Genomic DNA, 57671 nt, shown 5'->3' with positions numbered 1-57671 from the left:
TTCACGCGTCAGTTTAATGAAGTTGACGGCATAACCGGATACCCGAATCGTTAACTGTGGATATTTTTCTGGATGCTCCATGGCATCGAGTAACGTCTCACGGTCAAAGACGTTGACATTCAAATGGTGTCCTTTTGAAGTCGTACCACCCATATATCCGTCAAGTAATCCGACTGTATTGCGAATGCGTGTGTCTTCATCCTTACCAAGTGCTTTTGGCACGATCGAGAACGTGTAGGAAATCCCGTCGAGCGCATGTTCATATGGTAATTTTCCGACAGATGTCAGTGCGGCGACAGCTCCTCTAGTGTCACGTCCATGCATCGGGTTAGCACCCGGTGCGAATGGTTCACCCGCACGGCGTCCATCTGGCGTATTTCCTGTTTTTTTACCGTAGACGACGTTTGAAGTAATCGTCAGGACAGACTGCGTCGGAAGGGCATTGCGATACGTTGGATGTTTACGGATTTTCTCCATGAACAGTGTGACGAGATCGACCGCCATCTGATCCACCCGTTCATCGTTATTCCCGAACTTCGGAAACTCGCCTTCGATCTTGAAATCAACTGCAATCCCATCCGCATCTCGGATTGGACGAACTGTTGCGTAACGGATGGCGGATAGACTGTCAGCGACGACCGATAAACCAGCGATACCGCATGCCATCGTCCGTAAGATTTCTGGATCATGTAAAGCCATTTCAATCCGTTCGTAGCTATACTTATCATGCATGTAGTGGATGACATTCAGTGTGTTGACGTACAGTTCTGCGAGCCAATCGAGTTGACGATCATAAGCCGCCATGACGGTTTCGTAATCGAGTACTTCATCGAGCATCAGTGGTGTAGCTGGGGCAACTTGGATTTTGAGCTTCTCGTCCATTCCGCCATTGATCGTATAGAGTAATGCTTTTGCCAGGTTTGCTCGCGCACCGAAGAACTGCATCTGTTTCCCGATCTTCATCGCGGAGACACAACAAGCGATGCCGTAATCATCTCCATAAACCGGTAACATCAAATCATCGTTTTCATATTGAATCGAGCTTGAAACGATCGACATCTTCGCACAGAATTCCTTGAATCCGCGTGGAAGCTGAGTAGACCAGAGAACGGTTAGATTCGGTTCCGGTGCCGGACCAAGTGTCGAGAGAGTGTGTAAGAAGCGGAATGAACTTTTCGTGACGTTTGATCGTCCATCTTCACTCATTCCACCGATTGATTCCGTTACCCACGTCGGATCACCTGAGAACAGATCGTTGTAGTCTGGTGTCCGTAAGAACTTAACGATCCGAAGCTTCATGACGAAATGATCGACGAGTTCTTGTGCAGTCTCTTCCGTCAAGCGACCAGCCGCAAGATCACGTTCGACATAAATATCAAGGAACGTCGAGACTCGACCGAGTGACATGGCTGCCCCGTTTTGCTCTTTGATGGCAGCAAGATAGGCAAGATAGACCCACTGGAATGCTTCTTGTGCTGTTTCTGCAGGGCGGGAGAGATCGAAACCATAGCGAGCTCCAAGCTCGGTCAATTCCGTTAATGCGCGCAACTGTTCATTCATCTCTTCACGGTCGCGAATCATCGATTCAGATAAGAACCCGCCACGTGCCTTTAAATCCTTCTTACGTTCTTCGATCAAGCGTGCCGTTCCGTACAAAGCAACACGACGATAGTCACCGATGATCCGTCCGCGACCATAAGCATCAGGTAATCCGGTGATAATACCGGCTTTACGTGCAGCGCGCATCTCAGGGGTATAGGCATCGAAAACCCCTTGGTTATGTGTCTTCCGGTACTCGCTGAAAGTTTTCGTGACGGTCTCGTCTGCTTCAAAGCCATACGCAGCTAGGGCATCATTCACCATCCGAATCCCACCGTTCGGATGAATCGAACGTTTAAACGGTTCGTCTGTCTGTAAACCGACGATTTTTTCGAGTGAACGATTCAGATACCCTGCATCATGCGAGAGGATCGTTGATGGTGTTTTAGCATCGACGGCATACACACCACCACGTTGTCGCTCTTCATTCGTCAGCTGTAGAATTTGTTGCCAGAGACGTTCCGTTGCTTGCGTCGGACCGACTAAAAAGTGATCATCTCCTGTATATTCCGTGCGATTGAGTCGGATGAAGTCTGCGACATCAATCGTCTTTACCCATTCACCAGACGTAAAGTTCGTCCAAGCACTCGTTTTTTCTAATAACATGGATACCACTCCTTTAATATTGAGCTAATCATCAGTTCCTTATGTGAATAGTGTAACAAAAGGAAGGGGTGATTCCCTTTACGTTCATGTGAATGTTTTAACAAGTGGACAAACGTTGATATGACGGGCTTTCTTTATTTCTGTATTCATATGAAAATAGTTTAAAAAAAACAGTTTTAGATTGCTAATTCAAGGTTTTTTGGAAACTGTATGAGTTGATTTGAAAAAGATTCACTAGAACAGTTGAAACTGTGAGGAATGTCACGCTACGGTGCCTTGTATTTTTAAGACGTATCGTTGACAATGAAAAAGGGAATATAGAACGTGGAGGTGTGCCAAATGGAGTATGTATCATTAACACAACAAGGAGAGTATCAGTCAGGAGACTGGGTCTCGCTGAAAATCGGATCGGACGGTTCAACGCGAACGGGAATGATCACGGAATTCGAAAATGATGGATTCTGGATTCGGTTTGAAGATGATTTTGATTATGAAGACTTTATCGGCTATGATGAATCGTATTGGATTGCGCTTGTTCGTCGTCCGGTTGACGTAAAAGCGACGTATGCGAGTCTTGCGGAGTACCCGGCACTCGCTGCAGAATTACAGGATCGTGTCATCCAAGGATTCGAAATTTTAGAAGAAGAAGCCGGTGAAAGCGAGATTCGATTCCATATTCGATTGCTCGACGCAGGAAATGAATATACACAGACATTACGGGGATACCGTGATGCATCAGGAGATCATGTCGAATACGTAACGGCATGATGGAATTAAGAGAGTAGGAGAAATCGTTATGAACTTTACAAAACCATTTTTACAGGAAGCATGGGAACGCGCACGCTTTACGGAGTTGATGCCTGTTCAAGAACAAGCGATTCCGTTGTTGCGCGAAGGAAAAGATGTCCTGGCGGAAGCGCCGACAGGAACAGGGAAGACGCTTGCCTATGTCATTCCAGCTTTAGAAAAGATTGAAGTAGAAGAACCACACGTGCAAGTCGTGATCACGGCACCAACACGGGAACTCGTCATGCAAATTCATCAAGTCATTCAATTGTTTGCTCAAGGAAGTGGTATCAAATCCGGTGCATTCATTGGTGGTGTTGAATTAAAACGACAATATGAACGATTGAAGAAAAAACCACAAATCATTGTTGGAACGCCAGGGCGTCTCGTTGAGTTGATCGATTCGAAGAAGCTGAAGATGCATAAGGTGAAATTGATCGTCTTGGACGAAGCGGATCAAATCTATGAGAGTGGTATGAGTGACTCGGCGACGCGAATCGCAAACAGTGCACTACGCGATCGTCAGTTAGCATTCGTCTCCGCGACATTACCGGAACGGACAGCAGAATGGGGACGGACGCTTGCAAACAACCCTGAGACGATTCGAGTTGAGCGTGCCGTCAGTACACAAGTGACATTCGGTTATTTGGAGACTTCACGTCGTCAGAAGCCGGAATTGTTACGTCGTCTGGCGAACATGCAAGGATCAAAAGTACTGACATTCATTAATAACCGTTCCTTCCTCGGACCATTGAATGGCGAGTTGAGTAAATTCTCATTGAAATACCGGATTTTAGACGCTGAAAAAGGCAAACGAGAGCGGATGGAGACATTGCGTTCTTATAAAAAGGGAGAGTTTCCTTTACTCGTCACGACAGGTCTTGCGGCACGTGGGTTAGATATCGAAGCAGTCACGCATGTCGTCCATTATGATTTGCCGGAGTCGCTTGACGATTTCGTACACCGTTCAGGTCGGACGGGACGTGGAAACGCGAACGGAATGGTACTTGCTCTTGTTACGGATCAAGACTTAAAACACTTAAAAACACTTGCGAAGCAAATGGGCGTCGAGATGGAAGCGATGGAAATTTACCGTGGGGAAGTCATTCCAAAACGTGAATTCACAGCACCTCAGACGATTAAACGACCGGCTACTCCTCACCGGAAAGGGCGATCGAAATGAAGAACGATCGAAAAGTAATTCCGTTTCCGACGACGGTTTCTGAAGCGGAAATGAATGCAGCCTTGAAGAAGATGTATCAAGAAGCAGCGACAGCGCGTAGTACGGATTGGGTCGCTTTCATTGAAGAGATTGCGACGGAGGGACGTTGGTATTTAAAAGATGCTGAATTGTTCCGGGACTTATTCGTAGATTGGGCAATCTTCTATGAGACGGATGATCAAGGAAAAACGCCGCACGGTCGTTTTCTTGAGCAGGTCAAAGAAGAGTTATCGCCTAGCCTCTACCGCGCCTTGCGTGGATTAGCGGACCCGATGCCTTCGTTGTTTCAAGTCGAGGCGGATGGTGTCGTTGATTTAATGTCAAAACAGACGTATCAAACGGATTTGTCTGAGATTGAAGTCGAACCAGGTGATTTGTTGATTGGAAAACTGCTCTACATTTCTGGGAAATGGCGCTTTGCGATTGCCTATATGAAAGTAGCGCGCGCACTGGTACCAGAAGTCCTCGCTTTGTTGACGGACTTCGTGGATGAAGTAGGAGAAGACGCGTTGCTTCGTCAGTATCCAGAATTTTGTGCGGAATTGATTGACTTACTCCTCGATATCGAAGAAGGCAATATTTCACCGAGACCAGAAGAATAATTGAAAAAACCTAGAATACATGACCTGATTATGGTCAACGTATTCTAGGTTTTTTTCATGAATCTGCTCGATATAGGGCGACATCGTTTTTATCCCGATGTTTCACGCGATACATGGCAAGGTCGGCTTGCTTTAAGCATGTTTCAAGATCAGCCTTATGACACGCGGTCACACCGATGCTTGCAGAAACGAATAAGGATTGTCCTTTATAAACGTAAGGACGTCTTAAAAAGTGTAAGAAGGATTTACATTTTCGACGTAAGGACAGTTCATCATCGGCGTGTAAGAGGATCGCGAACTCATCTCCACCAAGTCGATACACCTGTTCTAAAGAATTCGTATGCTCGCTCAATCGTTTCGCGACTTCGATCAATACGTAATCACCTGCTTCATGACCATACGTATCATTGACTTGCTTAAAACCGTCTAAATCGACTACCGCAAGATAATTCATCTCGAGGAGATGGTTTGAAAAATCTCGCTCCAACGAACGACGGTTTCCGATACTTGTCAAGGCGTCATGGTAGGCGTGGTATTCGATCCTTTTTTGCCGGAGCTTTCGTTCAGTGACGTCATGTAAAATCGTGAAACGTCCCATCGAGGTGGCAGCAATCTGAATCGGAATATCAATGATCTCATACTTTCTGTGTTGTTCATCTTCATACTCATCGATATCTGTCTCAAGTGTTTCTAATAAGTGACGCATCGTACGAGGTATATGTTCAATCGTCATGTCGGGTAAATGAAACAGACGTTGGGCAGCTAAATTTGCGTATAGTGCCGTTCCAGATTGATCGAGTCGAATCATCGGGTCAGGATGACCGAGAAAGAGTGGAATGACTTGCTGTTCACTATCTTTGATTTGTTGTTTGCGATGTTCGATGCGTGAAGCGAGTTGTTCATTCCGTTCGTGTAATTGTGCAACGATCAACCTATGCTGACGAGCAATCAAGATTTGTCGAATGATTAGTAAAACTAAAATGATGAAGATATCGAGCTTCCCGCCTTCTTGTTCCACCATATAGTGAATGAATAAAGGAACGGCCAGTAGAGGGAGCCAGGAACGGGGAATGACCTTCGTTCGAGTGGTTCCTTCTTCAATATGATCAATATGCCATAAAATAGCTGCACTTTGCGCCAAACGGATCAAGATCGGGAAAAACAATAGATAATTTGCTGAGAAGTCCGGGAAATAAACACTTGAGACTTCGTAGATACCGCGAATGAAAATGGATAAGAACAATAAGAATAATGCCATCCTTGATACCCAATGAGTTTCTTGAATGAACGTGAAATAGAAGAAGACGAATAAACCGAGTGATGTATTCGTAATGACGATGATGGCATAAGGAACAGTTTGCAGTCCCGGATTCGTCAATTCATTGAGGACATGAAACGCAACAAGTGCTATGAAAACGACGATGATCGCGGCATCGACGAAAGCGAGCACGTGTTGTCCGAGTGTCCGTTTTGTGATGATTCGGTAAAAAATCGCGTATAAGAATACGTAATGAGATATTGAAAATAAAATCAGGCTATAAATAGATGGAACTGGAAAGTCTTGATCGAAGAAATGTAATGTCTCAAGAACGGAACCGATGCAGGATAAAGCCAGTGATCCTAAAGCGATCAGCCAAAACTTTCGTCTGGGTACGACCAATGTTTGTTCCTTACGATAAGCAGTAAGAATAAAGTAAGCAATCAATCCAAGAGAGGCATACTGTAGTACTTGTTCAACGATCCGATTAGAGATGGAAGGAGTCCATGTAGCAAGGATCATTAGAGCAAAAGATATGACGAGCATGGCAGGAAACCAACGGATGAAATAGTTCGATTTAAGCATGAACTCCCTCCTAACGTTTAATTTGAGTAGCGAACAAAAAATTGTTTTTTTCGGTCTTCTTAATATGGTACATGGCTTCATCTGCTCGAATCAATAATTGTTCAGAGCTTTTACCATCTTCAGGGTATAAGGAAATTCCGATTGATGGTGTGACTTGAAGCGTATGTGTCTGGATGTAGAACGGATGATTTAGAACTTCGAGAACGTGTTCGGCAAACTGGCGTGTTTCCGAAGCAGATGCCTGAATGAAGATCAAGAACTCATCTCCTCCAAGACGTGCAACGAGATCAGTTGACGTCGTCATCGATTGAAGGCGGCTCGCCGTCTCTTGTAAAACGAGGTCACCAACATCATGCCCATAAGTGTCATTGATTTGTTTGAAACCGTCTAAATCAATGAATAGTAAGGAGCCGTATTCTAACGTCGGCAGAGTCAGATAAAGTTGTTCCTCGAAGTAACGCCGGTTTGGCAAATGCGTGAGCGAATCATGGTACCCCATACGTTCTAGCCATACTTCCTGTTGATAATCTTCCGTGATATCCGCCAAGATGACGAAATAGCGTTGTTGATCCGGGATATCGATGATTGTCGTATTCAAAAAGATTTCCGGATGTTCCTCCGTGGCCGGTACATGTAGCAAGTGAGAGGGATAAATCAGCTGCGCTTGTTGAAGTAATGGAATGAGTCGATCGAGTTGTAGCCGTTGGCTCGGTCCGAGCGGTAAATCGCTCCATCCAGCTTCGACAGCAGCTGGATTGACAGATCGAATCTGATACGTAGCATCGATTTCAAGAACAACTTCTGGATAAGATAGAAAAAGCGACGTTAGTTCTTTTTCGCGTAACTGTAAGAGTGCTGTCTTTTGATGGACGATGTCTTCTAGATTCGTTTGCAGTGCTGTTGTTTCCTGTAACAACCGCAGATTTTCCTGATATGAAAAAAGCTGTCGTGTTAAAAATAATAAAAACGTAATGCCGACGGAAAGTGAGAAGAAGGTTTGGGAGACAGGGAAGAATGTAATATAGAGAATCAGTACAGATAATAAGATGTACGACATCAAGGAACGCGTAAGTGTTTCGACCCGAATAAGAGTTGCTTGTTGTTCATGACTGATGGGAAGAGCGCGAGTATTCATGAAGGCAAGGATGAAGAGTCCGCTGAGTGGGTATAGCGGAAGCAATAAACCAGCTATTCGCGGTTCACCGTTCAATAACAACGTATAAAAAATAAAGTTCGTCATACCGAGCACGAACGTTCCGAGTACTAGGAAGAGGAACCCTAATCTCGATACGTTTCGCTTTAGTCCAGAAGCATAAAGTAAGAAAAAGAACAGCGTCAACAGAATCGTCAAGAAGGCATAGAAGGTCCAACTGATTTGCTCGAGCACCGTTCGCGTATAAGAGGGGACAAAGCGGAAAATAGCGATGTATCCAGCAATCATCGATACAGTGAACAATGTTAAAGAATCAAGAATCAATAATTTTTGTTTTTGAAACAAAGTCAAATCCAACTGCCGAAATAAGAAGATGACCATCATCGTTAAATGAACCGTATAAGGCAGATCCAGTAAGACGTTCAGGTTAACAGCGTTCCATTGAAAAAGACGACCAATTATATTGAGGAGATCGCCTAGAAAATACGAGAAAAAGGCGACCGATAACCATTTATATGGAATGGAAGATTGTTTGAAAGCCTTCGATTGACTAAGTAGGAAAATGACGAAAGAACCGACTAGACTAATGATCGCTGAAAGTTGTAACGAGCGATCTTGTGGCAATAGCCAGAGCAGGGTGTACGTGACAACTAAGTAGAATGCGACGGTAGGGTAGATGTTTTGAACGATCCGTTTCACCGGAACTCCTCCTTTCGCAAGCCTTCCATGAAAATGAAATATGCTATAACATTACCCGATATCTAGTTTGAATTCACATTTATTTTCAGATTTAAAATGAAAATAAGAGGCAATTCCCATTTCATGAAAAAAGCGGGGTTCTTCTTTAAGGAAGAACTCCGCTTATCGAAATTATTGATTAGATTGACGATAGTTTTCAAATGCCTCGATTTTTTCAGAAAGGTACGTCCAATACTCCATCCGTTCATCAAGCATCGCTTTCGTTTTTTCAATGGCTTGATACAGTTCATTGACTTTACCGAGATCGCTTCCTGCCGAAGCAAGTTCGGCTTCTAATTGCTCCAGTTCTGCCTCACTTTCTTCGATTTGTTGTTCAATGATTGCCCAATCTTGTTGTTCCTGATAACTTAGTTTCTTTGGCGTCTCTATCTTTGTTGCTGTAGCAACCTCAACCGTCTTTTCAACAACGATTGATGGAACGGGTGCTGTCATTTGCTCAAGATAGTCTGTATATTGTCCATAATAAAAGACGACATTCCCGTCTTCAAATGCAATCAAGCGATTGACGACCCGGTCGAGGAAGTAGCGATCGTGGCTGACCGTGATGACGGTGCCTGGGAATGATTCTAAATAATCTTCGAGTACGGATAACGTCTCAGTATCCAAGTCGTTCGTCGGCTCATCAAGGAAGAGGACGTTCGGTTCTTCCATCAAAATCGTCAACAATTTCAGACGTCGTTTTTCGCCGCCGGAAAGCTTACCGATTTGTTTATATTGGGCTTCCGGTTTAAAGAGAAACTGTTCGAGCATCTGACCTGCCGTGATCTCCTCGCCAGCGAGTGTCGTGATGACTTTTGCGATTCGTTCGACCTCATCGATGACACGACGTTCGGGATGCGTGAATTCGGCAAATTGCCCATAAAAGCCGATCTTCACCGTTTCGCCGTGAATGATTTCACCGGTTGTTGGTTCTAAGCGTTTCGCAAGGATTGAAAGAAGTGTTGATTTTCCACTCCCGTTTCGCCCTACGATACCATACCGTTCTTTCCGTCCAATCAGAGCGTTAAACGATTCAAAAAGGGTCCGTTCACCAAATCGATGCGAGACATCATGCGCTTCGATGACTTTTTTACCAAGACGGGTCGAACCGACCTGTACTTCGAGTGTTGATTCTTCTTCCTCGTACGAGAGGTCTTGTAAAGCATCCACGCGCTGGATCCGCGCTTTTTGTTTCGTCGTCCGTGCCTTTGCTCCGCGGCGCAACCAGGCGAGTTCACGACGGAGGATGTTTTGACGTTTTTCTTCCATAGAAGCCGTCCGTTCACGACGTTCGGCACGTTTCTCAAGAAACGATTCATAGTTTCCGACATAGAAATAAGCCGTACCGTTCGCGATTTCCATCATATGATTCGTCACACGATTCAAGAAATAGCGATCGTGGGTAATCAGTAGAATCGCACCACGGTATTCCTTGATTTGAGTCTCAAGCCAACTGATCGTCTCAGCATCGAGTTCGTTCGTCGGCTCATCGAGCAGGAGAAGATCGGCTTCATCAAGTAAAGCTTCAGCGAGTCCGACACGCTTGCGTTGTCCTCCGGAAAGAGAGCCGATCAACGCGTTCAAGTCGAGGATGCCGAGTTTGTTTAAAATCATCTTTAAGCGTGATTCCGTGTCCCAAGCTTGCGCAGCATCGACTTCTGTCTGAGCTGTGATGAAGCGATTGAGTAGTGTTTCACTCGTCGGATCTTGTTCGAGTGCTAGACGCGCTGTTTCATAGTGACGTAACGCGTTAATCGTTGGTGTATCACCAGACAGGAGTACTTCCATGACCGTTTGGTCTTCCGGATAATCGGTCGTTTGCGATAGCAAGCGGATCCGATAATCATTCGGGTGATGCATCGTACCAGCGTCTGCCGTCTCTTTACCTGCCAAGATATGCAGGAGTGTCGACTTACCGGTACCATTGACGCCGATGATGCCAATCCGGTCGCCAGGTGAGACGGAGAATGTCACATCTTCGAAGACGATTTTATCGGCGAATTCTTTTTTGAGATTTTCTGCTTTCATTAACATATTAGACACCTTCTACAATCTGTTTGATTTGCTGTTCGACTGTTTGGACGAGTTCTTTCTGTGTCATCGTACTCGGATCAATCGACGGTAAGATCGTGACGTCGACCGTGGCAGGACGAATCTTACCCGTCTCCTCCATGACACGATAACTTCCTGAAATTGCGACGGGTACGACACGAGCGCCACTTGAGGTCGCGAGTGTGAAGCTACCCGCTTTGAACTCCGCCATTGGACCGCCTTTGGAGCGTGTTCCTTCCGGGAAGATGATCATCGATTGTCCGTCCTTGATCGTCTCGACACCAGAACGAATCGCTTTCAGCGATTGGCGTCGATCTTTTCGATCGATCATGACACATCCCATCAGATTCATCCAAACATTGACGATTGGAATTTTATTCACTTCGATTTTTGAGATGAATGCTTTCGGTTTATCGATTGTTCCAAGTAGAATCGGAACATCGAAGTTCCCTTGGTGATTCGAGATGAAAACGACGGGTTCGTTTGCTGGGATGTGTTCACGACCCGTCACGTTGACACGAACACCAGCGAGTCGGAGAAGAGAGTTTGCCCAGGCACTTGCTACACGCTGGACGAATGCATAGCGCGCGAGGTGCGTTCGACGTTTTGCACTAGGTAAAAACGGTAAGGTACAGGGTAAGACAAGTCCAAAATAAATGAACCATATGACAGTACGTATCATGGTGAAGTGACAGCTCCTTTTTTCATTACTGATGTTATTGTACAAAAAAAGACCGGGCGTCGCACCCGGTCTGCGTGATTATTCCCAGTAACGAGGTTCAGATTCCTCTTCGCTTTCTCCTAGTTCAAAGGTGAGGCGACGTGTCGTTGGATCAACAGAGAACGTAGCGTTCGTATTGTCGATCTGTTTGATTTCCATCGTTTCCTCATCCAAAATGAGAGTCAAGCGGACCTTATCTTCGTGATCTACGAGCAGTACGCCATCTTCCTTCAACCATAAATCGATGACAGGGGAGTAGCGAAGTGTCCAACCGTTTGATAAAGGGATTTCGTTCATAATGAATCTGTTCCTCCTAGATGATGAAATCGTGTTCTTTACTTATCATGCTGGTCTGTCGCGGAGAATGCAAGTGGTGTGCTGGAATCTTGTTGAGGATAGGAGACTTGATAAGAAAGTTCACGCTTTTTCATCCGTTCGTATTGTTTTTTGACACGACGGTGTTGGATGTATTCAATGTAAGTCAGATAGGACGTACGTATCAGCTGGCGGATTGATGATAGTGACAGACAAATCGCTAGCGTAAAGACGAACACACCGATCGAACTCGTATAATAACCGGTAACAAAACTTAAATATGTAGTGATGAGACCCGCAATCGTCGTGAATAAGTAGAAGAGCACGTCCGTTTCCTCCTCGAAATTAAAATAATGGTATGTCCATTACAATTCGAGGTAAGTCGTGATTTTCCTTTATCGTCCTGTAAATGTCCGGAAAAAATAAAAAATCCACACGGAAGGTGTAGATTTTAAGGGCGATCGATTTGCTGAAGCGCTGGTGTCTTCGGTGTCATATCCGTACTGTTCGATCCTTCTGCGAAGACGATTCCAATCGTAGCAAGGAACGCAAAAAATGCAAAAACCAATGTTTTCGTGAAGCGTCGTGCGAACGAACGCGATTGAATGTTATGAAACATTTTTATCCCCCATATTTACCTAAACTAAACCTTCTTTTTCCTGTTATTTAATCATATATCTTTTTTTCAAAAAAATCACGCAAATGTGTTCCGTTCACAAATATGTCACAACTGTCACCATTGTGTCGATATCAGAGATGAATGGAAAAAGAGTATAGTATGGTAGGGAAAGAACAGCAGAACGATTCACAAGGACTGGAATCGATTCAAATACAGAGAGGAGATGACCCGAAATGGGATTACGCGCAGGACAGGTTGTCACATTAAAAGTAGAACGCGAAGCAGAGTTCGGAGTGTTTCTGACAGATGGAAATGAAGACGTGTTGTTGCATAACAATGAACAAACACGGAAAGTAGCCCTCGATGAAGAGGTAGAAGTCTTCTTGTATCAAGATAATGAAGGGCGTCTAGCATCATCGATGACGATTCCAGAAGCTTCATTTGAAGACTATGTCAAGACGACGATTAATGGAACACGCTATAACACAGGAGTGTTCGCGAACATCGGTATTCAAAAAGACGTTCTCGTCTCACTCGACGATTTGCCGCAGCGCCGGATGTTCTGGCCAGAAGAAGGCGATCAACTCTTCATTCGTCTGAAACATGATCAGAAGCTTCGGTTACTCGGAGACCCTGCACCTTATGCATACTTCAACTTACGTGCGAAGCCAGCTCCAGAGGAGTGGAACAATATGGACGTCGAAGGTCTCGTCTTCTCACAACGTGAACCAGGCGTTAACGTCTGGGTCAACGATCAATCGATCGGATTCTTGCATGAACGTGAGATGGAACGTTGGCCGCGTCTTGGAGAAGTCTTGAAATTACGAGTGACAAATGTAAAACCAGATGGTACAGTATTACTTTCAGCACGACCACGTGCCTTTGAAGCCATTGATACAGACGCGGAGTTGATTCTGAACCATCTACTTGAACATGATGGTCAGATGCCGTATGGTGATAAGACAGCTCCCGAGACGATCGATGAAGTATTCGGTCTCAGCAAGGCAGCATTCAAACGAGCGCTCGGTCGCCTGTTGAAAGATAAAAAAATAGAAAAAAATGAAACGGGTATTCGGTTGACGAAATAATCGGACCGAGTAAGCCTGCGTTTCGAATAGATAGTAAGGAATTCATCATTTTGGTGGTTGCGGCTGGTTTGATTACCGGCGACCATTTACTGAATATACCCCATCACTAGTGGGGGCACGCGATGACGTACATCGCACGGTCCGGGCACTTCGCCTTTCCCTCGCCCTTATGGCAACGATTATGATGGTGACTTCCCTAAACATTATTATAAGAGAAACCGCTCTATCTTTATGTGATAGATTCTGTTATAATAGGTAGTCGATTGTATTCGTTACGGTAGCGTCTGTTTAGTGGCAGACGCTTTTCATATGACAAAGGAGAGTATTTAGCATTGACAACATTTCGTGAATTAAATCTTAGTGAGGCACTTATCAAAGGTGTCCTAAAAATGGGCTTCGAAGAAGCAACACCAATCCAAGCAGAAACAATTCCAGTCGGACTCAGCGGCGTTGACTTAATTGGTCAAGCACAAACAGGTACTGGTAAAACTGCAGCATTCGGTATCCCAACAATCGAGCGTCTTGACGCAAAATCACGCAACATCCAAGCGTTGATTCTTGCTCCAACACGTGAGCTCGCAATCCAAGTAGCAGAAGAATTGAACCGGATCGGTGAAGTAAAACGCGTTCATGCACTTCCTGTTTACGGCGGTCAGCAAATCGATCGTCAAATCCGCGCACTTCGCAAAAATCCACAAATCGTCGTTGCGACACCAGGACGTTTGATGGACCACATGAACCGTAAGACGTTGAACCTCGATCACGTTCAAACGGTCATCCTTGACGAAGCAGATGAGATGTTGAACATGGGATTCGTCGAAGACATCGAGAAAATCCTCGGTGCACTTCCTGAAACACGTCAAACACTCTTATTCTCAGCAACGATGCCACCACAAATTCGTAAAATCGCAGATCGTTTCATGACGACTCCGACACACATCAAAGTCAAAGCAAAAGAAATGACAGTTGAAAACATCGACCAGTCATTCATCGAATTGAAAGAAAGCCAAAAATTCGACGTTCTTTGCCGTTTGATCGACACGGATTCTCCGGAACTCTCAATCATCTTCGGTCGTACGAAAAAACGTGTTGACGAAATGACTGAAGGTTTGATCCAACGTGGATACACAGCTGACGGTTTACACGGTGACTTAACACAAGCAAAACGTGACCAAGTCATCCGTCGTTTCAAAAAAGGAACGATTGATATCCTCGTCGCGACAGACGTTGCAGCACGTGGTCTTGACATCTCTGGTGTCACACACGTCTACAACTTCGACGTCCCACAAGATCCAGAGAGCTATGTTCACCGGATCGGTCGTACGGGTCGTGCTGGTAAAACAGGATCGGCTGTCACATTCGTTACACCACGTGAATTCGGTCAAATCAAAACAATCGAACGTGTCACGAACAAAAAAATGTCACGTCGTCATGCACCAACACTTGATGAAATCTTAGAAGGCAACTTGAAGCTTGCTGCACAAGAACTCATCAAACGCGTTGAAGCAAAAGACTCAAAAGAATATACGACACTTGCACAAGAACTCTTAGAAGAGTACGAAGCAGTGGAACTTCTTTCAGCAGCACTTAAAGGATTGACGAAAGAGCCGGATGCAACACCAGTCCAAATCTCTTCAATCGAACCAATCCGCGTGAAACGTTTCGGTAGCAACGGTGGTGGAAACCGTCGTCCTTACGGAAACAAAGGTGGAAGTGGAAGCGGCAACCGCAGTGGCGGATACCGTGGAAACAACCCACGCGGTGGCGAGCGTCGTGAAGGTGGTCGTTCATCTTCTTCATCAGATCGTCGTGAAGGCGGTTATGCTGGACGTAGCAACCGTAGCGAAAGCGATCGTAACCGTGGTGGACGTAAACCACGTTTTGAAAAGTAAACGATTCGAACCGATTTGTCACAGACAAGTCGGTTCTTTTTTATGATTTATCTGAGCGGTCATGATAAAATGAGCCATGAACGATAGGGAGAGGGCTGAATCATTCGTGTATACCATTTATGTAGCAGCATCCGTCTGTCTCGTTGCACTGATCGTCGCGACGAAAAAGATTTGTGAGCGGACGACAAAAGGACATTTTCGTTATATTCCGTTGGCGACCTTATTATTTGGCGGCATCATCTTTCTTGTGCTAGCCATCGGTAAGGGAGGAGCCGTCGGAATCCAATACGGTGTCCTGAGTATCATCTACTTGACGGCGACATTCGGTGTGTACTTGTATATCGCATTGCGGAAAGATACGACGTTATCGTAAAACAGGGGCTCTCTCGTTACAGAGAGGCTCTTTTTTTGTTAAGATAGAACAAGAGTACAAGGGGGGAATAGAATGGATGCATTAGATGTCATCGTTCATCCCGAAGAGATAGAGGCATGGTTTCAACCGATCGTAGGCGCTGCCCCTTTTAAGGTGGAAGGGTATGAAATCCAGTCCCATTTTCGTGGAGAACCGTTAAAACCATTTTTTCAGGAAGACGATGTTCCAATCGAGTATCAACTCGAAGTCATGGGGCATGTCGTCCGTCAAGCATTCCAAAAAGTACCCTCCGATGCACAAGCGTTTATTCTGATCCGTTGTCGTCCAGCTTGGCTGTTTGAAAACGGTGGGGAGGACTTCTTGCATGTCTTACGGACGGTCGACTCGTCGTTTCCAAAAGAGCGGATGTACGTTACTTTGACGGATGTCCAAGTCGATGATTTTGACCGTCTGGGTCGAATCGTTGCGTATTACCAGAACTCTGGACTGAAGGTAGCGCTGGACCGTGCGGAAGCAACGAGTCTTGAACGTGTCTTTTCGATGTCGCCGGATATGTTGATCGTCGATTTATCCTCCATGATTGAAAAAAAGACCGTCTCAGCGTCGTATCCACATCTCTTACAGACGATGGAGCATCTTTGCGACCAGCTTGGAGCGCCACTTTTGTATAAGAATATCAGTCATCTCGGTCAACTTCGGTATGCGTGGCAACACGGAGGACGTTACTACATGGGGAATCTACTTGGAGAAGCATCACCTGAATGGGTCATGACCTGTCCTGGTATGGAAGTGTTGATCCATGAAGTCCCGATGTTTTATAAATATGATCGCGAGCAGATGAATCGCTTGTTTCAGCTAGAGCAAGACTGGACGGTTCGATTTAATGAAGATTGTCAGTCCTTGAAGCCGGAGCAAGATCTCGATCAATGGTTGCTGACGCTTGCCCGGAAGATGGAGCCGGAATTCATCCGGTTTTATATCACGGATGCGAATGGATTCCAACAATCTTCAAACGTCAGTAAAAAGAGTGGGGAGTGGAAACTGTATTCCTTCTACAAAGGGTACAACTGGAGTTTCCGTCCTTACTTCATCCGGACGACGGTAGCGATGGAACGACGACATAGTGGATATTTGTCCGAACGGTACGTCGACTTCAGCTCGAGTGAACAAACGCGGACATTTAGTATGCCGCTCAGTAATGGGATGTTCTTATTTGCGGATATCTCTGCAGATTATCTATATCAAGAACGATTGAGTGAATGAGGAGGAAATGAAAGTGTTAGATTATGATTACGAGGCATTACGAGAAATTGGACGAATCGTCGCCATGGCACGCGATGAGATGGCGGATGCCGTCAAACCGGGAATCACGACGAAGGAACTCGATGACATCGGAGCACGCATCCTGAAGGAACAGGGAGCAGAGTCTGCTCCAATCGTCATGTACGATTTCCCAGGAGCGACATGTATCAGTGTCAACGATATCGCAGCACACGGTATCCCAGGGAAGTATGTCATTCAAGAAGGTGATATCGTCAATGTCGATGTCTCGGCTGTGAAGAACGGTTACTACTCGGACACAGGGAAGACGGTCATCGCAGGAGAAGCAAAACGTCCGGAAGATGTCCGACTCGTTGAAGTGTCATTGACGGCGCTTGAGAAAGGACTTGAAAAAGTCAAAGCCGGAACGAAGGTCAACCAGATCGGAAAAGCAATCTATGCCGAAACACGTAAGAGCGGTTTCACGGTCATCCGTAACTTAGCGGGACATGGTCTCGGTAAGACACTTCATGGTGAGCCAGAATCCATCTCGAACTACTTCAATCGTGAAGAGAATGATTTGTTGAAGGAAGGCCAAGTCATCGCTGTCGAGACGTTCATTTCAACAGGAGATGAGTTCTGTATCGAAGATGAGCGGGACGGTTGGACGTTATACACACCGAACCGGAGCCTCGTCTCACAATTCGAGCACACGGTCGTCGTCTTGAAGGACGGGTATGAGATTTTGACGAAAGTCGAAGGCAAAGAATCGTTCTAAGAAAAGCTCATATAGTAAAACACGAGAAGGGGGCTGACTCAAAAGTCAGTTTCCACAAAGGTAAGGGTGGCAGAATGATAATCTGCCACCCTTATTTCATAACAAAAAGAATGACGCGTTTCACGCAACTCCTACAGGAAAAAGCGCATCTTTGCGCTGTCAGAGACAAACAAGACCCGCTTTCCTGCTTGAATAAGGCAGGAAAGAGGGGCTTTGTGTCTCGACTGAGGAAAGGGCGTGAAAAGACCCGTCATTCTTTTTTGAGTCAGCCTTCTTTTTCGTCGTAGTGCTCCTATTATAAGGATATCCGGGACGTTGCCAATTTGTTTAACTGTGACTCGGATACGGCTGGAGCGGAATAACGAATGTGTCCGTGTTCGACATGATACGGGGTCTCAAGCAAATCTTCTTCGAAATAATCGGCAGTACTTGCCATATCGATCGGATAAGCGAGTCCAGGCAGTGTTGCAAAAGCAAGGGTCTGACGACGCCCGATACCGCTCTCGAACATCCCACCGAGCCAGTAGGGTGCTTTTGTTCGAAGGGACAAAGCGTTCGTCAGTCCACCGACGCGTGCCGGCTTGATGTTCAGAATCTGACCAGCGTGGAGCGTCTGCATCAACTCGGCATCCACTGGAGCGACGATGGATTCATCCAGACAAATCGGTGTCTGTAAGAGTCTAGCGAGACGTTGATGTCCGGACCAATCCGACGCTGCGAGCGGCTGTTCCATCATAACGAGACCGAATGAATCCCACTGTTGTAATAGAGGGAAGTCTGCTTCAGTGAAGCTGCCGTTAGCGTCAAACATCAAGGGCGCATCAGGGAAAGCGGCACGTACTTGCTCAAGAACGACGGTATCCGTCGGAGCGAGCTTCAGCTTGATCCGTCCATATCCGGAAGCGATCGCTTGTCCGACGGCTTCGACGGTCTGTGCTGCAGAAGCCCGTCCGAGTGCTTTCCCGCAAGGTACGAGAGATGATTCATCACCTCCGAGATACGTGGCGAGCGATTGACCGGTAGCTGCTGCGAATAATTCATAGATCGCTCCTTCGAACATCGCCTTTGCCATCGGATTACCTTGCACGATGTGGAAGCGATCCGTAACGTCTGCTGGATGATGGAGCGGTTGTTCAAGTAATCGATACAGCAGCGGAGCGATTCCTTGAAGAGAGTGCTGCGTTTCCGATGTATACCACGGTGTATCAAACGCGACACCTTCCCCGTAACCGATTCGTCCTTCCGAATCAGTCAGACGCAAAATCGTCGTCCGACGTACTGTCAGCGTCGAGAGGGCGGTTTGCATCGGACGACGAAAAACGAGCGGAACATCGAACAGTTCGGCAGACCGGAGAGTGATACTCATAATGACTCCTTCAGTTGCTTCCGCAATAGTTTACCGTTCGCATTGCGTGGCAGCGCGCTATGATAGATATAATCAACCGGACACTTATATTTAGCGAGCAATTGACTGATTTCCGTTCGGACGATGACTTCATCGAGTGTGCTGACGATGAAGGCGACCGGAACCTGTCCCCATTTAGCATCAAATCGTCCGACGACACCTGCTTCTTGAATTCCATCAATCGAGAGAAGTGCTGATTCGACTTCAGCTGGATAAATGTTTTCCCCACCTGAGATGATGAGGTCGCTTCGACGATCGAGGACATAGAGGTATCCATCGGCGTCCAGACGTCCTAAGTCACCAGTCTTGAAAAAACCGTCTGCCGTAAACGCTTCTGCCGTTTTCTCTTCCTCATGAAAATAGCCTTTCATGATCGTCGGGCCTTTGACTTCGATCTCTTGGTGACGCGTAATGCGGATTTGCGTCGGATGAATCGCTTGTCCGGCCGATCCGATCTTTCGTAAGGCATCCTCTGGCAAAAGAGTCGCGATTTGAGAAGCTGTTTCCGTCATCCCGTATGTCTGCATGACCGGGATATTACGATCAAGGGCACGCGTCAGAATCGGTAATGGAACAGGACCGCCTCCTGTCAGTACGACGCGAAGCGCGTGGCGACGTAGTCCGGCTTCGAGTAACCGATCAAGCATGACCGAGACGAGTGAGACATGGGTGATCTTTTCTGTCGTAATCCAGTGCAGGGCGCGTTCTGGTGAAAAATGTGGCTCGAGAATGATCGGTACTCCATAGATGACCGCCCGGTAGACGACAGCTAACCCACTCATGTGGAACAGCGGCGTGACGATCAAAAAACGATCCTCTGGCAGTGATCCAATATGACGCGCGGCGTTCGTTGCACTCGAGAAATGATTCAACATCGTTTGTTCGACGGCTTTCGGATGTCCGGTCGTACCACTCGTAAAGAGCATCGATTGGACGTATTGCTTTGGCATATGGCGTATTAACAGGTCAGGCGCTTCTTTTTCATAAGAGAAAGCACGGCACGGAATCCTTGTATCAAGTGTCCGGTCCGTCACGATGAGCCGTACATCTGCCTGCTTGAATTGACGTAATACTTCCGTTTGCGTCAAACGTGTGTTGATCGGGACGACGGTCAGTTCGAGCAATTGAGCTGCGTGAAGTGCGACGATGTAGCGCGCACTCGATGGACCGTACAGGGCGATCCGGTCTCCACGTGTTACGATCGACGCCCAAGTACTCGCTAAGCGATGCGCGCGTGCATATAGTTCGGACCACGACCAACGCTCTGTTTCCGTAATGAGTGCGATGTCATCCGGCTGTTCTTTTGCCCGTGTATAGATCCAAGGATACAAAATAGTCACTTCCTTTTGAGATGAATATACGAAAAAGGTTCAATGTCGTAAGACGATTGAACCTTTTTTTCATTATGGGAAACGCGGGAACTGTCCGAAGTCCGGGTTGCGTTTTTCTTTGAACGCATCGCGTCCTTCTTTTGCTTCGTCCGTTGTGTAGTACAACAATGTTGCATCTCCTGCGAGTTGCTGAATCCCTGCAAGACCATCTGAATCAGCATTGAATGCCGCTTTAAGGAAACGAAGAGCCGTTGGTGAATGTTGAAGGATTTCAGCACACCATTGAATCGTTTCTTGCTCGAGATCTGCGAGTGGGACGACCGTGTTGACGAGTCCCATATCAAGTGCTTGCTGTGCGTCATATTGACGGCAGAGGTACCAGATTTCACGCGCTTTCTTGTGTCCAACAACGCGTGCGAGGTAACCAGAGCCATATCCAGCATCGAATGAACCAACTTTTGGACCAGTTTGTCCGAAGCGGGCGTTGTCTGCAGCGATCGTCAAGTCACACACGAGGTGAAGGACGTGTCCGCCGCCAATCGCATAACCTGCGACCATAGCGATGACTGGTTTTGGAATGACACGAATCAAACGTTGAAGATCAAGAACGTTCAAGCGTGGAATTTCATCGTCACCGACATATCCACCATGTCCACGTACCTTTTGATCTCCGCCAGAACAGAATGCGAGATCGCCTTCACCTGTTAAGATGATGACGCCGACATTTTGATCGTCACGTGCACGTGAAAATGCGTCGATGAGTTCGTGGACCGTGTGTGGTCGGAACGCATTGCGAACTTCAGGACGGTTGATCGTGATTTTCGCGATCCCGTTCCATTGTTCATATTTGATGTCTTCATAGCTGCGGGCTGATACCCATTCCGGAGCATATTTCATGTGAATTCCCCCAATATGTTAGTGATGAATAAGTAGATTCTCTACCATTGTAACAAACTTTTGCGGTTGGTCGATATGTGGGGCGTGCGAAGCGTGCAAAATCACGTGAATTTTTTCAGGTGATGCCGCTCGTGAAGCGATGGCACGGAATTTTTCATCCTCTGCCCCGACGATCCAATCAATCTCTTTCGGAAGGCATGACCATAGGGATGGCATGCTTCCTGTACCTTGTGCACGTAACGAAGCACTCAGACCTTCCACCGTTTGGGACAGGCGCTCCTGACGCAGTCGCGTACGTTGCGATTCCGGGAGAAGGGCTTGGGGTTTAAATAGTCCAAGTGTCTCCCAGTAATCGATGAAAGCTTCGAGTCCGCCTTTTTCGAGTCGCTCCGCAAGCAATCGATCCGATGTACGACGTACTTTTCGCTCGATTGCCGTCTGGATACCCGGTGTCGTACTAACAGCGATTGTCCGAGCGATTTGCTCAGAGACGACGCTCAGCATTAAAGCGATTCGTCCACCCATCGAATATCCGAGGACGATCCATGGCTCGGATCGCATAGCGAGCAGTGCCTCGAGATCCTTGACCTGTTGCGTCAAACGCATTCGTTGCTCAGACGCCGGTGTCGTTTTTCCATGTCCCATCAAATCGAGGCGATAGACGGTGAAGTGAGGCGATAGATGCTCACTTAGCATGTCCCACGTCGAGAGGGAGCCTGTAAAACCATGAAGCAATAGGAGCGGTGGACCAGATCCCTCGATTTTCACATGATACGTATGCCCACGCAAAATCATTGGAACATCTCGGCTAACGCTTGATTTGTCACGTCCCAGATCGAACGGTGCATCTGTACGTTTTCTGTTCGTGTCGTCTTGACTTCAAGAATCCGAGTGACGTTCGTCTCTTCCGCAAGTGCTTGACGTAACGCGGCGATTGAATCAATCGCCTGATAGGTTACGCCGTATCCGGAAGCGAGGGAAGCGAAGTCGAGATGCTGCGGTGTACCGAAGAGTGGTTCGAAAACATCTTGATCGAGTTGTTGCTGTGGTAAAAAGCTAAAGATGCCGCCACCCGCATTGTTGACGAGAATGATCGTTAACGGAAGTGTGCGTGCTGTCATCAGCCCATTGATATCGTGAATGAACGCCAAGTCGCCGACGAGTAAGTAGCGATGTGTGGCATCAAACGTTGCTCCGAGCGCACTGGAAAGAATCCCGTCGATCCCGTTCGCACCTCGGTTCGCGAGTAGACGAAGGGGTGTTCCTGTCGGCAGGAACGTATCGACGTCCCGAATCGGCATACTGTTCGAAACGAATAGACTTCCGTCTTGTAACGTCGTCAACGCACGGACGACGTTATATTCCGTCATCTCCTCTTGATCAATTGTCGCAAAAGCATCGGCGACGCGTCGCTCCGCCTGTTGCAACAGTTCGAGGTACTTAGGGTCGTGCGGAACAGATTCATGATGCGCGAGTTGTCGCGCGTGACCAATCACGAAATCCGAATGAAGCTGTGGATCACGCCAGTTTCCTGGATGACCGACGACCGTCGTCGGAATATCCCGAGACCAAAGCAGATAAGGTTTTGACGTCGGCATGGCACCGAAACGAATGATTCGATCTGGTCGGACGTGCTGTGCGGTAGCTGGATGTTTGAGCCATGTATCGTAATAGGCAAAAACGTGAGCATCATGCGATTGTCGTCCTTGACTGAGTGGATCCGCTAACACCGGAATCCCTGCTTGTTTCGCATACGAGATGACAACCTGACCGTCTACCGCAGTGAGTTGTGGTCCAAGTACAAAAAGAAGACGCTCTTCTTGCAGTGCGGTCGCTAAAGCGTTGTTTACTCCCGGTGTCGGTTCAGGTAAAACACCGACCGGACGTCCTGTCCGTAAGAGATCGAGTTCCGGCACGAGGGGTTCACGTAACGGAACATTGATTTGAACCGGGCCTGCTGGTTCCGTCAGAGAGAGTAGGGTTGCACGTTGTGCGACATGAGCGACGTAAGGAAGGCTCGCTTCTTCTGCTAACGGAAGATCAAACGCATGCCGAACCTGCTTCCCGTACAGACCGATCTGATCAATGGCTTGTGGCGCACCGACATTCCGTAATTCATGTGGTCGATCGGCGGTCAAGACGATCAACGGAAGTTCAAAAATATTCGCTTCGGTCACTGCTGAATAATAGTTCGTCGCAGCGGTACCGCTTGTACAAATCAACGCAACGGGACGAACACGTTCTTCCGTCCGTGTTAGACCTAAAGCAAAAAAACTAGCCGACCGTTCGTCAACAAGGACGTGGGTACGGCTAGAAGGATGCAGAAAAGCAGCAATAGCAAGTGGTGTCGAACGGGAACCGGGACTGATGACGAAGTCCCGGACACCAGAAGCGACGAGCGTATCGATTAACATGTGCATCCACTTAGTCAACATAAATATCATCCTTTTCAATCGAACCGACGTGTCCAAGTGCTTGTAACATCGGTGATAGTTTAGTTTCCGTCTCTGCCAGTTCACTATCGAGATGAGAGCCTTCGACGAGACCGCAACCGGCATAAAGAATGACCGCCCGTTCTGTAAACAATCCAGATCGAATGGCAACGATGAATTCCCCGTCATCCTGTCCGTTCATCCAACCAACAGGTGAACCGTACCATCCTCGTTCAAACGTCTCGATTTCTTGGATGGCATCGACTGCTAACTGCTTGGGTTCGCCCCCAAGCGCAGGTGTCGGATGCAGTTTTTCGATCAATTGGAATAGCGTTACATCTTCTTTTAAATGAGCTGTGATCGGTGTATAAAGATGTTGGATATGGCGATTCTTCAAGAGAATCGGCGTATCCGGACAATCCAGTTCCTCTGAAAATACAGATAATGTTCGTTCGATCGAATCCGCGACGATTCCGTGCTCCACCCGATTCTTTTGATCTTGTAATAACGATTGACCAAGTGCTTCGTCCATCTCATCCGTCGCGTGGCGTGGTGCAGAACCAGCGACGGCTGCTGTTTCAAGACGACGTCCACGTTTTAAGACGAGTCGTTCCGGTGTAGCACCGATAAAGGCTTCTTCTGGATTCGGTTGGAAACAGAAGACGTAGCTGCCGGGCTGCGTATCTTCGAGTTCAGCGACGACAGCGGCTATATCGAGTGGACGATCCAGTTCATAGACGACTTCGCGCGCCAGGACGATTTTTTCAAGTGTCGTCTCCAAGTAGTGCATAGCTTGATGGAACGAAGCTTCAAAGGCTTCATTTCCATCCCGCGATAGTCGTAAGCGCGTGACGCCTGCGGAAGTCGATGATTGCGGTTGATTGACTTTGGCGAAATCGAGTGCGAGTTCATTTAAGATTGAATCGACTTGATCCATTGGCTCGACGCGGGCAAAAATCGTCACACGTGTCTTGCCATCTTGTTCTAGAAATAAAAACTTCGGAATCGTCATCGAGGCATCTCCGAAGGAAGACCAGCGATAATCCGGTTGTTTGAGTTCGGTAAATGAAAATCCGCTGAACGCAAATAAATCATGACCGACATGATCGCGATTCAAGTTTGTCCATTGCGATTGAATCCGTAAAAAACGATCCGTTCCTGAAGCCTGAAGTTGTTGTACGATGCCAAACCCGATGGCCCGCATCGAGCGATCAGGTGTCGCGAAATAAAATCGTTCCTCGATACCCTGTTCGAGGGAACGCATGTCAGTTGCTTCGATTTCCCATGAATACGAAGCGAGTATAGGTCGTTGTGAGGCGTTCGCCTGACTGACGGCCTGTTCGATACACTGTTTTAGCTCTTGTTGAGCGTAAGCCATACCGCTCATTGCCCCCTAGTCTATAGATACTGTGATATGTTTCACTTAATCTAAGTGTAAACTTTTTGCGGACAAAAAAGAAGGAATAAGCTATCTCGGATTGAACATTGACAGCAAAAAACGAAACCCGATACACTTAGACAGGAAAGGGGTTATTATATGAATAAATCAATCGCTGTCTATTGGCGAATGACACGACCGCATACGTTAACAGCAAGTTTTGTTCCGGTCGTCGTCGGTACGGCAGTTGTCGCACCACGCGTGGAATCGATACGCTTGGATTTGTTCGTGGCGATGTTGATCGCATCGATGCTGATTCAAATCGCAACGAATCTGTTCAATGAATACTACGATTACAAACGTGGTTTAGATACGGAGGAGTCGGTCGGAATCGGTGGATCGATCGTTCGTGACGGATTCAAGCCGGGGACGATTCTAGCGTTCGCACTTACATTGTACGGCATTTCGGCATTACTCGGTGTGTATCTGTGCATCGAGACATCGTGGTGGTTACTTGTCGTAGGACTCATTTCGATGTTCGTCGGATATATCTATACAGGAGGACCGTTACCAATCGCCTATACACCATTTGGAGAGGTCGTTGCAGGCTTTTTCATGGGGTATATCATCATCGCGATTTCGGCGTACTTGCAAATTGGTTATGTTCCGACAGAAGCCGTTGCGATTTCGGTACCAGTCGCCATCTTGATTGGTTCAATCCTACTTGCGAATAACATTCGGGACTTGGATAATGATAAGGTCAACGGACGAAAAACGATTGCCTGTCTCGTCGGACATCGCCGTGCCGTGTACGTCTTGATCGGATTTTTTGCGGCAGCTGTCCTGTCTCTCATTATTGCTGTACTCGCATTCGAAGTCTCATGGTTTGCATTACTCGCGTTATTGAGTATTCCGCTCATGATCAAAGCAGTACGTCTCTTCTGGGAAGACTTACCACCGGAAAAGCTGATGCCTGGCATGGCACAGACCGGTAAAGTGAACACGATTTTCGGACTCTTACTCGCAATCAGTCTCGTGATCGCGAATATCTAATCTTTAATCAAAAATCAAAGCAGCAGGCGATCCGCTTGCTGCTTTTTTAACGTGAAGATAGCGAACAGTTAGAAAAAAACTACTTCGGTTGTCACTGATTTAAAATTTTACTATAATTGAAGCAATGTGCCTGAAAGATCAAACAAGGTCGGAAATCAGGAAATATGGTTAGAGGTGGAACTGAAATGAATAAAATCGCGGTAATCGGAAAAGTATTCGTCGACATAAAAGGAACTTCGTTCGCTCCTTTGCATAAGGATGCGAAAAACGTAGGAGACATCACGTTTTCAAATGGAGGAACAGGACGCAACGTAGCACAAAATCTAGCCGTCCTCGGGAATGAAGTTCGCTTTATCTCGACGGTTACGAATGATCAGATTGGCGTGGGAGTGCTCGATGAGCTGAAATCTTACGGTGTAAATGTGGATCACGTCGAAATGTTAGAAGATCATGGAATGGGCATGTGGCTAGCTGTCATGGATAACGAAGGTGACTTGCAAACATCGATCTCGAAACAACCGGATGCCAAGTTGCTCGAAGAGGCGATTTTACGTCAATCGGTCTATGCACTCGATGGAGTCGATGCCGTTGCGATCGATCTTGATTTGTCCGTTACGGTCTTAGAACGTTTGATTCATTTATGTCGCAAAATGGAGTTGCCGTTGTTTGGTGTTTGTGGTCACTTGAGCGTCATCGAACGAAATCGTCATCTGCTACAAGGGTTCACTGGATTCATTTGTAGCCGAGAAGAGGCGGAAATTCTGTCTGATCTGTCGATCGTGACGGTTGAAGATGCGATTCATGTAGCAAATGAGCTAGCGAAAAAAGGTGCTCCGTTCACGGTCGTGACGATGAGTGAACTCGGGGCGGTCTACGTTGATCGTCGTACAGCGACATCAGGTCACGTCGGAACGAAAAAAGTGAAGGTCGTTGACTCAACGGGAGCAGGCGACTCATTCTTCTCTGCTGTCTTGTCTGAATTGACACAAGAGAGACCGGCAGAAGAAGCCTTGAAGCTTGGCATGAAGGTTGCAGCGGAAGTCATCGCTTCGACAGAAAATGGACTCGTTCCTGAAATGCTGGATGCTCTTCGATAAGTAGAAATGATAAAAGGGGAGGTGGCGTCATGCCGATTCAACGAAGTGCGATCATTTTACGAAACGAACAGGATGAAATTGCGTTGATCCGACGGGATAAACCGAACGAAACGTATTATGTCTTTCCAGGCGGTGGGAAAGATAAAGGAGAATCGTTAGAAGAAACAGCGATTCGTGAAGCACATGAAGAACTTGGAATCGATGTGGAGTTGACCGGTATTGCCGCCATCGTCCGTTTTAATGGATTCGACAATCCTTATTTTTGGGCGAAAACAATTGGGGGTCGCTTTGGCACCGGTACGGGTGAAGAGTTCGAAGAGGAAGGATCGGGTTATACACCGGTCTGGATCAAGCGTTCGGAACTACCTTCGTTACCGATTCGTCCACCGTCACTTGCCAAACAGCTGGCAGAAATGACAGAACCATTCTATGAATTAATCCTTTCTGAAAACGAATGAGGTTTTAGTTGAAATAAAATGGGAAAAGTATATTAAAACAATGAGGTGGTCTTCGACTGCCTCTTTTTCATGAAGGAGAGATGACGATGGCGCATTCACGCGATCCAAAAGGGCTTGCCCTGAACTTAAAGCAGCGAATGTCCGATCATAATATCACGGATTATGCAGGGACACTCGCTTATTACTGGTTTTTATCCATTTTCCCAGGAATCATTTTCGTCATTTCGGTCTTATCATTCTTTGACATCGATCGTCAGACACTCGAGTCACAAATCCGGGACCTAGCGCCAGGCGGAGCCGTCAATACGTTCACGGATACAATTTTCCAAGCCATCAAAGAACCGCAGGGTGGTCTGTTATCGATTGGTGCCATTCTTGCTGTCTGGTCTGCTTCCAAAGGGGTCGATCGTTTGATCACGACAGCAAACCATGCCTATGGTGACTTCTCGCCCCGTGGTTTTGTCGCAGCGCGTGGGATTGCCTTGTTACTCACGATCGTGCTCGGAGTCGGGATGTTGTTGCTGATCGTCTTGAATGTGCTCGGTGGTCCGATCATTACGTATCTTGCCAACTTCGTGTTGCCGATCGATATGGGGCAAAAAATCCTACTGACGGTCTTACGATATGTCGTGTCGACGATTCTATTGATTGGTATCCTGTCGATTTTTTACCGCGTCGCACCAAAGCGCCCGATTACATTCAAAGAAGCAATTCCAGGAGCTGTTTTTGGTGTCATCGTCTGGCAATTATTATCGGTTGGATTCGGATTTTACGTCTCGAACTTCTCGAACTACAATCAGACCTACGGTTCGCTCGGTAGTGTCGTCATCTTGTTACTATGGCTCTACTTCACAGGGCTGATCATCTTACTCGGTTCTGAATTGAACGCATCATGGGAACGGTTCATGAAAAAAGCGGATCCGAAGAAAATGGAAGAAAAGCGCTTGAAGGAACAAGCTGAACTTGATGCCATTCCGACGAATACGTTCGGATGAAGGTACAAAAAAGCCTGACTGCCATGTGGCGGTCAGGCTTTTTTGATGGTTAAGCAGCTAATCGTTTTTCAGATGAACGCTGTGGAAGACTTGGTAAAGCATCCTGTTGAAGAAGGCGTAAACCGTTCAGGATGACGAGAATCGTTGATCCTTCGTGTCCGACGACGGCGAACGGCATGATGAGGAACTGGGACAAATTCGATGCGATCAATAGGAGGATGACACCGATCGCAAGTGTGATGTTTTGTTTGACGATCCGGTTCATCTTCCGGGCTTTATGAACAGCATAGGCAAGACGACCTAAGTCATTTTTCATCAAGACGACGTCAGCGGTCTCGAGTGCAGCGTCCGTTCCTTCACCCATCGCAATCCCGACATGTGCTAATGCAAGGGCTGGGGCATCGTTAATGCCGTCACCGACCATCGCGACGGTCCGACCTTCTGTTTGGTATTGTTTGATGTAGCGTACTTTATCTTCCGGTAGGCACTCAGCGACGAAGTCCGTCAATCCCGCCTCACGTGAGATGGCAGCTGCCGTGACCGGATTATCACCAGTTAACATGATCGTTGCGATGCCGAGATCATTTAAGGCAGCAATCGCTGTTTTGGCTTCCGGACGAATCGTATCACGTAACGCATAAAGCGCTACGATCTGTGCTCCATTGCTGACATAAACGATCGTATGCCCTTGCTCTTTCAATGACTGTTCGATCGCGACGAATGGATCGTCTAAACCATCATGGAACGCCCGTTTACCGATACGATACGTGACACCATCGACAGTTGCTTCAATCCCGTATCCTGTCACATCTTTAAACGTTGATGGTTCGCGGACATCGGTTTTTAAGTGATCGACGATTGCTTGTGCGAGTGGATGGTTCGACTGCGCTTCGATGGAAGCGACCGCTTGTTGGACTATTCGGACGTCCATGCCTTCCGCATAACGACTTTCGGTGACGACAGGTTTACCAGTTGTCAGTGTTCCCGTTTTATCAAAGACAATCGTATCGACTTGACCGAGCGTTTCGATGTGGGCGCCTCCTTTAAAGAGAACCCCATTTTTCGCAGATGCGGCAATTGCAGACAAAGCAGCAGGTGTAATCGACGCAACAAGGGCACAAGGTGAGGCGACGACGAGAAGAATCATCGCGCGGTAAATACTTGTCTCAAATGTCCAGCCAACGACGTAATGAGGGAGGACCATCATCAGTGCGACGACAAGCAATACGATTTTGACATAACGGCTTTCGAAACGTTCGATGAACTGAGCAGATGGAGACTGTTCACTTTGTGCGTTTTGGACCATATGAATGATTTTTTGGAACAACGATTCGTCAGCAGCTTTCGTCATCTCAATCGTCAAGACACCATTCATGTTGACCGTCGAGTTATAAACGGTATCACCTGTTTGTTTTTCAACCGGAATCGATTCTCCTGTAATCGATGCTTCTTCGATCGCGGCTTGACCACGAATGATGACACCATCAACCGGAATCCGCTCCCCAGGACGAACATAGACGAGGTTACCAATCGCTAATTGTTCGATTCCGACGACTTCGAGTTGACCGTTTGCATTCAGACGTGTTGCTTCCTCCGGTTGTAAGGACATCAAGCTTTGCAAGGCACGTTCGTTTTTATTCATCGTGTATGTCTCAAGGGCACCGGATAACGCAAAGATGAAGATGAGGATCGCACCTTCCATCCAGTAGCCGATGGCAGCCGCACCGATGGCAGCTAAAATCATCAACAATTCGACGTTCAACGTTTTTTCTTGATACGTCTCCGTCAATCCTTCCTTCGCTTTCGCATATCCTCCGATTACATAAGCCGATAAGTACAATGTGACATATACGGCAGATGCCGCATTGAATTTTTCAAGTCCGTAAGCAACTAAAATCAATATTCCGCTAAACAATGCTAGAATCAATTCGTGATGCTCATCCCAAGCATGACGGAATACGGAACGCTGTTGAACATCGGTAGTAGTGGAAGTCGTCATATTAAAACTCCTTTCAAAATGTAAATGAGAAATGAAATCATTATAGAAAGAGAATGAGAATGTGATATATCAATGAGTTTAACTGATTGATAATGAGTTTCATTGTCTCTAGATTATAATTATTATTATCTGTAGAATTACTATACCATGCTTCAGTGAAAAGGAACAGGAAAGGAACTAGAAAGATGCAAAAAATTTTAACCCATCGGATTGGACTCGTCGTCTTTGCGTTACTGACGACTTTTTTGTGGGGCAGTGCATTTCCCTTCATTAAAAAAAGTTATGACTTATTACAGATCACATCTTCGGAATACGGAGAGCAATTGCTATTTGCAAGCTATCGTTTCTTTTTAGCAGGTGTGTTATTACTTGTCGTCAGTGTCTTCGTCTTCAAACAGACGATTACACTGAAGGAGCGGACCTACGCCTATAGTCGTCTCGGCTTCTTTTTGACGTTCTTGCAGTATGTCTTCTTCTATATTGGTCTCTCCTTATCGACGGGAGTGCAAGGATCAATCATCGCTGGATCGACCTCATTCTTCCAGATGTTACTTGCTCATTTTCGATACGAAGACGATCGACTGAATCGATTTAAAGGACTCGCCTTATTCCTTGGATTCACAGGTGTCATCTTGGCCAACTGGCCGCAAGGTGGACAAGGTGTCTCGTTCGGTATAGGGGAAGGGCTGTTGATTGCGGCAATGGTTTCCGGGGCGTTCGGTAACTTGATCGCGAAAGAATACTCAGCACGTTATCCGGTGGCGCCGATGACAGGATGGGCGATGGTCATTGGATCAATCGGTCTCTTTATCGCAGGAGTCATTCTCGATGGTCATGTCGCACCGTTTACCTTTTCAACGACAAGTGCTTGGATGCTCGTGTATCTTGCCTTCTTATCAGCGACTGGATTTACGCTTTGGAACTTACTAATGAAATATAATCCAGTCAGTAAAGTGTCGTTGTTCATGTTCTTCGTACCGATCTATGGTGTCAGTTTATCGGCCTTGATTCTCGGCGAGACGATTCCACCGCAAGCGTTGCTTGGGTTACTCTTCGTCGTCAGTGGTATTTTAGTCTCGACGTACCTTCCTGTATGGTTTCAAAAGCGAGGTTGACGAAGATTCAGAATCGTGCAAAAATAGTTTCAATCAAAGTAACTCCCAATCGTTCATTGCTCAAGCCGACCCGTTCGGCTTTTTTCTGTACGGTCAAGTGAAGACCGATTCGGCCTTGTCTGAAAGGCTAGTGCGACTATAAAACGGAAGGAGATGAAAACGAATGGAACGGAATGAGATCGTTCGAAAGATCATTGCCACTCGTCGTCCACGTGATGAGTTTGCCCGGTTCGTCGTAACGTGCGTCAGTCAACAATTGAAGGAAACCCATGGAGATGTGGATGTGGAAATCATCGAGGCGGAGAGAGGTTACGATTCAGTGTGGTCAATCAACGGTCGAGAGGTCGTCGTGCTGCTCGAGACAGAAGAGCTGAAGCGTGCAAAAGAACAGCCGTATGCGATCGACGATAAGCTCTGGCGGAGTTTTCGGCAAGAAGGAATCGTGAAATAAAACAAAGGATCTTGCGCATCATTAGCGCAAGATCCTTTGTTTTAGATCCGGGATGATTCGTGACGTTTCGCGTATCGTAAGAGAAACGCAAGTGTCGCTAGAACCAGAACGAATAGACTGAAATAAAGCATAGCTGGAAGCAGAACGAACATGCTGCCAGCAATCGGTCCAAGGATCGAACCAAGACTAAAGGCAATCCCTGCAAGCAAGTTGCCCGTCGGAAGAAGGTGTCGCGGTAACTGTTCCGTCATATAGGCGACACCGAGCGAGTACGTCGAGCCAAGTGCCATCCCGCTAATAGCAAAAATTGCGAATAACCAACCGTATCGTTCGAAGACGAAGCAAGCGATAAGGAAAGCAACGGAGCCAATCGAAAGAACGGTTACTAACGTCCGACGTTTTCCGAAGTGATCAGCAAGTCGTCCAAGTGGAAGTTGCATGATCAACGAGCTGACGACGAATGTCGTGATCAAGGTACTCGTCTCAGATAGACCGTACCCGTTACGCGTCGCAAAAACGGGAAAACTGGCATTCAGTGTGGCTTCGAGAAAACCATATGTAAAGCCAGGAAGTAACGTGAACCAAGCAGTTGATAGGACAAGTTTATACCGTGAGGCGGCGCTTTGCAGCTCCTCCGGCATGACGGATGACGGTTTTTCGTTCGGCATACGCGATAACAAGATCAGGACGATGACAGTCAATGTACCAGTCAACACGAATGGTAGCCAGTTGATGACATCGACGAGAGGTGCCGCAAGAGGACCGAGAGCAAAACCGAGACCGAATGCCATCCCGTATAGTGACATCGTTCGTCCTAACCGTTCATTTGGGGTAATGGACGTCACCCAAACCTGTGATCCATAGTGTAACGTCTGATCACCAAATCCGACGAGGAACCGTAAAATCATCCAAGCAATGACGCTTGGAAGAAGTGGAAATAAGAAAACCGCTACTGCAACAAGAGCGAGTCCAAACGAGATGACCGGAATATAACCACGTCGTCGTAGTGGACCTTCCATGAGAGGGGCGGCGACGATGACACCGATATAGAGAACGGCAGCGCTGAGACCGTTGATGAAAGCGGGGGTTCCTTGGCGTTCAAGTAAAATAGATAACAGTGGAATCAGCAGACCTTGCGTGAATCCGGAAATGAAGACGATCGATAAGATAAGAGCAAAACGACGTGACACAAGTAACGACGACCTTTCTTTTTTCTTTTAGCATAACACGCCCCGGTCTCTGAAACGGGAGACCGGGGCGTGCTTCATTTATTTTCTTGTTCAAAACGTGTCGGACGCGGCATATGCAGAAGATGTTCGTCCCAGTCTGTCTGGTCGAATACTTCATCATGTTCGATGCTGTGTGAAGCGCGAATACCAACCATCATGACGAACAAGACCATACTGAACGTACCGATGATTGCGACAATACCTACGAGCCATTCCATCCCGGTCACCCCTTTTAGAAAAACAGAATGTGTCTACTTTGTGACATTTTTCCCGGGATGCCATCGTTCAAAACCTTTTTTTTAGTTTTAAAGCCGGCTGGACTGTTTTGTGAAATCAATCTCAGGGTAATATGCGTTTTTCACAAGCGCGTTCGGTCCAAGGCATTGCACCGCAGGGCAGTGACATGACAAGCTTTTATTCAGTTCTGTCTCTTGCCACTCGGCATAAGCATCATTGAAGGATGTCTCATGAATCGTACCTAGCGAAGCAAGTTCGTCACCGAAATCCGTGACGATGATCTCGCCATCAAAGATATTGACGTTGAGACGGGAACGTCCATCAGGGTCATTGCGAACAGAGACGTTTTTCTCTTGACGCAATCGACGATGAAGTTCTAAATCCGCCTCTTCCATCGAACAAGCATAGAAGGGGAGTGTTCCGAATAACATCCAGACGTTCGGATCCCGGACGTCAAGCAAACGATGGATCCCGTCGCGAATTTCGGGCAAGCTAGCTGCTTCGATCATCGACGCGAAGTCAGCGGGGTACATCGGATGCACCTCGTGGCGGACACAGCCCATGTCGACGATTTCCTTATGAATCGCTTCAAGGTGTGGTAATGTCCGTTTATTGATCATCGTCTCTGCAGAAACGATGACACCACGTGCATTTAGAACACGGGCATTCTCTTTCATCGTCTCGAAAAGCTTCGTCCGTGCTTCACGTGACGGTTTTCGTTCCATCATCGCAAAGCCACCATCGATGAAATCATCAGCTGTTCCCCAGTTATGTGAGATGTGCAAGACATCTAAATAAGGAATGATTAATTCGTAGCGAGATAACGGAAGTGTTAAATTTGAGTTGATTTGGGTTTTAGCACCACGTTCGTGGGCATACTTAAGTAAAGGGACAACGTACTCCTTGATGGACTTCATTGAAAGCATCGGTTCGCCGCCGGTGATTGAGAAGGCACGCAGGTGTTCGATTTCATCCAGACGTTGAATAAGTAGCTCGACTGGAATCTCGGGTGACTCGCTACTGGATAACATGTAACCGACGGCGCAATGTTCGCAGCGCATGTTACACAGTTTTGTTGTCGTGACTTCAATGTTCGTCAAACGGACCGTGCCGTATTGTTCAATGTCGCGATAAGCTTCCCACGGATCGTTCGCAATCGTGATGGGTGATGAATGTGACATAGATACTCCTCCTTTTTAGTGCTCCACTTCGTATCGTATGCTAAAATAACGTCGGAATCCAGCGGAAGAAAGGAAGTCTGAATAATGGGAAAAGCAAGAACTGATAAACTTGGTCAAATGAATGTGCTAAAATCAAGAATGCAGCTTCTCTGTCATACAATCGATTCACTCGATGAATCATCAGATATCGAAGATTTGGAACGACTGATCGTATCACTGGATCAACTCAAGGCGAAGGTCGTTCGATATGCAAAGGATATGAAAGAACAAGAAGAAACGAAAAAAGCGGTAGATTGAGACCGCTTTTTCATTTGCGTAAAGAGAAAGGATGAAATCAATGGCAACAAAAATCAAATTACAGACGGGTGAGGTCCGTTCGGTCACTTGTCTACGAATGGGAATCAACGGTGAAGGGATCGCAACACTTGAACGACAAATCGTCTTCATCCCAGGTCTACTCGTCGGTGAGACAGCACAGATCGAGATCACGGAAATTCATGCGAACTATGCGAATGCAAAAATCTTAAAGCGTGACGATCGTTCACCAGACCGTGTTACTCCACTTTGCCCGGTCTATAGTGTCTGTGGCGGCTGTCAATTACAACACATGAGTTACGATGGACAATTGCGTTATAAGGAAGAAATGCTTCGCAACGCTTTCTTGAAATCAACGAAGTTGAATGTCGAAAAAGCCGATATCCGCCCGACGATTGGTTCGAAGGAGTGGGGATACCGCAACAAGTCGCAATTCGTCGTCGGGAAACAAGGCAATGAAATCGTTAGCGGTCTCTATTCTGCGAATTCGAATCGTTTGGTCGCGATTGATGATTGTGTCGTCCAAAATAAGGATACGCTTCGCGTCAACCAAGCTGTCACGAAATTACTCAATGACTATAAAGTACCCGTATACCATGCATCAAAACAAGACGGTGTCATGCGCCATATCGTCGTCCGGACAGGAATCAAAACGGGCGAAATTCAAGTCGTGCTCGTTGCCTTTAAAGACGGCTTCCGTGATCTAGAGGGCTTATCGCGCGATATCATGGACATTCCAGGTGTCGTCTCGGTTGCACTGAACATCAATGATAAGTTGACATCACGTGTCTTCGGAGAAGAGACGGAAGTCTTGCGTGGCGTTGAACGGATCGAGGAAGAGATGGGGGAATTCACGTATCAATTGTCTCCGCGTGCCTTCTTCCAATTGAATCCGGAACAAGCAGAGCGGATGTATGAAGAAATTGCGCGTGCTGCTGCTTTGACAGGCGAAGAACGTGTCGTTGATGCCTACGCAGGTGTTGGTTCAATCGGACTTTGGATCGCTAAAGGAGCAAAAGAAGTCCGCGGCATGGAAATCATTGAAGAAGCTGTCGAAGATGCCAATGCGCACATGAAGCAATACGGATTCGACCATGCCCACTACGTCGTCGGTAAGGCAGAAGCCTGGATTCCGCGTTGGGTCAAGGAAGGCTGGATTCCAGATGTCTTCATCGTCGACCCACCACGCTCAGGTTGCGATACACAATTGTTGAACGCGATGATCTCGTCTAAAGCGAAAAAAATCATCTATGTCTCGTGTAACCCGCAGACGCTTGCGCGCGATTGCGATCACTTGATGAAAGCGGGATACAAGGTATCGTACATTCAGCCGTACGATATGTTCCCACAAACAGCGCACGTCGAAGCAATCGTCGTGCTCGAAAAAAAGAAAAAGAAAAAGTTCTAAGTAACAAGCCCGTATGCACTCTTTGAACGAGTGGACATACGGGCTTTTTATCATGTTTGCGAAAGATAACCGAACGTCGCGTCACACTCAGCGAAGCGTTCCTTCAACCGAGCAACACGATCAACAGGAAGTGGACCGCGCTCGATCAGTTGCTGATTCAGCGCGAGGTGTTCTGGTCGAGACGTACCGATGATGGCTGTCGTGATCCCTGGCTCAAAGACCGTGAAACGAAGGGCAGTTTCAAGCCAACTGGATTCCTCGAGTGGATAAGCGAGTTGTTGCGCACGTTCCCAGTAGGGCTCGACGTACTGTCCGACCGGACGCTCTGCGAATCGCCACGGGGCGTTACCGATTGGACGCTTGGCGATGACACCGTGATCTAGAAGGGTGGGCAGGACTTCATCGACACGTTGATCAAATAGATTGAATGACGTTTGGAAACTGTCGAAGCGATTCGTTTCGATAGCATATGTTAAGTCTTCCCGATCACCGGAATAAGCGATGACGCGGACTTTTCCAGCTTGTTTTGCTTGGTCAAGCGCTTCGATGAGATCTCCCTGGGCGAGAATTTCTCGACTACAAGAATGGAGGTGTACGATGTCGAGATAATCCGTTTGCATCGTCTGTAAGGCTTGATCGATGCCACCATGGACCGCTTCAAAGGTCCAGTCCTGCGTACCGGGAACATCATAGCCGACTTTCGTCGACAGAATGACGTCGTGACGACGATTCTTTAGAAATTGTCCGACGCGTTGCTCCGATAAGCCATAGCCGCGTGCTGTATCGATCAGATTGATGCCGAGATCACGTGCTTGTTCGAGTAAATAAACTGCTTCGCGATCCGTCATCTGTTCTGCGCCGATGTGACCAGCTCCGAACCCAAGCGGGGATACGAGTAGGTCGGATGTTCCAAAACGTCTTAACTCCATGAACGATAATTCCTTTCAGAAAATCTGTAGTTTTATATCGATGATGCTCGTTTTTGTTGAATACGATAGGCCAGATAACCAACGAGTGCCACGCCTGCAATCGACCATTGGATGATGGATGAGGATTGCATGAACTGATGGACGGCGAACACTTCGATTAACATGGTTGGAATTTTTCCGATCGTACTCGCAGTCAGGAAAAGTAGGATGGAAATACCACTAGCAGCACTGACGATGTTGACGATGCCAGACGGGACGAACGGTAACAGCCGCAGCAAGATGATCGTCAAAAAAGCTTCGCGTCCTTGTTGTGCTTGTAGTTTTTGTTGCAAACGAGCGAATCGATCCGGAAGTGGGCGACGAAGGGCATACCGCAGTCCTTTTCGGTAAAGTAGAAACGCACAAACCGCACCTAGGACTTCACCGATGAAAGAGAGCAATGTGCCCATCCATAGACCGAAATAGACGAGATTCGCAGCGGTGACGAACGTACTCGGTAGGACACCAAGTACACTGACGACGACGCCGAATAAGATACTAACGAACGGAGCGAACGGTCCGAAGAGTTCAAAGGTTTGGATGACATGATGTTCCATCATTCGAATCCATCCTCTTCATCCGGAAGAAGCGGTAACTCGATGTGGACAGTCGTTCCTTCTCCAAGAACGGAGTCGAACCGGATTGTCCCATCATGACGATCGATGATGTGTTTCGTGATGGCAAGACCAAGACCGGTTCCGCCATCTTTACGCGTCCGTGATTTATCGACACGGTAAAAACGTTTTGTCAGTCGATCAAGATGCTCTTCCGGAATGCCTTCTCCTTCGTCCCGGATAAGACAATGCGTCCGGTCGCCGATCGTTTCAGTCGATAAGAAAATCTGTTTTCCAGGCGGTGTGTACCGTAAGGCGTTATCGAGTAAATTGCCGAAGACTTGCTCAAGGCGGTCCGTATCGCCTAAGACAATTTGATCCGGGTCGAGATTCATGACGAACGTGACTCCTTTTGACTGGGCGATGGGTTCCATCCGGTAAATGACATCTTCAAGTACTTGACTGAAGACAAGTGGTTGTTTCGACATCGGATAGGAATCGCGTTCAAGTTGAGCGAGATCGAGTAGATCATTGACGAGACGTTGCAGACGTTCCGTTTCTCGCTCGATGATTTGGTAATACTGCGCACGCTTTTCTTCCTCGAGCGAATCATCCTGCATCATCTCCGTATAGCCACGGATGTAGGAGAGTGGTGTCCGCAATTCATGACTGACGTTCGCGAGGAACTCCTTCCGCTGCTCGTCGACTTCTCCGAGCGATTCCGCCATCTTATTTAATGTTTCTGCGAGTTCTCCGATCTCATCGTCCGATTGAATCGGAATCCGATAATCAAAGTCACCTTGTGCATAAACAGTCGAGGCGCGCTTCATGTCGATCAACGGACGGATGATCGTATCGATGATTTGTCGTCCGAAGATGACGAGATTCAAGACGATCAGTCCGATCATGAAGAAGATCATCAGGCGGAGTGGGCGGAATGGTTCACTGATTTGACCGAGTTCTAGATATAAAATCAATGTACCGACCAGTCGATTGTTTTCGATGATCGGAAATCCGGTCATCAAAATGTCCGTTCCTTCAATCGGATGGGTCCGACTGGAGACGACGGTTTCACCGTTTCGAAGTTCTTCGATATCCGCATTCGTCAAAAAGCGCAGTCCAGCTGGATTTTTCTTCAGGAAATCGATAAAGAAGACTTTCGATTCCGTCAACTCATTCGTATAAGTCATTCCATCGTAAAAAGCACCAGATAATCCTTCAGATTCATAAATGTTGATCAGCTTTTCGCCTCGGTTCAATAAGATATCTTCCTGCGTCTGAAGATAGAACCGGTCGTAGAGATAGAACGTCAGCAGGACGAATAAAATAGCGGAAAAAACGCTTGTGAACCAAATCGTGATCCAAATCCGGCGCCGGATCGTATAGCGCTTAATCATACTTCCTCGAATTTATAACCGATGCCCCAGACCGTTTGAATCGAGCCACCAGCTTCCCCGAGCTTTAAGCGAAGTGTTTTGATGTGTGTATCGACCGTCCGTAAGTTCCCGATATAATCCGCACCCCAGATTTGATCGAGTAACTGTTCACGAGAAAAGACCTTATCATTGTTTTGAGCGAACAGATGCAACAAATCAAATTCCTTACGCGTCAGACTGACCGGCTTGCCATTGACGTGGACACTCCGACTTTCCGTATCGAGTTCAAGCATACCGAGCGTTAAAGTAGCCGATTGATCAACTGTAAAGCGGTGAGAACGACGAAGCGTCGCTTCGATGCGAGCAAGCAATTCTCGAGGGCTGAATGGTTTTGTGATATAGTCATCAGCTCCGATTTTCAGACCGTGAATGCGATCGAGCTCGTCCGAACGTGCCGTCAGCATGATGATCGGAACGTTTGAGAACTCACGGATACGCATACATGCTGTCAAGCCGTCCATTTCCGGCATCATGACATCGAGTAGAACGAGATGGAATGTATTTTGTTGAATGAGATGGATCGCTTCTTGTCCGTTAGAAGCTGTCATCGTCGTGTAGTGTTCTTTTTCAAGATTCGAGACGAGAAGGTCACGCATTTGTGCTTCATCATCTACTACGAGAATGTTAAACGATTCTGGCATTAGTCTTCGCTCCATTTCCTGTAGAAGAAAGTGTTTCTTCCATAAAGATGAGTTTTCTTATTTATCATACCATTTCAAACTTTAGAAGCGCATGCGTGGACACAAAAAAGCATGAGAGACAAGGCTCTCATGCTTCGAGTTGTTGGTGATCGTATAGTGTTTCGAGCTCCCGACCATGAATGTACATGTGGAAACTAGATTTTGAGACTTCATATAGCGTGAACTGTGTCTCGCCGGCATTCAATTGCTCAAGAAGCGCAGGACGCAACTCATCCGCACAGAACGCATACGGCAATTTTTCAGCTGCTTTTTGTGACCGAATATTGCTTTTGCGAATTTTCATGAAGACACTTTCATATCCAAGCTCAAAGAACAGCTCAGAGAAGAAGGCTTCTTTCGCTAAATGATTGTATCCTTTACCATGATACGGTTTACCTAACCATGTACCGAGAAACCCATATTGTCCTTCGATATCGAGTAAACTAATCGTACCAATCGGTTGATCGAATTCATCTAGGATGGTACGTGATACGATTTCACCACGTTCTTCCTCTTCGATTGCCTGCTTTGTAGTAAACAGAAATTCATCAAAGTACCGTGTTTTTTGGCGGACGTACGGATATACGTCTTGATGCTGCATCAGTTCGAACAAATCAGCGCAGTCGCTCAGCTCCCGTTGCTTGAGCATACTTCCATTCCTCCTTTTAGGACCGCAAGAATGATTGTCGAAAGCTACCTGTCTGACTCGTTTGAACCGCGCATGGTATGCCTTCTTCAGTTGTCGGATAAGATAATATTACCTTCTTTTTTTAAAATTGCAAGAAAATAATTTTTGTGAAAAAAGATACAAAAACAAGATGTTTTCCGTAAGCGTTCAAAACCCCCGAAAGGTGCAAAAAACACCTGGCGGGGGTAGGGTTAAGTCAAGTTCAGTTGAGCGTGTTCAAAAATAATTTTTCCGTCAATCATCGTCATGAGCGGCTTCGCTAAATAGTCGAGTGGAAAGTGGCTCCACAGGACGAGATCCGCGTCTTTTCCGATCTCAATCGATCCGACGCGATCGTCCACACCGAGTGAGCGAGCTGGATGAATTGTGATCGCGCGCAAGGCGACATCGACCGGTAGACCTTCTCGTGCAGCTAGACCGGCACAGAGATTCAAGTACTGGACAGGGGTGTACGGATGATCGGTCGTAATGGAGATCTCGAGACCATGCTCATGAAGAATCCGGTAAGTTTCCCATGTCTTATTCTTCAGTTCAATTTTAGACTTTCGCGTGAAGGTTGGTCCGACCGTCACTTTTTCGATCGGTAATTGTTCCATCTCTTTTGCGACGAGATGACCTTCCGTACAATGTTCGATACGCAAATCGAGATCGAACTCTTCCGCAAAACGGATGGCAGAAAGGATATCATCTGCTCGGTGCGCATGTACACGAAGCGGCATTTTATGATCAAGGACCCGTTTGATCATCTGGTGAGCGAACGTTTCGGAAACTCGTTGTGTCCGAACTTCAAGAAAGGCTTCGCGCAACATCCCCATGATGCCCATCCGTGTCAGTTCACCGGCGCGACCAGCACTATGGACACGCTTTGGGTTTTCACCGAGCGCAACCTTCAGACCCGCGTACTTTCGAAGAATCATATCATCGATGAACCGTCCGTGCGTCTTGATGACACTCGTGACACCACCGATGATGTTCATGCTACCGGGCATGACTTGAACGGTCGTGATCCCGTGTTCGACGGCTTCCTTAAATCCTTCATCAAGTGGGTACACGCCATCAATGGCACGCAGATGAGGGGTCATCGCAAAAATCGTCTCATTCGCATCATTTCCGACGGTTCCGGTACCTTCGTCATATAATCCGAGATGTGTATGGGCATCGATGAAACCGGGTAATAAAAAGTGACCTTCTGCTTCAATGACTTGATCGTTTTCTAAGTGATCCAGTAATTCACCGATTTCAATGATTTTCCCATCACGAATGCGGATGTCCCCGTAAAAACTGTCCGAAGTAATCGGATAGATATGTGCATTTCGAATTAAGATATCCAAGTATCGTCCACCCCTGTACTAGTTTGAATGCTCGATTGCTCGCAATGCATCCTTTAGTTCAGCATACCGAAACTTGTATCCGTTTTCGAGCGCTTTTTTCGGAACGACACGAGCTCCTTCTAGTACAATCGTACTCTTTTCACCGAGTGCGAGTTCTAACGCGAAGCGTGGCGCCGGGAGCCAGTGTGGGCGATGTAAGACTTTTCCGATCGTCTGTCCGAAACGCCGCATCGTCTCCGGATGAGGAGCAGTGATGTTCAGCGGTCCTTCGACTGTCGGGGTCTCAAGTGCGAATACGAATAAATCGACTAAATCATCGATGTGGACCCAAGAGACCCACTGTTTTCCGTCGCCCATCGTCCCACCACCAAACAAGACATAGGGCAGGCGCATTAATGGGTAAGCGCCACCGGCTTTCGTTAGGACGACACCGATTCGTGGATGGACAAGTCGAATGCCAGCGTCAGCAATCGGGCGGGCAAGGTCTTCCCACGCGACACAGACATGACTTAAGAAGTCAGCGGTCGGTGGAAGTGGTTGATCTTCGGAGAATGTTTGATGCCGATCTTGTCCGTAAATGCCAACCGCAGAAGCAGACAATACGACATTTGGCTTTTGATCGAGTGCTTCAACGATTCGAACGAGCTCCTTCGTCGTGCTGACGCGACTGTCGAGAATGACGCGTTTGCGTTCATCTGTCCAACGTCCGTCGTTGATCGAAGCACCAGCAAGATGAATAAAGGCATCGACGCCTTCTAAGTGCTGTTCCGGTTTTGCGTCTTCTGTCATCCACTTGATATATGTGACATGCGCGTCATTTGCTTTCGGATGACGCGTTAAGATAAAGATGTGATGTCCTTGATCTAGTAAACGTTTCGTCAAGGCTTGACCAATCATACCGGTTCCACCGGTAATCGCAATGTTCATGTAATCCATCCTCCCTAAATAAGTAAAAGTAGCTTCTTTCCATTTGTTCCCGTTCCATGGTTTCACTCAAACATAGACCTGCCTGTTCATGATATCGTAGAACTACCGAATCAGGTTAGAGGAGGGAACGAAATGAAGATCAAACGGATTTCGACGCAGAAAAAGAACAGCGAACGATTCAACATCTATGTCGAGCGTGATGGCAAAGAGGAATATGCCTTTGCCGTAGACGTCGATATCTTAATTAAATACAATCTACAACGCGATAAGGAACTGGATGACGACTTCGTCAAGGAAGTGTTAACGGCTGAAGAACAGCAAAAAGCGTATCGTCTCTCGTTGAATCATTTATCGTACCGCATGCGGGCGACGAGTGAAGTCGTCGCCTATTTAACAGAGAAAGAGACACCGGAGCATGCGATCAAACATGCAATCGATCGATTGACGGAGCAACGCTATTTGGATGATCAACAGTTCGCACTTGCTTATACGGCAACGAAAAAAGCGACGACACCTCAAGGTCCGGGACGGATTCGCCGCGACCTTGAGGCATTGAAAATACCGAAGACAGCGATTGATGAAGCGATCGTGACGTTTACGGATGAAGAGGAATACGAAAAAGTCCTGAAGTTTTTGCGGCAAAAGCAAAAAGAGCTGCAACGGCGTTCCGTGCGGGAACTGACACAAAAGTTGCAGTTAACGCTCATGCAGCGTGGGTTTTCGTCCGATTTGATTAAAGCGGGCATTGAAGAGGTGTTTCGAGCTGAAGAAGGTGACGAAGAAGAACAAGCGGCCCTTTATCAAGCGCGCAAGTATTATCCGAAATACCGACAACTTGAACCGTTCGAACGCGAACAAAAAGTCAAGCAAGCACTCGTCCGAAAAGGATTTCCATACGGTCTAGCCGCTCAAGTCCTCGAACAAGTCAAAGAAGAAGAAGAGGCGGAGTAATAAAAGCAAGACGAAAAATTGACAATTATCCGACAATTGTGCTATTCTACGCACAGACTAAGAAAAGGAGGAACCGTCCTATGAAAAAGCCAATTGGTTTCACTCATATCCAACAGCTGAATACGACGGAGACTCTTGAGCACGTATAAGTAATTCATTTCATGTGCGAGCAAGGGGATTCGTCTCCCGAGCGCGCAGACGAACAAGAATGCATCATGCCCATTTCAAGGCATACTGATTCTCGGACTGCATCCGGAAATCCGTATGCCTTTTTGCGTGCTCGGAAAAAGTACTTCATTTCACAGTAAAGGGGGGACCCTCATGCGTTTATTTCGGCAATTGAGTTGGTTTCTAAAAGAACACAAATCATCGTATCTCGTAGCAGTCGTCTTATTGATCATCACCGGCTTCATCGATTTAACGCCGCCATGGCTAATCGGTAAGGTCATCGACGGATTGCGGTCGGGATCGATGGACCAGGCGACGCTCTTGCAGTACGTCATCGGATTAACAGTCATTTCCATCGTTTCCTTCATCTTGACGTATCTGTGGTTAGCGAAATTATTCGGAACTGCATTTTTATTAGAACGGACACTTCGGAGTCGCTTCTTTACGCACTTATTGAAACTGACGCCGACGTTCTACCAAAAGAATCGGACGGGAGACTTGATGGCGCTCGCGACGAACGACTTGAAGGCGGTCGAGCGGACAGCTGGATTTGGTGTCTTGACGCTCGTCGACTCGTTGAACATGACAGCGATCACCCTCGTCGTCATGGGGGTGGCGATCGATTGGAAGCTGACGCTCGCTGCCTTGTTACCGATGCCACTTCTCGCCTACGCGATGAATAAGCTAGGAAGTCAAATTCACGGACGCTTCATCACTGCCCAGGATTCATTCGGAACGATGAATGACCAGGTCGTCGAGTCGATTTCCGGACTGCGTGTCATCCGCTCGTTCGTACAAGAACCAGTCGATGTTAAACGCTTCGACGATGTCACGACGGATGTCTTTGAGAAAAACATGCACGTCGCAAAAATCGATGTCTTGTTTGAACCGATCATCAAGCTGCTCGTCGGTTTCAGTTACTTGATCGGCTTATCGTTCGGGACATATCTCGTCTTTACGAACGACATCACGCTCGGACAATTGGTCGCCTTTAACATCTATCTCGGGATGCTGATCTGGCCGATGTATGCCTTTGGTGAATTAATCAATGTCATCCAGCGCGGGACAGCAAGTCTTGACCGCTTAGAGGCAACGATGCGAGTCAAACCGTTGATTGCTTCGACACCGCGGGAACACGTCGAACATCCCGAGCGGATCGAGATGAACGATTTGACGTTCACGTATCCAGAGACAGCCCATCCGGTCTTGCGAGATTTGAATATGACGATCGAACAAGGAACAACGATCGGTATCGTCGGACCAACGGGATCCGGGAAAACGACGTTCTTGCGTCAATTCTTACGTGAGTATCCAATCGGACGGGATATGCTGACGGTCAACGGCGTACCGTATGAAGATATTGCGCTAGAGACGGTTCGCGGTTGGACGGGTTATGTGTCACAAGAACATTTACTATTCTCAAAATCTGTTCGGGATAACATTCTGTTTGGTGCAGGTGAAGCGACAGAAGAAGAATTGCAGGAAGCGATTCGTCTCGCATCGTTTGAAAAAGATATCGAAACGCTTGAACAAGGACTTGAGACGATGGTCGGTGAACGTGGCGTCACGTTATCAGGAGGACAAAAGCAACGTCTCTCGATCGCGCGGGCGATGTTAAAAAAACCAGAGTTGCTGTTGCTGGATGATTCACTATCAGCGGTAGACGCGAAAACGGAATCACATATCATTGATTCGATTCGATCGAATCGTCACCAATCCACGACATTAATTGTTGCCCATCGTTTGTCGGCAGTGGCACATGCGGACGAAATCATCGTCTTGCAAGATGGAATGATTTCTGAACGAGGAACACATGACAGCCTGATGGCACAAAATGGCTGGTACGCTCAACAATTCGAGCGACAAAGTGAAGAGATGTAAGGAGGTGCCTCTGCATGAATGAATTAGAATTATACCAACTCGATCCGGCACGTCGGAAGACGACGCTCCGTTCGTTGATCCGCTATGCGATGCATGAGAAACAAGCGATCTTTTTAGGATTATTTTTACTCGTACTGGCAGTCGGAGCGGAATTGACAGGTCCGTATATCGCCAAAGTCATCATTGATGAACATATCGTGGCAATTGAGAAGGACTGGGTCGAAGTTAAATCGGACGGTGCGGTCACGTATGACGGTCGTCAGTTCGCCAAAGCACAAGACGTCTCTAAAAGTCAGATCGTTCAATCCGTCTCGATCGTCCAAACGACCAACGGCTACTTTTTCGTACCGAAACAAGTCGTCAGTGGAGGAGAGCGGAAAATCAGTGGAAATACGATGACGGTCACGCGTGGAGACGACGTCTACACGTATGATAATATTCAAAAACTGACACAAGGACAGGTCTATGATTTTTATTCAAAAGACTTAAAAGCAATCGGCTGGTTGTCCTTGATCTACGTCCTTTTGCTGCTGGTAGCAGCTGGTTTGAACTGGGTTCAGCAAATCTTGCTCCAGCGATCTGCTCATAAAATCATTAAACGGATGCGTCTTGATGTCTTTACGCATCTGCAACGGTTACCGGTTCGTTATTTCGACCAGACACCGATCGGGAAGATCGTCAGTCGAGTCACGAATGATACGGAAACGATTCGCGATCTATATCTCGGTGTGCTCGCCCGGGTCTTCTCGGGGATCATCACGATGGCGGGGATTCTGGTCGCGATGTTCTTCCTCGATTATCGCTTAGGATTAGTCTCGCTGATCATCATTCCGATCGTCTATTTCTGGATTCAGCTGTTCCAGAAACTCGCGACGAAGAACAACTTCAAGGTCCGCTCCCTCGTTGCCGACATGAATGGTCAACTGAATGAGAACATCCAGACGATGCCGATCATTCAGGCTTATGCACGCGAGAAGGAAGTCCTTGCTGAATTCGAACAAAAAAACGAAGAGAACTATCAGACCCGGGCAAAGTTGTTACGACTCGATGCCCTGATGTCCCATAACTTATCCTACTTTTTGAAAAACTTGACGCTCGCCTTGTTGATTTGGGTCGTCGGCGGAAAAAGTCTGACGAATGGGTCGTTTTTATCGCTCGGGATCTTATATGCGTATATCGATTACGTGTCCCGTTTATTCGAACCCGTCACCCAAATCATGAATCAGCTGTCACCACTACAACAAGCACTCGTTTCAGCGGACCGGATGTTCCAGTTGCTCGACGAAAAGGGAGAGCCGGTCGAACAAGGTCGCGTTGCTCGGTTTAAAGGAGCGGTGTCCTTCAAGGACGTCGAATTTAGTTATGAAGCGGGAAATCCCGTGTTACGTGAAATTCAAATCGATGCTCGTCCTGGCGCGACAATTGCTCTTGTCGGACACACGGGTAGTGGGAAAAGTTCGATCATGAACCTGCTGATGCGTTTCTATGATCCGTCAAAAGGACAGTTGTTGATTGACGGACAGGACGTGACGCGTTTGCCGAAACAAGCGGTCCGTGAGCATATGGGCATCGTCCTACAGGATCCGTTCCTCTTCACAGGAACGATTCGCTCGAACATCACACTTGGCAATCCTGACATTTCCGAGGAACGTGTTCGCCAAGCGATCGAAGCCGTCGGCGCGGATCGGTTCATTGATCGTTTACCGAACGGACTCGATGAACCAGTCATCGAAAAAGGTGCCACGTTATCAGCGGGTGAACGACAGTTGATCAGTTTTGCCCGTGCGTTAGCGTTCGATCCTGCGATCCTAGTTCTTGACGAAGCGACAGCGAGCGTTGACTCGGAAACGGAAGCGGTCATTCAGGATGCCTTGCTGACGTTGACGAAAGGGCGGACGACGTTCATCATCGCCCACCGCTTGTCGACGATCAAGGATGCGGATGAGATTCTTGTTCTCGATCATGGTCGGATCGTCGAGCGAGGATCCCATGATGTGCTCCTCGCAGCATCCGGTATTTATGCGAAAATGTATGCGTTACAAAGTAAACGGAATCTTGAATTGAAATCAAGCTAATCCATCCAGTTTCTCCTCCTTTTCGTTTATACTGAAAAACGAAGAGGGGGAGTTTTTGTAATGGAGACACGGATGAGTCAATTATCGAAATACGAGCTTGAGATGTTGATCACGAAATTAAGTGAACAAAAACGAAAAGCGGAGCAACATGGGAATGTGAGTGAAGTGGAAGTCGTGACGCGAAAAATCGCCATTGCGAAAAGTTATTTGATCGATCCAGCACGATTCGAACGGGGAGCCTTTTACCGAATCGAAGGAGAAGAGGCACGATTTGAGTTACATTTCGTCAATGGGGTCATGGGCTGGGGACATTTTGAAGGAACCGCTCAGGAAGTCGCGATTCCGCTCGCGTTATTTACAGGAGAGGGAGAACAGACATGACGAATCGAGAACAAGCCCTTCAGCAATTGGCTGAAGAATTATTGCAAGTAAATGAAGTACTGACACCGGAAGAAGCACTGACGTGGGTGGAAGTGCTTTGGGAAGATTTCGAAGCGACACTCGCGCGCGCAGGTGAGAAATATCAAGGTGAAGCCGTCGCAGTTCATTTCGTCGAACAACAGATTAAACAGCACGGGGCAATGTTACACCGGTTTAATACGACGAACGAAAAATTCAAGCATTTGATGACAGGTCGAAACGTCGAATGAAAAAAGCTCCGCACATCGGGATTTCCGTTGCGCGGAGCTTTGTCTTTATAATGCAGGGATGAACAGTTTTTTCTGCAAGGTCCGTTCGCTGAAGACCCAGCCGGTATAGGAGCTGACGATTTCTTGTGTAGCAGCGTCGATTCTGACGACGGCAACGAATGGATAGACTTCCTTCGTGAAGTAACGTAAGTTCGTAAAGCGGTATTCGACAATACCGTCCTTTCGTGAGACCGTATACGTATGAATCTTCGAAAACTCAAGAAACGCTTGCAAGTCAGCGTTTTGTTTGACGATTTCGTACAAGGCGTCACCGTGTGGTTCGTCCTTGATGCGGAAGTTTCCACATTCGACGACCGTTCCACTATTGATCTTAACGACGGAATACTCATCGCGTAACCGTGCCGCGACATGCCACTCATCCCATTTCATGCCAGGTGAGATGAACAGTTTATGCGCACCACGATAATAGCGTGCTGCGGTCGCGAGTGCATCGTTTCGTAACTTAAACTGCACAGCGTAATAGATGATGACGATGGCAATCAAAATCGGGAAGATGACGATCGTCGCTCTCGTTAGTAGCCAAATCCCGAACGCGGCATAATACATCGCGAACAGATACGGATCAAATGTGTTGATGACGCCCCAACCAATCCAGGATTGTTTGAACGGATGTAAAGCTTGTGTTCCATAAGCGTTAAACAGATCGACGAAGACATGGAGGGCGACAGCGATCTGCGCCATCAGCCATAATGAAGTCGGAGGTACACCAAACAATGTACCGATGACGATTGAAAGTAATAATGGCCAGGCGAGCAAAGCAATCAACCCGTGCGATTTTCCGCGGTGTTGGCGCAAGTAGGCGCTGTTTCCTTTGAACTTGAAGACAGTGTCGAAGTCCGGTGCATGTGAGCCGACGAGCGCCGTCGTCGTCACGGCAGCAAACATCGTCGTGCTCGCTGCGACGTCAGGGTGTAGCGTCGAGATGGCGGCGAGACAAAGTCCCATGCCGATATGCGTACCAGTATCCAATGCCAATTCGCTCCTTCTATAAAATCATGATGGTTGATCCATCGTGGTTCTGCCGAGTAATTTTTAATAAATATATCGTATTCAAGAGAAAAGAGGTAACCTTTTGACTGTCGTTCAAGAATATTTCACAAACTTTAATAAAACACAATTTACCACAGAACTGATTGCCTGGTTCCTTCGTGAACAGCGAGATCTCCCATGGCGAAGAACCAAAAACCCATATCATATCTGGATTAGTGAAACCATGCTCCAACAAACGCGCGTCGATACGGTCATTCCGTATTATGAGCGCTTCACGAAACGTTTTCCGACACCACATGATTTAGCGCAAGCGGATCAAAGTGAAGTGCTCAAGCACTGGGAGGGCTTAGGGTACTATTCCCGTGTCAAGAATCTTCAAATCGCGGTTCAGGAAGTTGTTGAAAAATATGATGGAATCGTTCCGGACGAAAAGGAATTGTTCAGTCAGCTGAAGGGCGTTGGTCCGTATACGACAGGAGCGGTTCTATCGATTGCTTATGGGCAAGCAGAACCGGCAGTAGACGGAAACGTGATGCGCGTCCTCTCGCGTGTACTTGGGATTTATGAAGACATCGCTGCGCCGAAGACGCGGAAATTGTTTGAAGCAGCAGTTCATCAATTGATTGATCCGGCTGATCCGTCAAGTTTCAATCAAGGCTTGATGGAACTCGGTGCGATGGTCTGTACGCCAAAGTCTCCGATGTGTGGACTCTGTCCTGTTCAAGACGTTTGTTTCGCATATGATCGAAATGCACAGGAAGAACTACCTGTGAAGACGAAGAAAGGGAAGACGCAAATTATTCCGTATGATGCTCTCGTCTATGAAACGAACGGAAAAATCGCAATTGAACAACGAGCAGAAACGGGTTTGCTCGCAGGTATGTGGCAATACCCACTTCGAGAAGCAGAAGAAGATCGTAATGGGACGCTTGTCGGTCACGTCCGACATATCTTCTCACACCGGATTTGGGAAATTGCCGTCTATCGCGTGACGGAACAGCCGGACCAGACAATACTGGTTGATCAGGAAACGTATGCGACGCATCCGGTATCTGTCGCGCAAATGAAGATTGATCGACTATTAAAGGGGGAGATCTAATGCATACTTTTCGTTTTGAGACACGTGTCGATACATCAAAGGAGCAAGCGTGGGATTTTTTAAGTGACGCCAAGGCCTTAAGTCGATTGACGGTATTTCCGCAAGTGAAGACGTCGGGTGATACACGGACGCGAGCAGGAAATACGATTCGTCTGCGCGTTGGTGTTCCTCCACTATTTGTCTCGTGGACGTCTTGGATTCCTTTCGTAGAAGAATATGTCTTCGTCGATGTCGGTACAAAAGTTCCGTATCCATTCCGGGCATGGTGCCACGTGCACCGAGTCGAAGAACGTGAATCTGGCGTCTATTTCGTGGATGAAGTGACGTACGCATCGTTCTTGCCAGCCTTCGTCATTGAAGCATTCATCTTGAAACCGATGTTCAAACAACGAAAAAATGCGATTTTGAATCACTTTCAAGCCTGAATTCCGTCATTTTTCTGAAAAAATACCCTTTCGTTTTTCATGCGTTCTGAAAATGGGTATAATAAGCACGAGAGTATAACAGAATGGAAGAAAAACGCTTTAGAAAGGAGTAGCACATGAGTCGATTCCCAAAAGAAAGTAGCAAGATTGAGATTCAAAGTTTCAAACATAACGGGAGCTTACACAGAGTTTGGGAAGAAACGCTCGTGCTGAAATCGACGGAAGAAGAATTGATTGGGTTCAATGACCGCATCATGGTCAGTGAATCGGATGGTCGTCAGTGGCGAACGCGAGAGCCTGCAATCTGTTACTTTTCAACAGAACTCTGGTTCAATGTCATTTGTATGATTCGGGAGGATGGCATTTACTATTACTGCAATCTTGGATCACCTTCTACGTTCGATGAGAAAGATCGAGCAGTCAAGTACATTGATTACGATTTAGATATCAAAGTGTATCCGGACATGTCCTACATGATCCTCGATGAGGACGAGTATGAGAAGCATCGCCGCGAGATGAACTATCCGAAGGCAATCGATCGTATTTTGAAAGACAATGTCCAAATCCTGATTCAATGGATCCGCAGTCGGAAGGGTCCATTTAACCCGGCTTTCGTGGATATGTGGTATCGTGAATATGAAACAAGATATCGGAGATGATGGTTCGCCATCGTCTTTTTTTAATTGAAGGAAGTGAAACACGTGGCAACACAAGCAAAACGTAAGAAACAAGGTTCGATCCGCCGCTATATGGCGTTCGTCAAGCCGTATCAAAAACAGATTCTCCTGACGGTTTTCGTTGGGATCATCAAGTTCTCGATCCCACTTGGACTTCCGTTGTTGTATAAGTACATCATCGACAATATCCTAACTGGAAACACGATGCCGATGGCGGAAAAAAGTAAACAATTGGCGTATTTGATTGGAGCGGGTGTCTTCATCTTCTTGATCGTCAAGCCACCGCTCGAATACGTCCGTCAATACCTCGCGCAATGGTCCGCGTCGAAGATTTTATTTGACGTACGGAATCGATTGTTTGATCATGTTCAGAAATTATCGCTTCGTTTTTATTCGAATACGAAAACCGGAGAAGTCATCTCGCGAATCATCAATGATGTCGAGCAGACGAAAGACTTCGTCGTCACGGGATTAATGAACCTATGGCTTGATATGATCACGATTTTCATCGCGATCGCTATCATGTGGACGATTGATCCGAAGTTGACGCTCGTCGCCATTATTCCATTACCATTCTACGCCCTCGCCGTTAAGTTCTTTTACGGTCGCTTACGCGGATTGACACGGGAACGTTCGGCAGCACTTGCGGAACTACAAGGTCATTTGACGGAACGGGTCAACGGCATGGCAGTCATTCGTAGTTTTGCACTCGAACCGCACGAGAACAAAGCGTTCAAACATCAAAATGATGGGTTCTTAAAAGCGGCGCTGCGTCAAACGAACTGGAATGCGCGGACGTACGTCGTCGTCTCGACGATTACGGACTTCGCACCGATCCTCATTTTCGGGACAGCGGCGTTCTTCGTCTTGAACGATCAAGTGACGCTCGGGACGATGGTTGCGTTCATTGGTTACATCGATCGCCTGTATGCGCCGCTCGGTCGTCTCGTCAACTCCTCAACGACGTTGACGCAGTCGATCGCTTCGATGGACCGGATGTTTGAGTTTTTAGATGAGCCGTATGACATCACGGAAAAACCGAATGCACGCGATCCAAAAGATGTCCGCGGAAACGTTCAGTTCGAAAACATCAGTTTCGCTTACGAAGAAGGCGGCGAGCTAGCAATTGATCGCTTAACGCTTGACGTTCAGGCAGGTGAACGGATTGCTTTCGTCGGGATGTCAGGTGGTGGGAAATCGACGCTCGTCAGTTTAATTCCACGCTTCTATGATGTGTCTGCCGGTCGGATCACGCTTGACGGCGTTGATATTCGTGACTTGAAGTTGCGTGGTCTTCGCGATCAGATCGGGATGGTCATGCAGGAGTCAATTCTCTTCAGTGAGTCGGTTCAGATGAACATTAAGATGGGGAATCCGGAGGCGACGGATGAGGAAGTCATCGCAGCGGCAAAAGCAGCGAATGCCCACGAATTCATCGAACGATTACCAAACGGTTATCATACGCCGGTCGGTGAACGAGGCGTTAAGTTATCAGGTGGTCAAAAGCAACGTCTAGCCATCGCTCGGGTCTTCTTGAAGAACCCGCCGATTCTGATTTTGGATGAGGCGACGAGTGCGCTCGATTTAGAGAGCGAAGCGATGATTCAAGATTCGTTAGCGCGTCTCGCGAAAGGACGGACGACGTTTACTGTCGCGCACCGTTTATCAACGATTACCGATGCCGATAAGATCGTCGTCATCGAAAATGGTCAAATTACGGAAATCGGTACACACGAAGTCCTCATGCAAAAACGGGGTGCGTATTTCGAACTATATGCCATTCAAAATCTGGAACTCGTCGAATAACACAAAAGCAGCGATCCTCGTGAGGGTCGCTGCTTTTTTAGGAGGAAGACTTAGAGTCGAGCAAAGGCACGATCGACTGCTGCGATCGTCTCTGTGATGTCGGCTTCCGTATGTTCCGTCGTCAAGAACCACGCTTCGTATTTCGAAGGGGCAAGGTTGACGCCTTCTTCTAGCATCAATTTGAAGAAACGTCCGAACATCTCGCTATCTGCACGTTCTGCACCATCGTAATCGATGACTGTTTCATCCGTGAAGTAGACCGTCATGGCACCTTTTAGACGGTTGATCGTAATCGTGACGTCATGACGTTTTGCTGCTTCTAGCACACCTTGTTCGAGTAAGGCGCCAAGGTGATCGAGTTGTTCATAGACACCAGGCTGCTCAAGTAATTCAAGACAAGCGATACCGGCAGCCATGGATGCTGGGTTACCAGCCATCGTTCCTGCTTGATAAGCCGGACCGAGTGGTGCGACGTGTTCCATGATTTCTTTACGACCGCCATAAGCACCGATTGGTAATCCACCACCGATGATTTTGCCGAGTGCCGTCATATCGGGGCGGATATCGAGTAACTCTTGTGCACTGCCGTACGTGAAACGGAAGGCTGTGATGACTTCATCATAGATGACGAGTGCGCCGTGAGCATGCGTGATTTCGTTGACTGCAGCAAGGAATCCAGGTTGCGGTTCGACGATACCGAAGTTTCCGACGATCGGTTCAACGAGTACACAAGCGACCTGATCGCCCCATTGTTCCATGATTTGACGATACGATTCGATATCATTGAACGGTGTCGTAATGACTTCTTTTGCCGTCGCTTTCGTGACGCCGGCTGAATCTGGGGAACCAAGTGTCGCTGGTCCGCTTCCTGCTGCAATCAGCATCAAATCCGAGTGACCGTGGTAACACCCACTGAACTTCACGACGAGCTCACGACCCGTATACGCACGTGCGACACGAATCGTCGTCATGACAGCTTCGGTTCCCGAGTTCGTAAAGCGTACTTTTTCAAGCGATGGGATCGCTTTTTGTAGTTTATGTGCAAAGTCGATTTCTAGACGGTGTGGTGTGCCGTAAAGAAGACCGTTTTGGGCAGCATGGGTGATCGCTTCCGTAATGTGAGGGTGACCGTGTCCCGTGATGATCGGACCATAGGCTGCTAAGTAATCGATATAGCGATTGCCATCGACATCGTAAAAGTAAGCACCTTCTCCGCGTTCCATATAGACAGGTGCGCCGCCGCCGACGGCTTTGAATGAACGGGATGGGCTGTTGACGCCACCAACGATACACTCTTGTGCGATTTCATATAACGCCTCTGAAGTAGGACGTGTAGTGTGGGTAGACATGAGGATTCCTCCAATCGATGATTCGTGAAAGATATCACGATATGATTGTATCATGGACGTCAAATCCGGTGCAGAGCCGTTGACGGAATGCCTATTTGTAGGTAGACTAATTATAAAGATTACAATCTGATAATCAATGAAAGATAGAAATGAGGGGATGGACGTGGCTAACGAAATGCTGGATGACGCCGTGAAGTCACTTCGGGAATCAGGCGTTCGAATGACACCACAACGTCACGCGATTTTGGAATATTTAACGACGGGACACACGCATCCGACAGCGGATGAGATTTATCGTGCACTCGAACATCGTTTTCCAAACATGAGTGTGGCGACTGTATATAATAACTTACGCGTGTTTCGAGAAAAGGGAATCGTTGAGGAAATGAATTACGGAGACGCTTCAAGTCGCTTCGACTTCGTTACGACACGTCATTACCACATGATCTGTGAAAATTGCGGAAAGATCGTTGACTTCAACTATCCTGTGCTCGATGATGTCGAAACGGTTGCGGCGCACTTAACAGGCTTTAAAGTCGATCGTCACCGATTAGAAGTGTACGGAACTTGCCCGGACTGTCAATCGAATGTCCAATAAAAAAACGAGCTGCCTTAGCGGGGAGCTCGTTTATTGTGTTTATTATATTTTTCATCGAATTCTTTACCTTCAAGAGATGGATCCATCGTCAGTGGTTCATCGCAATGCATACATAAGTCGACGCGACCAAGGACCTTTGTTTCTTTTCCGCAATTCGGACAAGTGACGACAGCTGCCTTCGTTGATGTCAGACCAATCAAGAAATAGAGTGCCGTACTGGCAAGAACCATGACGAAACCGAGAAGCATGAGTAAGACCATGATGATTTCAAATTGTTTGAGTAATAGACCGCCATACATGACGAGCATCCCACCGAACACAAGAAACATAGCAAGGTTTCGCGCGCGGTTTATTTTATTTTTACGTTGTTTTTTCAAGTGAATTCCCCCTGTTGTCAGTCTAGCATAAGAAGTGCAACTGTCTGAAGGAGGAAAGCTTGTTTTTTTGTCGAAAATGGTAACGACGAGTTCGTATAGAAGGGTGAGAAGTACATGGAACAAGCAACACGAACGATTTATTCGGAATACGCGGCTTATCGTGAAACACAAGGGATCATTGCTGTTGAGAAACGGCAACCACGGGATTCCTTGACGGATCAATTTGATACACTTCTTGTCGTCATCACGAGAGACCCAGAAGTCGAGTGGACGATCAAACATTATCGACTGAATACACTAAAGGTGTCATTACACCTCGTACATGAAGATGTCTTATCACGCTGGATTTTGTTAAATGCCAATCGACGTGCGATTCACTGGATTGCAGAAGGAACGATCGTTTTCGAACGGAACGATTATTTAGTTGACTTAAAACGGCAACTCTTAAACTTTCCTGATGAGGAAAGATGTCTACAGATGACGATCTCATTCGCTAAACTTTTGCGTCGTTTCCAAGACGGTAGGAACTTGTTCAGTCGCGGACATCATTATGATGCCTATACACACGTCCATCATGCATTACATCATCTCGCGCGATTATCGGTCCTTGAAAAAGGAAAACATCCCGAGACAGTCGTCTGGGAACAAGCGCGACTCGATGATCCGGATGTCTATAAACTATATGAACAATTATTGATGAGTGAAGAGACATTAGATCAACGTATTCACCTCGCCTTGATCGGACTTGAGCATCTTCTGCAGTCGAAGGTCTTATCGGGAGGACGCTATTTATTTGAAATCATGCGTGAGCGGACAAGTCCTTGGACGATGTATGAATTGATGGAAGAAGAGCGACTACAAGAAGTCAAAGTGGATTTAAGTAGTCTGATTGATTTCTTCATGCGAAAAGGTCTAATCAGGATTTCGTATCAAACAACTAAAGGAGCAGGGGTCGAACTCGTAACGTATGAGCCGGTCGTATGACGATCGGCTTTATTTTTTTCTGTATGTTGTTTTGGCTATATATAGAAGGGAAAAGATTTTAAAAGTTTTTTTAGAAAAACTATTGACGGTATTATACCGAGATAGTATATTAATACATGTCGACAGGGCAACACGCACTGGACGGTGACGAGAAAGAAAAAAGATTTCAAAAAGAGATTGACGCTTAAGTTATTCCGTGATATCTTATTAAAGTCGCTGAAAACGACACGACGAACTTTGAAAACTGAACGATGAGGCAAAAAACGTATTCTATGGAATGCAAAAACGAATGAAGCGCAAGCTTCGTCAATCGTGACTTCGGTCACAAAAACGAGCAAGTCAAACACTTCATGGAGAGTTTGATCCTGG

Annotated in this window: 54 protein-coding genes and 1 pseudogene (1 of these 55 running past the window's edge); 27 read left to right on the top strand and 28 right to left on the bottom strand. The window is 47.1% G+C overall.

Going from position 1 to position 57671, the window contains the following annotated elements; translation table 11 throughout:
* Nucleotides 1–2205 carry the 5' portion of a formate C-acetyltransferase gene (gene pflB, locus KNQ06_RS14750; RefSeq protein ID WP_149426866.1) on the bottom strand. The gene continues 45 nt to the left of window position 1, outside the view, so only the first 2205 of its 2250 coding nucleotides appear in the window; it begins with the start codon at nt 2203–2205; its stop codon lies off the left edge, out of view.
* A gap of 339 nt (nt 2206–2544) precedes the next feature.
* Between pflB and KNQ06_RS14745 the strand changes: the two genes are divergently transcribed.
* The 3 genes from KNQ06_RS14745 to KNQ06_RS14735 are packed head-to-tail and all read left to right on the top strand — an operon-like array spanning nt 2545 to nt 4815.
* Nucleotides 2545–2973: a hypothetical protein gene (locus KNQ06_RS14745; RefSeq protein WP_023467265.1), complete on the top strand. Its 429-nt coding sequence runs from the start codon at nt 2545–2547 to the stop codon at nt 2971–2973.
* A 28-nt stretch (nt 2974–3001) separates the two neighbouring features.
* Nucleotides 3002–4174, top strand: a complete 1173-nt coding sequence (locus KNQ06_RS14740; protein WP_023467266.1) for a DEAD/DEAH box helicase — start codon at nt 3002–3004, stop codon at nt 4172–4174.
* The gene (locus KNQ06_RS14735) at nt 4171–4815 is read left to right on the top strand and encodes a hypothetical protein (RefSeq protein WP_149426868.1); all 645 of its coding nucleotides are present in this window, start codon (nt 4171–4173) and stop codon (nt 4813–4815) included. The genes KNQ06_RS14740 and KNQ06_RS14735 overlap by 4 nt, the downstream gene beginning before the upstream one ends.
* A gap of 55 nt (nt 4816–4870) precedes the next feature.
* On the opposite strand, the gene KNQ06_RS14730 is transcribed toward KNQ06_RS14735, so the two are convergent.
* From KNQ06_RS14730 to KNQ06_RS14700, 7 genes are all read right to left on the bottom strand, one after another.
* Complete coding sequence (locus tag KNQ06_RS14730; RefSeq protein ID WP_149426869.1) at nt 4871–6658, bottom strand: GGDEF domain-containing protein; 1788 nt, start codon at nt 6656–6658, stop codon at nt 4871–4873.
* Nucleotides 6659–6668: 10 nt separating this feature from the next.
* Nucleotides 6669–8510 carry a diguanylate cyclase domain-containing protein gene (locus tag KNQ06_RS17145; protein ID WP_215148677.1) on the bottom strand — a complete coding sequence of 614 codons (1842 nt, stop codon included), beginning with the start codon at nt 8508–8510 and terminating at the stop codon, nt 6669–6671.
* A 171-nt stretch (nt 8511–8681) separates the two neighbouring features.
* A complete protein-coding gene (locus tag KNQ06_RS14720) occupies nt 8682–10583 on the bottom strand; it encodes an ABC-F family ATP-binding cassette domain-containing protein (protein ID WP_215148675.1) in 1902 nt (633 codons plus the stop codon).
* Between the two features lies 1 nt (nt 10584).
* Nucleotides 10585–11283: a lysophospholipid acyltransferase family protein gene (locus tag KNQ06_RS14715; protein WP_029340873.1), complete on the bottom strand. Its 699-nt coding sequence runs from the start codon at nt 11281–11283 to the stop codon at nt 10585–10587.
* Between the two features lie 78 nt (nt 11284–11361).
* Entirely contained in the window at nt 11362–11619 is a 258-nt protein-coding gene (locus KNQ06_RS14710) for a hypothetical protein (RefSeq protein ID WP_023467272.1), read from the bottom strand.
* A gap of 38 nt (nt 11620–11657) precedes the next feature.
* Nucleotides 11658–11963: a hypothetical protein gene (locus tag KNQ06_RS14705; RefSeq protein WP_050678231.1), complete on the bottom strand. Its 306-nt coding sequence runs from the start codon at nt 11961–11963 to the stop codon at nt 11658–11660.
* Nucleotides 11964–12088: 125 nt separating this feature from the next.
* Complete coding sequence (locus KNQ06_RS14700; RefSeq protein WP_023467274.1) at nt 12089–12256, bottom strand: hypothetical protein; 168 nt, start codon at nt 12254–12256, stop codon at nt 12089–12091.
* Nucleotides 12257–12489: 233 nt separating this feature from the next.
* On the opposite strand from KNQ06_RS14700, the gene KNQ06_RS14695 reads away from it, so the two are divergent.
* From KNQ06_RS14695 to map, 5 genes are all read left to right on the top strand, one after another.
* Nucleotides 12490–13344, top strand: coding sequence for a CvfB family protein (locus KNQ06_RS14695; RefSeq protein WP_023467275.1), 855 nt, complete (start codon nt 12490–12492; stop codon nt 13342–13344).
* A 332-nt stretch (nt 13345–13676) separates the two neighbouring features.
* Nucleotides 13677–15236, top strand: coding sequence for a degradosome RNA helicase CshA (cshA, locus tag KNQ06_RS14690; RefSeq protein WP_035398788.1), 1560 nt, complete (start codon nt 13677–13679; stop codon nt 15234–15236).
* A gap of 106 nt (nt 15237–15342) precedes the next feature.
* The gene (locus tag KNQ06_RS14685; RefSeq protein WP_023467277.1) at nt 15343–15609 is read left to right on the top strand and encodes a hypothetical protein; all 267 of its coding nucleotides are present in this window, start codon (nt 15343–15345) and stop codon (nt 15607–15609) included.
* Nucleotides 15610–15681: 72 nt separating this feature from the next.
* Nucleotides 15682–16872: an EAL-associated domain-containing protein gene (locus KNQ06_RS14680; RefSeq protein ID WP_023467278.1), complete on the top strand. Its 1191-nt coding sequence runs from the start codon at nt 15682–15684 to the stop codon at nt 16870–16872.
* Nucleotides 16873–16885: 13 nt separating this feature from the next.
* A complete protein-coding gene (gene map / locus KNQ06_RS14675; RefSeq protein WP_023467279.1) occupies nt 16886–17647 on the top strand; it encodes a type I methionyl aminopeptidase in 762 nt (253 codons plus the stop codon).
* A gap of 295 nt (nt 17648–17942) precedes the next feature.
* Here map and menC read toward each other — a convergent pair whose 3' ends face one another.
* The 6 genes from menC to KNQ06_RS14645 all read right to left on the bottom strand — a co-directional run bounded on the left by menC (nt 17943) and on the right by KNQ06_RS14645 (nt 25090).
* Nucleotides 17943–19013: an o-succinylbenzoate synthase gene (menC, locus tag KNQ06_RS14670; RefSeq protein ID WP_214725280.1), complete on the bottom strand. Its 1071-nt coding sequence runs from the start codon at nt 19011–19013 to the stop codon at nt 17943–17945.
* The gene (menE, locus tag KNQ06_RS14665; protein ID WP_353049203.1) at nt 19010–20392 is read right to left on the bottom strand and encodes an o-succinylbenzoate--CoA ligase; all 1383 of its coding nucleotides are present in this window, start codon (nt 20390–20392) and stop codon (nt 19010–19012) included. The genes menC and menE overlap by 4 nt, the downstream gene beginning before the upstream one ends.
* 63 nt (nt 20393–20455) lie before the next feature.
* Nucleotides 20456–21280, bottom strand: a complete 825-nt coding sequence (gene menB / locus KNQ06_RS14660) for a 1,4-dihydroxy-2-naphthoyl-CoA synthase (RefSeq protein ID WP_023469886.1) — start codon at nt 21278–21280, stop codon at nt 20456–20458.
* 18 nt (nt 21281–21298) lie between these two features.
* Entirely contained in the window at nt 21299–22075 is a 777-nt protein-coding gene (gene menH, locus KNQ06_RS14655) for a 2-succinyl-6-hydroxy-2,4-cyclohexadiene-1-carboxylate synthase (protein WP_214772547.1), read from the bottom strand.
* Entirely contained in the window at nt 22072–23715 is a 1644-nt protein-coding gene (gene menD, locus KNQ06_RS14650) for a 2-succinyl-5-enolpyruvyl-6-hydroxy-3-cyclohexene-1-carboxylic-acid synthase (protein WP_215148671.1), read from the bottom strand. The genes menH and menD overlap by 4 nt, the downstream gene beginning before the upstream one ends.
* Nucleotides 23705–25090, bottom strand: a complete 1386-nt coding sequence (locus KNQ06_RS14645) for an isochorismate synthase (protein WP_050677396.1) — start codon at nt 25088–25090, stop codon at nt 23705–23707. The genes menD and KNQ06_RS14645 overlap by 11 nt, the downstream gene beginning before the upstream one ends.
* Nucleotides 25091–25249: 159 nt before the next feature.
* On the opposite strand from KNQ06_RS14645, the gene KNQ06_RS14640 reads away from it, so the two are divergent.
* From KNQ06_RS14640 to KNQ06_RS14625, 4 genes are all read left to right on the top strand, one after another.
* The gene (locus tag KNQ06_RS14640) at nt 25250–26143 is read left to right on the top strand and encodes a 1,4-dihydroxy-2-naphthoate polyprenyltransferase (protein ID WP_029340886.1); all 894 of its coding nucleotides are present in this window, start codon (nt 25250–25252) and stop codon (nt 26141–26143) included.
* 185 nt (nt 26144–26328) lie between these two features.
* A complete protein-coding gene (locus KNQ06_RS14635) occupies nt 26329–27240 on the top strand; it encodes a guanosine-inosine kinase (protein ID WP_215148669.1) in 912 nt (303 codons plus the stop codon).
* A 29-nt stretch (nt 27241–27269) separates the two neighbouring features.
* Nucleotides 27270–27698: an NUDIX hydrolase gene (locus KNQ06_RS14630; protein ID WP_215148666.1), complete on the top strand. Its 429-nt coding sequence runs from the start codon at nt 27270–27272 to the stop codon at nt 27696–27698.
* 86 nt (nt 27699–27784) lie between these two features.
* Complete coding sequence (locus KNQ06_RS14625; protein WP_029340889.1) at nt 27785–28693, top strand: YihY/virulence factor BrkB family protein; 909 nt, start codon at nt 27785–27787, stop codon at nt 28691–28693.
* Between the two features lie 49 nt (nt 28694–28742).
* On the opposite strand, the gene KNQ06_RS14620 is transcribed toward KNQ06_RS14625, so the two are convergent.
* Nucleotides 28743–30692, bottom strand: coding sequence for a heavy metal translocating P-type ATPase (locus KNQ06_RS14620; protein WP_215148664.1), 1950 nt, complete (start codon nt 30690–30692; stop codon nt 28743–28745).
* A 185-nt stretch (nt 30693–30877) separates the two neighbouring features.
* Here KNQ06_RS14620 and KNQ06_RS14615 point away from each other — a divergent pair, with 185 nt between their 5' ends.
* Together KNQ06_RS14615 and KNQ06_RS14610 are read left to right on the top strand one after the other, a co-directional pair.
* Entirely contained in the window at nt 30878–31807 is a 930-nt protein-coding gene (locus KNQ06_RS14615) for a DMT family transporter (protein WP_050677392.1), read from the top strand.
* Between the two features lie 163 nt (nt 31808–31970).
* Nucleotides 31971–32258 (top strand): hypothetical protein, encoded by a 288-nt coding sequence (locus tag KNQ06_RS14610; protein WP_023467290.1) that lies wholly within the window; start codon nt 31971–31973, stop codon nt 32256–32258.
* 41 nt (nt 32259–32299) lie between these two features.
* Here the strand turns inward: KNQ06_RS14610 and KNQ06_RS14605 are convergent.
* From KNQ06_RS14605 to yfkAB, 3 genes and pseudogenes are all read right to left on the bottom strand, one after another.
* A pseudogene (locus KNQ06_RS14605) lies at nt 32300–33454 on the bottom strand (MFS transporter); the annotation flags it as partial.
* 68 nt (nt 33455–33522) lie between these two features.
* Nucleotides 33523–33705, bottom strand: coding sequence for a hypothetical protein (locus KNQ06_RS14600; protein WP_023467292.1), 183 nt, complete (start codon nt 33703–33705; stop codon nt 33523–33525).
* A gap of 87 nt (nt 33706–33792) precedes the next feature.
* Nucleotides 33793–34905, bottom strand: coding sequence for a radical SAM/CxCxxxxC motif protein YfkAB (gene yfkAB / locus KNQ06_RS14595; RefSeq protein ID WP_023467293.1), 1113 nt, complete (start codon nt 34903–34905; stop codon nt 33793–33795).
* A gap of 84 nt (nt 34906–34989) precedes the next feature.
* Here yfkAB and KNQ06_RS14590 point away from each other — a divergent pair, with 84 nt between their 5' ends.
* Together KNQ06_RS14590 and rlmD are read left to right on the top strand one after the other, a co-directional pair.
* Nucleotides 34990–35202, top strand: coding sequence for an SE1561 family protein (locus KNQ06_RS14590; RefSeq protein ID WP_023467294.1), 213 nt, complete (start codon nt 34990–34992; stop codon nt 35200–35202).
* A 40-nt stretch (nt 35203–35242) separates the two neighbouring features.
* Complete coding sequence (gene rlmD / locus KNQ06_RS14585; RefSeq protein WP_035398768.1) at nt 35243–36628, top strand: 23S rRNA (uracil(1939)-C(5))-methyltransferase RlmD; 1386 nt, start codon at nt 35243–35245, stop codon at nt 36626–36628.
* A gap of 50 nt (nt 36629–36678) precedes the next feature.
* Here the strand turns inward: rlmD and KNQ06_RS14580 are convergent, their stop codons facing one another.
* The 7 genes from KNQ06_RS14580 to KNQ06_RS14550 form a co-directional block, all read right to left on the bottom strand.
* Nucleotides 36679–37557 (bottom strand): aldo/keto reductase, encoded by an 879-nt coding sequence (locus tag KNQ06_RS14580; RefSeq protein ID WP_215148660.1) that lies wholly within the window; start codon nt 37555–37557, stop codon nt 36679–36681.
* A gap of 32 nt (nt 37558–37589) precedes the next feature.
* Nucleotides 37590–38156, bottom strand: coding sequence for a TVP38/TMEM64 family protein (locus KNQ06_RS14575; RefSeq protein WP_215148658.1), 567 nt, complete (start codon nt 38154–38156; stop codon nt 37590–37592).
* Complete coding sequence (locus KNQ06_RS14570) at nt 38153–39547, bottom strand: sensor histidine kinase (RefSeq protein WP_023467298.1); 1395 nt, start codon at nt 39545–39547, stop codon at nt 38153–38155. The genes KNQ06_RS14575 and KNQ06_RS14570 overlap by 4 nt, the downstream gene beginning before the upstream one ends.
* Nucleotides 39544–40227 (bottom strand): response regulator transcription factor, encoded by a 684-nt coding sequence (locus KNQ06_RS14565; RefSeq protein ID WP_023467299.1) that lies wholly within the window; start codon nt 40225–40227, stop codon nt 39544–39546. Before KNQ06_RS14565 ends, KNQ06_RS14570 begins: the two co-directional genes overlap by 4 nt.
* A gap of 127 nt (nt 40228–40354) precedes the next feature.
* Entirely contained in the window at nt 40355–40915 is a 561-nt protein-coding gene (locus KNQ06_RS14560) for a GNAT family N-acetyltransferase (protein ID WP_023467300.1), read from the bottom strand.
* A 230-nt stretch (nt 40916–41145) separates the two neighbouring features.
* A complete protein-coding gene (locus tag KNQ06_RS14555; protein WP_215148656.1) occupies nt 41146–42285 on the bottom strand; it encodes an amidohydrolase in 1140 nt (379 codons plus the stop codon).
* Between the two features lie 18 nt (nt 42286–42303).
* Complete coding sequence (locus KNQ06_RS14550) at nt 42304–43212, bottom strand: TIGR01777 family oxidoreductase (protein ID WP_149426885.1); 909 nt, start codon at nt 43210–43212, stop codon at nt 42304–42306.
* A gap of 132 nt (nt 43213–43344) precedes the next feature.
* Here KNQ06_RS14550 and KNQ06_RS14545 point away from each other — a divergent pair, with 132 nt between their 5' ends.
* The 5 genes from KNQ06_RS14545 (at nt 43345) to KNQ06_RS14525 (ending at nt 48937) form a co-directional block, all read left to right on the top strand.
* Nucleotides 43345–44163 carry a RecX family transcriptional regulator gene (locus tag KNQ06_RS14545; protein ID WP_149426886.1) on the top strand — a complete coding sequence of 273 codons (819 nt, stop codon included), beginning with the start codon at nt 43345–43347 and terminating at the stop codon, nt 44161–44163.
* 321 nt (nt 44164–44484) lie between these two features.
* Nucleotides 44485–46212 carry an ABC transporter ATP-binding protein gene (locus tag KNQ06_RS14540; protein WP_149426887.1) on the top strand — a complete coding sequence of 576 codons (1728 nt, stop codon included), beginning with the start codon at nt 44485–44487 and terminating at the stop codon, nt 46210–46212.
* A 14-nt stretch (nt 46213–46226) separates the two neighbouring features.
* Entirely contained in the window at nt 46227–48287 is a 2061-nt protein-coding gene (locus KNQ06_RS14535) for an ABC transporter ATP-binding protein (protein WP_215148654.1), read from the top strand.
* A gap of 60 nt (nt 48288–48347) precedes the next feature.
* Entirely contained in the window at nt 48348–48668 is a 321-nt protein-coding gene (locus tag KNQ06_RS14530) for a DUF1811 family protein (RefSeq protein WP_023467306.1), read from the top strand.
* The gene (locus KNQ06_RS14525) at nt 48665–48937 is read left to right on the top strand and encodes a YfhJ family protein (protein WP_023467307.1); all 273 of its coding nucleotides are present in this window, start codon (nt 48665–48667) and stop codon (nt 48935–48937) included. The genes KNQ06_RS14530 and KNQ06_RS14525 overlap by 4 nt, the downstream gene beginning before the upstream one ends.
* A 45-nt stretch (nt 48938–48982) precedes the next feature.
* On the opposite strand, the gene KNQ06_RS14520 is transcribed toward KNQ06_RS14525, so the two are convergent.
* On the bottom strand, nt 48983–49966 hold the full coding sequence (locus KNQ06_RS14520; protein WP_050677381.1) for a metal-dependent hydrolase: 984 nt from the start codon (nt 49964–49966) through the stop codon (nt 48983–48985).
* A 103-nt stretch (nt 49967–50069) separates the two neighbouring features.
* Here KNQ06_RS14520 and mutY point away from each other — a divergent pair, with 103 nt between their 5' ends.
* From mutY to KNQ06_RS14500, 4 genes are all read left to right on the top strand, one after another.
* The gene (gene mutY, locus KNQ06_RS14515; protein WP_215148651.1) at nt 50070–51086 is read left to right on the top strand and encodes an A/G-specific adenine glycosylase; all 1017 of its coding nucleotides are present in this window, start codon (nt 50070–50072) and stop codon (nt 51084–51086) included.
* On the top strand, nt 51086–51511 hold the full coding sequence (locus KNQ06_RS14510) for an SRPBCC family protein (RefSeq protein ID WP_023467310.1): 426 nt from the start codon (nt 51086–51088) through the stop codon (nt 51509–51511). The genes mutY and KNQ06_RS14510 overlap by 1 nt, the downstream gene beginning before the upstream one ends.
* 116 nt (nt 51512–51627) lie before the next feature.
* Nucleotides 51628–52170, top strand: a complete 543-nt coding sequence (gene ntdP, locus KNQ06_RS14505; RefSeq protein ID WP_023467311.1) for a nucleoside tri-diphosphate phosphatase — start codon at nt 51628–51630, stop codon at nt 52168–52170.
* Nucleotides 52171–52260: 90 nt separating this feature from the next.
* Nucleotides 52261–53994 (top strand): ABC transporter ATP-binding protein, encoded by a 1734-nt coding sequence (locus tag KNQ06_RS14500; protein WP_149428103.1) that lies wholly within the window; start codon nt 52261–52263, stop codon nt 53992–53994.
* 50 nt (nt 53995–54044) lie between these two features.
* On the opposite strand, the gene KNQ06_RS14495 is transcribed toward KNQ06_RS14500, so the two are convergent.
* Nucleotides 54045–55343 (bottom strand): glutamate-1-semialdehyde 2,1-aminomutase, encoded by a 1299-nt coding sequence (locus tag KNQ06_RS14495; protein ID WP_023467313.1) that lies wholly within the window; start codon nt 55341–55343, stop codon nt 54045–54047.
* A 175-nt stretch (nt 55344–55518) separates the two neighbouring features.
* Here KNQ06_RS14495 and perR point away from each other — a divergent pair, with 175 nt between their 5' ends.
* Nucleotides 55519–55941, top strand: a complete 423-nt coding sequence (gene perR, locus KNQ06_RS14490; RefSeq protein WP_369792039.1) for a peroxide-responsive transcriptional repressor PerR — start codon at nt 55519–55521, stop codon at nt 55939–55941.
* Nucleotides 55942–55955: 14 nt separating this feature from the next.
* Here the strand turns inward: perR and KNQ06_RS14485 are convergent, their stop codons facing one another.
* On the bottom strand, nt 55956–56318 hold the full coding sequence (locus KNQ06_RS14485) for a DUF2614 family zinc ribbon-containing protein (RefSeq protein WP_029340912.1): 363 nt from the start codon (nt 56316–56318) through the stop codon (nt 55956–55958).
* Nucleotides 56319–56432: 114 nt separating this feature from the next.
* Here KNQ06_RS14485 and KNQ06_RS14480 point away from each other — a divergent pair, with 114 nt between their 5' ends.
* Nucleotides 56433–57302 carry a nucleotidyltransferase-like protein gene (locus KNQ06_RS14480; RefSeq protein WP_035398755.1) on the top strand — a complete coding sequence of 290 codons (870 nt, stop codon included), beginning with the start codon at nt 56433–56435 and terminating at the stop codon, nt 57300–57302.
* The last annotated feature ends 369 nt before the right edge of the window (nt 57303–57671 follow it).

Origin of the sequence: Exiguobacterium sp. s91, assembly GCF_018618915.1 — a bacterium.
Lineage (GTDB): Bacteria > Bacillota > Bacilli > Exiguobacteriales > Exiguobacteriaceae > Exiguobacterium_A > Exiguobacterium_A abrahamii.
The sequence above is the reverse complement of the archived record's forward strand: the minus strand, read 5'-3'. Positions and strand labels throughout refer to the sequence as shown.

Bases quoted from the DNA above. Each gene is read 5' to 3' on its own strand.
- KNQ06_RS14745 (WP_023467265.1), top strand. From the start codon at position 2,545: ATGGAGTATGTATCATTAACACAACAAGGAGAGTATCAGTCAGGAGAC.
- KNQ06_RS14740 (WP_023467266.1), top strand. From the start codon at position 3,002: ATGAACTTTACAAAACCATTTTTACAGGAAGCATGGGAACGCGCACGC.
- KNQ06_RS14735 (WP_149426868.1), top strand. From the start codon at position 4,171: ATGAAGAACGATCGAAAAGTAATTCCGTTTCCGACGACGGTTTCTGAA.
- KNQ06_RS14730 (WP_149426869.1), bottom strand. From the start codon at position 6,658: ATGCTTAAATCGAACTATTTCATCCGTTGGTTTCCTGCCATGCTCGTC.
- KNQ06_RS14720 (WP_215148675.1), bottom strand. From the start codon at position 10,583: ATGTTAATGAAAGCAGAAAATCTCAAAAAAGAATTCGCCGATAAAATC.
- KNQ06_RS14715 (WP_029340873.1), bottom strand. From the start codon at position 11,283: ATGATACGTACTGTCATATGGTTCATTTATTTTGGACTTGTCTTACCC.
- KNQ06_RS14710 (WP_023467272.1), bottom strand. From the start codon at position 11,619: ATGAACGAAATCCCTTTATCAAACGGTTGGACACTTCGCTACTCCCCT.
- KNQ06_RS14700 (WP_023467274.1), bottom strand. From the start codon at position 12,256: ATGTTTCATAACATTCAATCGCGTTCGTTCGCACGACGCTTCACGAAA.
- KNQ06_RS14695 (WP_023467275.1), top strand. From the start codon at position 12,490: ATGGGATTACGCGCAGGACAGGTTGTCACATTAAAAGTAGAACGCGAA.
- KNQ06_RS14680 (WP_023467278.1), top strand. From the start codon at position 15,682: ATGGATGCATTAGATGTCATCGTTCATCCCGAAGAGATAGAGGCATGG.
- menC (WP_214725280.1), bottom strand. From the start codon at position 19,013: ATGAGTATCACTCTCCGGTCTGCCGAACTGTTCGATGTTCCGCTCGTT.
- menB (WP_023469886.1), bottom strand. From the start codon at position 21,280: ATGAAATATGCTCCGGAATGGGTATCAGCCCGCAGCTATGAAGACATC.
- menH (WP_214772547.1), bottom strand. From the start codon at position 22,075: ATGATTTTGCGTGGGCATACGTATCATGTGAAAATCGAGGGATCTGGT.
- menD (WP_215148671.1), bottom strand. From the start codon at position 23,715: ATGTTGACTAAGTGGATGCACATGTTAATCGATACGCTCGTCGCTTCT.
- KNQ06_RS14645 (WP_050677396.1), bottom strand. From the start codon at position 25,090: ATGGCTTACGCTCAACAAGAGCTAAAACAGTGTATCGAACAGGCCGTC.
- KNQ06_RS14640 (WP_029340886.1), top strand. From the start codon at position 25,250: ATGAATAAATCAATCGCTGTCTATTGGCGAATGACACGACCGCATACG.
- KNQ06_RS14635 (WP_215148669.1), top strand. From the start codon at position 26,329: ATGAATAAAATCGCGGTAATCGGAAAAGTATTCGTCGACATAAAAGGA.
- KNQ06_RS14630 (WP_215148666.1), top strand. From the start codon at position 27,270: ATGCCGATTCAACGAAGTGCGATCATTTTACGAAACGAACAGGATGAA.
- KNQ06_RS14625 (WP_029340889.1), top strand. From the start codon at position 27,785: ATGGCGCATTCACGCGATCCAAAAGGGCTTGCCCTGAACTTAAAGCAG.
- KNQ06_RS14620 (WP_215148664.1), bottom strand. From the start codon at position 30,692: ATGACGACTTCCACTACTACCGATGTTCAACAGCGTTCCGTATTCCGT.
- KNQ06_RS14615 (WP_050677392.1), top strand. From the start codon at position 30,878: ATGCAAAAAATTTTAACCCATCGGATTGGACTCGTCGTCTTTGCGTTA.
- KNQ06_RS14610 (WP_023467290.1), top strand. From the start codon at position 31,971: ATGGAACGGAATGAGATCGTTCGAAAGATCATTGCCACTCGTCGTCCA.
- KNQ06_RS14600 (WP_023467292.1), bottom strand. From the start codon at position 33,705: ATGGAATGGCTCGTAGGTATTGTCGCAATCATCGGTACGTTCAGTATG.
- yfkAB (WP_023467293.1), bottom strand. From the start codon at position 34,905: ATGTCACATTCATCACCCATCACGATTGCGAACGATCCGTGGGAAGCT.
- KNQ06_RS14590 (WP_023467294.1), top strand. From the start codon at position 34,990: ATGGGAAAAGCAAGAACTGATAAACTTGGTCAAATGAATGTGCTAAAA.
- rlmD (WP_035398768.1), top strand. From the start codon at position 35,243: ATGGCAACAAAAATCAAATTACAGACGGGTGAGGTCCGTTCGGTCACT.
- KNQ06_RS14580 (WP_215148660.1), bottom strand. From the start codon at position 37,557: ATGGAGTTAAGACGTTTTGGAACATCCGACCTACTCGTATCCCCGCTT.
- KNQ06_RS14575 (WP_215148658.1), bottom strand. From the start codon at position 38,156: ATGATGGAACATCATGTCATCCAAACCTTTGAACTCTTCGGACCGTTC.
- KNQ06_RS14570 (WP_023467298.1), bottom strand. From the start codon at position 39,547: ATGATTAAGCGCTATACGATCCGGCGCCGGATTTGGATCACGATTTGG.
- KNQ06_RS14565 (WP_023467299.1), bottom strand. From the start codon at position 40,227: ATGCCAGAATCGTTTAACATTCTCGTAGTAGATGATGAAGCACAAATG.
- KNQ06_RS14560 (WP_023467300.1), bottom strand. From the start codon at position 40,915: ATGCTCAAGCAACGGGAGCTGAGCGACTGCGCTGATTTGTTCGAACTG.
- KNQ06_RS14550 (WP_149426885.1), bottom strand. From the start codon at position 43,212: ATGAACATTGCGATTACCGGTGGAACCGGTATGATTGGTCAAGCCTTG.
- KNQ06_RS14545 (WP_149426886.1), top strand. From the start codon at position 43,345: ATGAAGATCAAACGGATTTCGACGCAGAAAAAGAACAGCGAACGATTC.
- KNQ06_RS14540 (WP_149426887.1), top strand. From the start codon at position 44,485: ATGCGTTTATTTCGGCAATTGAGTTGGTTTCTAAAAGAACACAAATCA.
- KNQ06_RS14535 (WP_215148654.1), top strand. From the start codon at position 46,227: ATGAATGAATTAGAATTATACCAACTCGATCCGGCACGTCGGAAGACG.
- KNQ06_RS14530 (WP_023467306.1), top strand. From the start codon at position 48,348: ATGGAGACACGGATGAGTCAATTATCGAAATACGAGCTTGAGATGTTG.
- KNQ06_RS14525 (WP_023467307.1), top strand. From the start codon at position 48,665: ATGACGAATCGAGAACAAGCCCTTCAGCAATTGGCTGAAGAATTATTG.
- KNQ06_RS14510 (WP_023467310.1), top strand. From the start codon at position 51,086: ATGCATACTTTTCGTTTTGAGACACGTGTCGATACATCAAAGGAGCAA.
- ntdP (WP_023467311.1), top strand. From the start codon at position 51,628: ATGAGTCGATTCCCAAAAGAAAGTAGCAAGATTGAGATTCAAAGTTTC.
- KNQ06_RS14500 (WP_149428103.1), top strand. From the start codon at position 52,261: ATGGCGTTCGTCAAGCCGTATCAAAAACAGATTCTCCTGACGGTTTTC.
- KNQ06_RS14495 (WP_023467313.1), bottom strand. From the start codon at position 55,343: ATGTCTACCCACACTACACGTCCTACTTCAGAGGCGTTATATGAAATC.
- perR (WP_369792039.1), top strand. From the start codon at position 55,519: ATGCTGGATGACGCCGTGAAGTCACTTCGGGAATCAGGCGTTCGAATG.
- KNQ06_RS14480 (WP_035398755.1), top strand. From the start codon at position 56,433: ATGGAACAAGCAACACGAACGATTTATTCGGAATACGCGGCTTATCGT.